The sequence below is a fragment of the Bacillota bacterium genome (assembly GCA_009711825.1).
Lineage (GTDB): Bacteria > Bacillota > Proteinivoracia > UBA4975 > VEMY01 > VEMY01.
This window is the reverse complement of record VEMY01000013.1, coordinates 1-43,237: the sequence shown is the minus strand read 5'-3', so window position 1 is coordinate 43,237 and position 43,237 is coordinate 1. Positions and strand designations below refer to the sequence as shown.

43 protein-coding genes, 1 tRNA gene and 1 pseudogene are annotated in these 43,237 nt (G+C 53.1%); 10 read left to right on the top strand and 35 right to left on the bottom strand.

The window, feature by feature from the left end; translation table 11 throughout:
• Positions 1–322: 322 nt before the first annotated feature.
• From FH749_06420 to FH749_06340, 17 genes are all read right to left on the bottom strand, one after another.
• Positions 323–408: transfer RNA gene (locus FH749_06420), tRNA-Leu, on the bottom strand.
• Between the two features lie 126 nt (positions 409–534).
• Complete coding sequence (locus tag FH749_06415; GenBank protein MTI95109.1) at positions 535–864, bottom strand: hypothetical protein; 330 nt, start codon at positions 862–864, stop codon at positions 535–537.
• Positions 865–932: 68 nt separating this feature from the next.
• Positions 933–1,709, bottom strand: coding sequence for a response regulator (locus tag FH749_06410; protein ID MTI95108.1), 777 nt, complete (start codon positions 1,707–1,709; stop codon positions 933–935).
• Between the two features lie 5 nt (positions 1,710–1,714).
• Entirely contained in the window at positions 1,715–3,220 is a 1,506-nt protein-coding gene (locus FH749_06405; GenBank protein ID MTI95107.1) for a hypothetical protein, read from the bottom strand.
• Positions 3,180–3,374: a hypothetical protein gene (locus tag FH749_06400; protein ID MTI95106.1), complete on the bottom strand. Its 195-nt coding sequence runs from the start codon at positions 3,372–3,374 to the stop codon at positions 3,180–3,182. The genes FH749_06405 and FH749_06400 overlap by 41 nt, the downstream gene beginning before the upstream one ends.
• A gap of 49 nt (positions 3,375–3,423) precedes the next feature.
• Complete coding sequence (locus FH749_06395; protein ID MTI95105.1) at positions 3,424–5,073, bottom strand: iron ABC transporter permease; 1,650 nt, start codon at positions 5,071–5,073, stop codon at positions 3,424–3,426.
• Positions 5,060–6,160, bottom strand: a complete 1,101-nt coding sequence (locus FH749_06390; GenBank protein ID MTI95104.1) for an ABC transporter ATP-binding protein — start codon at positions 6,158–6,160, stop codon at positions 5,060–5,062. Before FH749_06390 ends, FH749_06395 begins: the two co-directional genes overlap by 14 nt.
• Before the next feature lie 111 nt (positions 6,161–6,271).
• Positions 6,272–7,285 (bottom strand): extracellular solute-binding protein, encoded by a 1,014-nt coding sequence (locus FH749_06385; GenBank protein ID MTI95103.1) that lies wholly within the window; start codon positions 7,283–7,285, stop codon positions 6,272–6,274.
• A 130-nt stretch (positions 7,286–7,415) separates the two neighbouring features.
• Positions 7,416–7,973, bottom strand: coding sequence for a hypothetical protein (locus FH749_06380; protein ID MTI95102.1), 558 nt, complete (start codon positions 7,971–7,973; stop codon positions 7,416–7,418).
• Between the two features lie 39 nt (positions 7,974–8,012).
• Complete coding sequence (locus FH749_06375) at positions 8,013–8,585, bottom strand: hypothetical protein (protein MTI95101.1); 573 nt, start codon at positions 8,583–8,585, stop codon at positions 8,013–8,015.
• Positions 8,586–8,645: 60 nt separating this feature from the next.
• Positions 8,646–9,359, bottom strand: coding sequence for a radical SAM protein (locus tag FH749_06370; protein ID MTI95100.1), 714 nt, complete (start codon positions 9,357–9,359; stop codon positions 8,646–8,648).
• Positions 9,360–9,416: 57 nt separating this feature from the next.
• Positions 9,417–10,700 carry an insulinase family protein gene (locus FH749_06365; protein ID MTI95099.1) on the bottom strand — a complete coding sequence of 428 codons (1,284 nt, stop codon included), beginning with the start codon at positions 10,698–10,700 and terminating at the stop codon, positions 9,417–9,419.
• Positions 10,697–11,983, bottom strand: a complete 1,287-nt coding sequence (locus FH749_06360; GenBank protein MTI95098.1) for an insulinase family protein — start codon at positions 11,981–11,983, stop codon at positions 10,697–10,699. Before FH749_06360 ends, FH749_06365 begins: the two co-directional genes overlap by 4 nt.
• A 269-nt stretch (positions 11,984–12,252) precedes the next feature.
• On the bottom strand, positions 12,253–13,710 hold the full coding sequence (locus tag FH749_06355; GenBank protein ID MTI95097.1) for an amidohydrolase family protein: 1,458 nt from the start codon (positions 13,708–13,710) through the stop codon (positions 12,253–12,255).
• Positions 13,710–16,769 carry a GNAT family N-acetyltransferase gene (locus tag FH749_06350; protein MTI95096.1) on the bottom strand — a complete coding sequence of 1,020 codons (3,060 nt, stop codon included), beginning with the start codon at positions 16,767–16,769 and terminating at the stop codon, positions 13,710–13,712. The genes FH749_06355 and FH749_06350 overlap by 1 nt, the downstream gene beginning before the upstream one ends.
• Positions 16,770–16,841: 72 nt before the next feature.
• Positions 16,842–17,534: a DUF1028 domain-containing protein gene (locus tag FH749_06345; protein ID MTI95095.1), complete on the bottom strand. Its 693-nt coding sequence runs from the start codon at positions 17,532–17,534 to the stop codon at positions 16,842–16,844.
• Between the two features lies 1 nt (position 17,535).
• Positions 17,536–17,877, bottom strand: coding sequence for a YlbF family regulator (locus tag FH749_06340; GenBank protein ID MTI95094.1), 342 nt, complete (start codon positions 17,875–17,877; stop codon positions 17,536–17,538).
• A gap of 121 nt (positions 17,878–17,998) precedes the next feature.
• On the opposite strand from FH749_06340, the gene FH749_06335 reads away from it, so the two are divergent.
• Positions 17,999–19,081, top strand: a complete 1,083-nt coding sequence (locus tag FH749_06335; protein ID MTI95093.1) for a hypothetical protein — start codon at positions 17,999–18,001, stop codon at positions 19,079–19,081.
• Between the two features lie 35 nt (positions 19,082–19,116).
• On the opposite strand, the gene FH749_06330 is transcribed toward FH749_06335, so the two are convergent.
• A complete protein-coding gene (locus FH749_06330) occupies positions 19,117–20,460 on the bottom strand; it encodes a sodium-dependent transporter (GenBank protein MTI95092.1) in 1,344 nt (447 codons plus the stop codon).
• 168 nt (positions 20,461–20,628) lie between these two features.
• Between FH749_06330 and FH749_06325 the strand changes: the two genes are divergently transcribed.
• A complete protein-coding gene (locus FH749_06325; GenBank protein MTI95091.1) occupies positions 20,629–21,630 on the top strand; it encodes a PTS sugar transporter subunit IIC in 1,002 nt (333 codons plus the stop codon).
• A gap of 221 nt (positions 21,631–21,851) precedes the next feature.
• Here FH749_06325 and FH749_06320 read toward each other — a convergent pair whose 3' ends face one another.
• The 12 genes from FH749_06320 to FH749_06265 form a co-directional block, all read right to left on the bottom strand.
• A complete protein-coding gene (locus FH749_06320; GenBank protein ID MTI95090.1) occupies positions 21,852–22,799 on the bottom strand; it encodes an acetyl-CoA carboxylase carboxyltransferase subunit alpha in 948 nt (315 codons plus the stop codon).
• A complete protein-coding gene (locus tag FH749_06315; GenBank protein ID MTI95089.1) occupies positions 22,792–23,640 on the bottom strand; it encodes an acetyl-CoA carboxylase carboxyltransferase subunit beta in 849 nt (282 codons plus the stop codon). The genes FH749_06320 and FH749_06315 overlap by 8 nt, the downstream gene beginning before the upstream one ends.
• A gap of 5 nt (positions 23,641–23,645) precedes the next feature.
• Entirely contained in the window at positions 23,646–24,986 is a 1,341-nt protein-coding gene (accC, locus tag FH749_06310; GenBank protein ID MTI95088.1) for an acetyl-CoA carboxylase biotin carboxylase subunit, read from the bottom strand.
• Positions 24,983–25,447, bottom strand: coding sequence for an acetyl-CoA carboxylase biotin carboxyl carrier protein (accB, locus tag FH749_06305; protein MTI95087.1), 465 nt, complete (start codon positions 25,445–25,447; stop codon positions 24,983–24,985). Before accB ends, accC begins: the two co-directional genes overlap by 4 nt.
• Positions 25,434–25,883 (bottom strand): 3-hydroxyacyl-ACP dehydratase FabZ, encoded by a 450-nt coding sequence (fabZ, locus tag FH749_06300; protein ID MTI95086.1) that lies wholly within the window; start codon positions 25,881–25,883, stop codon positions 25,434–25,436. The genes accB and fabZ overlap by 14 nt, the downstream gene beginning before the upstream one ends.
• Positions 25,883–27,124, bottom strand: coding sequence for a beta-ketoacyl-ACP synthase II (gene fabF, locus FH749_06295; GenBank protein MTI95085.1), 1,242 nt, complete (start codon positions 27,122–27,124; stop codon positions 25,883–25,885). The genes fabZ and fabF overlap by 1 nt, the downstream gene beginning before the upstream one ends.
• 13 nt (positions 27,125–27,137) lie before the next feature.
• Positions 27,138–27,878 carry a 3-oxoacyl-[acyl-carrier-protein] reductase gene (gene fabG / locus FH749_06290; GenBank protein MTI95084.1) on the bottom strand — a complete coding sequence of 247 codons (741 nt, stop codon included), beginning with the start codon at positions 27,876–27,878 and terminating at the stop codon, positions 27,138–27,140.
• Positions 27,878–28,795 (bottom strand): ACP S-malonyltransferase, encoded by a 918-nt coding sequence (fabD, locus tag FH749_06285; protein MTI95083.1) that lies wholly within the window; start codon positions 28,793–28,795, stop codon positions 27,878–27,880. The genes fabG and fabD overlap by 1 nt, the downstream gene beginning before the upstream one ends.
• Entirely contained in the window at positions 28,792–29,736 is a 945-nt protein-coding gene (gene fabK, locus FH749_06280) for an enoyl-[acyl-carrier-protein] reductase FabK (GenBank protein ID MTI95082.1), read from the bottom strand. The genes fabD and fabK overlap by 4 nt, the downstream gene beginning before the upstream one ends.
• Before the next feature lie 11 nt (positions 29,737–29,747).
• Positions 29,748–30,728 (bottom strand): ketoacyl-ACP synthase III, encoded by a 981-nt coding sequence (locus FH749_06275; GenBank protein MTI95081.1) that lies wholly within the window; start codon positions 30,726–30,728, stop codon positions 29,748–29,750.
• A 178-nt stretch (positions 30,729–30,906) separates the two neighbouring features.
• Entirely contained in the window at positions 30,907–32,706 is a 1,800-nt protein-coding gene (locus tag FH749_06270) for a M28 family peptidase (protein MTI95080.1), read from the bottom strand.
• A gap of 625 nt (positions 32,707–33,331) precedes the next feature.
• Positions 33,332–34,084 (bottom strand): 3'-5' exonuclease, encoded by a 753-nt coding sequence (locus tag FH749_06265; protein ID MTI95079.1) that lies wholly within the window; start codon positions 34,082–34,084, stop codon positions 33,332–33,334.
• A gap of 132 nt (positions 34,085–34,216) precedes the next feature.
• Here FH749_06265 and FH749_06260 point away from each other — a divergent pair, with 132 nt between their 5' ends.
• The 3 genes from FH749_06260 to FH749_06250 are packed head-to-tail and all read left to right on the top strand — an operon-like array spanning position 34,217 to position 37,350.
• Entirely contained in the window at positions 34,217–35,530 is a 1,314-nt protein-coding gene (locus tag FH749_06260; GenBank protein MTI95078.1) for a TldD/PmbA family protein, read from the top strand.
• Positions 35,479–36,834, top strand: coding sequence for a TldD/PmbA family protein (locus tag FH749_06255; GenBank protein ID MTI95077.1), 1,356 nt, complete (start codon positions 35,479–35,481; stop codon positions 36,832–36,834). The genes FH749_06260 and FH749_06255 overlap by 52 nt, the downstream gene beginning before the upstream one ends.
• Before the next feature lie 57 nt (positions 36,835–36,891).
• A complete protein-coding gene (locus tag FH749_06250) occupies positions 36,892–37,350 on the top strand; it encodes a GNAT family N-acetyltransferase (protein ID MTI95076.1) in 459 nt (152 codons plus the stop codon).
• A gap of 274 nt (positions 37,351–37,624) precedes the next feature.
• On the opposite strand, the gene FH749_06245 is transcribed toward FH749_06250, so the two are convergent.
• From FH749_06245 to FH749_06235, 3 genes are read right to left on the bottom strand one after another with little or no spacing between them, the layout of a single operon-like run.
• Positions 37,625–38,269 (bottom strand): PHP domain-containing protein, encoded by a 645-nt coding sequence (locus FH749_06245; GenBank protein ID MTI95075.1) that lies wholly within the window; start codon positions 38,267–38,269, stop codon positions 37,625–37,627.
• On the bottom strand, positions 38,266–38,463 hold the full coding sequence (locus tag FH749_06240; protein MTI95074.1) for a hypothetical protein: 198 nt from the start codon (positions 38,461–38,463) through the stop codon (positions 38,266–38,268). The genes FH749_06245 and FH749_06240 overlap by 4 nt, the downstream gene beginning before the upstream one ends.
• A 56-nt stretch (positions 38,464–38,519) precedes the next feature.
• A complete protein-coding gene (locus FH749_06235; protein ID MTI95073.1) occupies positions 38,520–38,690 on the bottom strand; it encodes a 4Fe-4S dicluster domain-containing protein in 171 nt (56 codons plus the stop codon).
• 197 nt (positions 38,691–38,887) lie between these two features.
• Between FH749_06235 and FH749_06230 the strand changes: the two genes are divergently transcribed.
• The 5 genes and pseudogenes from FH749_06230 (at position 38,888) to FH749_06210 (ending at position 42,479) form a co-directional block, all read left to right on the top strand.
• Positions 38,888–39,544 carry a hypothetical protein gene (locus tag FH749_06230; GenBank protein ID MTI95072.1) on the top strand — a complete coding sequence of 219 codons (657 nt, stop codon included), beginning with the start codon at positions 38,888–38,890 and terminating at the stop codon, positions 39,542–39,544.
• A 1-nt stretch (position 39,545) separates the two neighbouring features.
• Entirely contained in the window at positions 39,546–39,881 is a 336-nt protein-coding gene (locus FH749_06225; GenBank protein MTI95071.1) for an ArsR family transcriptional regulator, read from the top strand.
• Positions 39,878–40,729, top strand: a pseudogene (locus FH749_06220) (ABC transporter ATP-binding protein). The gene FH749_06225 and the pseudogene FH749_06220 overlap by 4 nt, the downstream one beginning before the upstream one ends.
• Positions 40,726–40,932 (top strand): hypothetical protein, encoded by a 207-nt coding sequence (locus FH749_06215; protein MTI95070.1) that lies wholly within the window; start codon positions 40,726–40,728, stop codon positions 40,930–40,932. Before FH749_06220 ends, FH749_06215 begins: the two are co-directional and overlap by 4 nt.
• A gap of 143 nt (positions 40,933–41,075) precedes the next feature.
• The gene (locus FH749_06210; GenBank protein ID MTI95069.1) at positions 41,076–42,479 is read left to right on the top strand and encodes a Zn-dependent exopeptidase M28; all 1,404 of its coding nucleotides are present in this window, start codon (positions 41,076–41,078) and stop codon (positions 42,477–42,479) included.
• 81 nt (positions 42,480–42,560) lie between these two features.
• Here the strand turns inward: FH749_06210 and FH749_06205 are convergent, their stop codons facing one another.
• Together FH749_06205 and FH749_06200 are read right to left on the bottom strand one after the other, a co-directional pair.
• Positions 42,561–42,806: a hypothetical protein gene (locus tag FH749_06205; protein MTI95068.1), complete on the bottom strand. Its 246-nt coding sequence runs from the start codon at positions 42,804–42,806 to the stop codon at positions 42,561–42,563.
• A 276-nt stretch (positions 42,807–43,082) separates the two neighbouring features.
• On the bottom strand, positions 43,083–43,237 hold a 155-nt coding region (locus FH749_06200; protein MTI95067.1), incomplete at its 5' end, for an IS3 family transposase.

The window sequence follows — 43,237 nt, the reverse complement described above, 5'->3', positions numbered from 1 at the left end:
TGCGATGAGCTGCAAGACATAACATTCACTGCTGCTCTTCAATTATTGGTCAGCCTATTCGCTGTATATGTCATGAGCAGGGCTAGACTAAATCAGGAGCACATTAGGGAGCTTTATGGCCAATTTAATGCTGACTTACCTAGTTACTTCAGGAGGTCAGCAGGGTTTTGGGTGTGCGAAACTTGAGTAATTAATCCCAAAACGACCTTAAGTATTTTCAATTTCTATCTCGCCTCCAATCGGGTTTAGATACGGTTTGGATATTTAGCCTAAATAACAAAAATCTCGGGTTCATGTCAAAACCCGAGAAGTCTTATATATTTGGTGCCGAAGGGGAGACTCGAACTCCCACACCCAGAGGGCGCTTGATTTTGAGTCAAGTGCGTCTGCCAATTCCGCCACTTCGGCACAACAGAAATTGTAGCATATAAACCGACCTTTTTCAAGTGCAGCGTTGACTACTTTTTTTGTTATTTTTTGCTTCATTTGCTACATTTCTTGATGATTTTGTTTAGCCAACAGATCTAGATGAGCTTACTCCTCTTCTTGATTTGGAATCAGTTTTTGCAGATCTTGTTTTATATCCAAAAGGGTATTTGCGATAATCGCAATAACCATCAAAATGGCGTAAAAAAGCAGCCCCTGAGCGATAACAATAAGTCCAGAAACTATGTATCCGGAAGCAAATGAACCGATGCCACCTAGAATGCTTACGGCCAGCCAGACGTATGAAAAAAATTTTAGTAATGAAACAGGCCCTGCATTTGCGGTCTCTGGCGTATCAGGATTTTCGCTCATTTCTTTTTCCTTTGCAAGCTGTTCTTCGTCCTTGAAGTAGCCAGACATCAAATTATGTTCGGACATGTTATCTGCCCCCTTTAAGTATTACAACGATTTTAGCATACTTTAAAGATAGAAAGGTATTGTTTTCATCAATTGTTTGTATCTTCCTTGTTGTCCATAGCTTCCTTTTTATATTGAGTTGGAGAAATCCCCACGTATTTGGTGAACACTTCATAAAAATACTTGTATTCATTGAACCCGACCTGCTCGGCAACCTCATAGACCCGGTCGTTGTTCTGCTTCATCAGCACGCAGGCCTGGGCGATGCGATAGCGGATGAGGAACTTGTTTATTGTCATCGATGTCTCTTTCTTGAATACCCGGTTCAGGTAGTCTACCGATACTTCCAGATTGTCAGCAATATCGGAGATCTTAATCTTTTCCGGATAATGGTCGCGAATATATTCATAGCATCCCTTGGTATACGGGGACTTGAAGACAGGTATGTCGATGAACTGCCTAACAATCTCTTCGTCTTCTGTGTTATTAGATGTATCTTCAATCTTTGCCACGGTCTTCTTGATGACTTCTATTAACTCCCGGCGGTCAATTGGTTTTAGGAGATAATCTACGACTCCCAACGAGATTGCTTCTTTAGCGTAATTGAACTCTTCATAGCCCGTGAGAATTACTGCTTCATATCCTTCCTGCTCTTTAGAGAGCCGAAGCATTTCGAGACCATCCATTACCGGCATCCGCAAGTCTGTAAACACAATGTCTGGTTTACACTGGCGGATTTTCTCCAGCCCTTCCTGCCCGTTTTGTGCTTCTGCACAAATTGTGCAGTTCAGTTCCGCGAAGTCCAGCGAAGTCTTAAATCCTTTGCGCAGGATATGCTCATCTTCGACTATTAGAATTTTGTACATTAGATTCACACCCTTACTGCTTTCAGTGTCATGACAATCTTCGTGCCGACATTTTCCTCGCTGCTAATTTTGATGCCATAGGGCTCGCCGAACAAGAGACGAATGCGCTTGTGACTGTTCATTATCCCGACATGACGGTAGTCTTCTTTTAGCGTTTTCAGATTGCTCCGAATTTGTTTCAGTTGTCCTTTTGGTATGCCGGCGCCATTGTCTTCAATAATAATAATCAGTTGGTCATTGACGGCCTTAATTTCTATCCGTAGCTTAAACTCTTGGCCTTGTACATAACCATGATTGATGCTGTTTTCCACCATTGGCTGGATAACTAACTTGGGTACTTTGTAGAGCTCTTTGTCTGGCGCAATGATTTCGTAGGTAAACTGTTTGCCTAAGCGAACCCGTTGCAGCTTAAGATAGTCTTTAATGTACACAAGATCCTGGGCCAAAATTGCCATGCTGTTATCGCTGTAGTCCAGAGAATAACGGAGCAGCCTGGACAACTTAATAATCATACTGTAGGCCTTATCGGGATCTATCGAGATCATATATTTAATTGTGTCCAGGATGTTGAACATGAAATGCGGGTTGAATTGAGACTGCAATTGTTTAATCTCAGCGATATTTGACTGTTTCTCCAGCTCTATATTTTTGACCAGCAAGTCTTCAACTACCGTCAAAAGATTATTATATTGCTGAACAAAGGGCTTCATGTCTTCATTTTCAACTTCCAGATACAAAAGCTTGTTATTTTCCCGGTAATGTTTTAAGGAAATAAATAACTCATCAAAGGTTTTCAAGCTTGTTTTCGCCGCGGAGCTACTGATTCTACGCAAGAAATAAACCATAAAAGCAAGCATGACTATAAAAGCTACCAGCTCAATGACTATCAGTGATCCAATCACATCAAAAGAGGAAACCCCGTAAATCGTCAGGCCGGAAAAGCCTAGCGGCCGTTCATTCAGCATAAAATATCTGTTGCCGATTCTGCTTATCCTACTGTCCAAGAGGGGTTCGTTGTTGAGACGGGTCATTGTGCGGAAAAACGAATTATCGCTGAGGATAACCCGGTTATTTCGATTGACGAGAACATAGTTTGAACCCTTGGTCTGCAAAAAGTCATTAATGTCATTTACAGAAAAGTTAAAAGTAAGATAACCGAGGATTTCTCCATCTTCGCGAATGGTTTTTGATAACGAGTAGATGGCGCCATCATCCAGGGGGGACAGATGATCAATCACTCCCTCATGAACTCCCAACCGGTATTTGAGGAAGCTATCGCCAATTCCCTGAAAAGAAGGGTGACGATGTTTTGCTTCAAATTTTCCATCATTGCTAAACAGCCGGAAATATGCGTTGAAGTCCTGCTGATTTCGGAGTTGGTACAACCGGCTGTAGACAGTAGAAGCATTTTCGCCGGTCCGGAGAAAGTTAAGCACATCCTCGTCGGCGCTCAACTGGTTAATTCCCACTTCAGCAGCGTGCAAACTGGCCGCCAGCGATGGCGATGGCATTGCTGCTTTTTTGATTCTGTAAATCCATCACAAAAGCAAGTAAAAGAGGGGTGACAATCATCAAACTTATACCCCATAAAACGATTGGGATTAAAGCCGTCTTGAATAATGTTTTTTGGATAGCCTTATGGTAGGGAAAAACACTATTCTCCATACTGTCCCCCCTCAATTGATACTTATAGTATAACTAAATGGGGTTGTGCTTAGAGGTTAATCTCCCGCTTACCCGTTAGCTTGAAGAACAGCAGCAAGATAATAATTGTAAACGTAATCAGGATGGTTGACAGTGCACTGGCAACCCCGAAATTACCCCTGATGACTTCAGTGTAGATAGCAATCGTCATTGTTCTTGTGCCTCCAACATAAAGCAGGATTGATGCACTTAACTCACTAATGATTGTAATCCAGCTCATCAATGCTCCAGCCAGGACTCCCGGGAACATGATCGGTAACGTTACTCCGAAGAATGTCTTAAATTGATTGGCGCCCAGGCTCAAAGAAGCTTCTTCAACACTGAGGTTGATCTGCTTGAGGATAGCACTACTGCTGCGAATGGTATAGGGCAGTCTACGTATCACGTATGCAACAATAATGATAAGCGATGTGCCACTAAGCAGAAACGGTCGATTATTAAAGGCAAGGAGCAATGAAATCCCGAGAACAGAACCGGGGATAATATAGGGGAACATTGTAATAGTGTCCAACACGTTTGTCAACATGCTCTTCCGCCTCACAGCGGTATAAGCAATTACTACGCCGATGATGACAATCAGGACAATTGCAATCGACGAGAAAACAAAAGTGTTCTGGATAGCATTGCCCATAGCGCTAAACGCTCTTTGGTAGCTATTCAAGGAAAATCCTTCCACAAATATTGTTCCACGTGTGTTTCTAAATGAGTTGATAAAAACCACAAACAGCGGCAGGATAGCCAAGAAAACACATGTATAGGCATAAGCATGTGAAGCAATGTTCCGCCAGCCGGTAACTTTACGAGGCTCCATTGGACGCATAGCTGACATTTCTATGGTTTTACGATTGGCTATATACTGCTGAAGCAGGAAGACCACTGTTGTAAATATAACTATGGTTACACTGAGCGCGGCTGCAAACGCTTCATCCCGGCCAACTTCGCCGAGGAATGAGTTATAAATCAGAACCGGCAAGGTGCGATATCCTTCTCCAATTAACATCGGTGTGCCAAAGTCGGCCAATACCCGCATAAAAACAAGCAGGCCTGTGGCCAACATCGTTGGCAAAATCAGAGGAAGTACAATCTGCCTGATTTTCGTCAAGCCGACAGACCCAAGGCTTTCCGCTGCCTCATTCAATGAATTATCCATGTTTTTGAGCGCCCCGGAAACATAGAGGTACACAAGTGGGATCATCTTCAGTGAAAATACAAGCATGATTCCATAAAACCCGTAAATTCCGCCTAATTGGACATCGAAAAGGGAGTTTAACAACTTTGTGATAACGCCCGCCCTGCCTAATAGTACAATCCAGGCATAAGCGCCGATAAACGGTGGTGAGAGTACTGAAATGATAATCGCGATATCCATGAAGCTCTTATAACGGATCTTTACAGTCCGGGAGATATAGGCTAGGGTTGTACCGGCAAGAACAGACAGAATTGTTACCGATGCAGTTACCTTGGCGCTATTGATAATCGTATTGGTGTAATAGGGTGTAGATAGCAAGTATCTAAATTTTTCCAGGGTAAAAGATTGAGTCTCAAAGTCATAGATGCTGTTGACAAACACCCGGGAGGCCGGATACAGAAAGAAAAAAGCGAAGAAAGCAAAACAGACCAGAGTAACCAGAGTCCAGCCATCAACTTTAAGCCGTTTCACTTAGCCGCACATCCTTCATCAAGGAAACTTCTGTATCGACATCAAAGACGTTAGCGTCGTTGGCCTCAAAACCCAGGTGTACTTCTTCACCAGCCGGTAGAATTTTTTCGCCTGCTTCATTTACCACCTGGACCAATTGCTTGTTATCTAATTCAACAGTATATTTGCTAATGCTCCCCAAGAACGTACTTTCAACAATTTTGCCCCTAAGTCCCGAAGCTGCAAACTTAAATCCGTGCGGGCGTACGCTCACAGACACCTGTTGACCCTCAGAAGAATCACTGCTCAACTGTGCTGGACGCACCATTGTTCCATCATGCAGACGAATCAGTAAATCTCCTGTCTTACTTGTCAGCACACCGTCAAGCAGATTGGTTTGACCGATAAAGGTGGCGGTAAACAAATTAGCCGGGCGATTATAAATTTCAATTGGAGTACCCACCTGCTGAATCTCACCCGCCTGCATAACTGCAATACGATCAGACATCGCCAGGGCCTCTTCTTGATCATGGGTTACATAAATGGTAGTTATCTTGTATTGGTTTTGAATCTGCTTAATTGCAGAACGCATTTCTACACGTAATTTAGCATCCAGGTTGGACAGGGGTTCGTCCATTAAAAGCACATCAGGCTGAATAACAATTGCCCTGGCCAGAGCGATACGCTGTTGCTGTCCGCCGCTCATATTGGCGGGCATTCTGTCCTTGAGATTGGAAATCTGCACAACGTCGAGAATTTCGTCAACGCGCTGCGAGAGTTCAGGGTTTTTGACTTTTCTTTGTTTGAGGCCAAAACCGACATTCTTGGCAGTGCTCATATGAGGGAAAATAGCGTAGTTTTGAAAAACCATCCCGATATTGCGAACCCGCGGAGCAAGATTGTTGATTAATTTATCGTTAAAGTAAAACTCTCCGCCTTCAATTGTGTTGAATCCGGCAATCATCCGTAGAAGCGTGGTTTTTCCGCAACCACTGGGTCCCAGTAAGGTAAAGAATTCGCCCTCTTTAACTGTTAATGATAAGTCGGGAATAACTGTGTCATTGCCATAACGCTTAACGGCATTGTTAATTTTAATGGTTACACTCATCAAGTCTCCTCCTATTTAAAATGAGGAATTGAATTTCTACATTCGATTCCTCATTTTTTATAGCGTTTTAACGATTAGAAATAAGTTAGATTAATTTTTCAAACTCAGCTTCTACTCAAAGATAGAAAGGTAAAGATCGGTGTAGCGATCAATAATATCAGGCTGTTGCTCCGCAGACCATTCGCTGGTAATCTGGATTGTTTTGACCTCATTGATGTCCTGCTTATAGTCAGCGATGTCTACACCCGGCCGAAGCGGGTTGGCGCCAGTAACTTCTGTTCCAAGCAGAGATTGTCCGTATTCACTGGCCATAAAATCGGCAAACCGTTTTGCGTTTTCCATGTTTTTGGCGTCCTTGATTACAGCAATTCCCGCGGTTTTAGGAACAACCCCTTCATCCATATACACAACGCCGATATGCTCGATTCCTTCTGAGAGATAGGTTTGAGCGGGGGTATCCCAAGTCATACCAACGGCATATTCACCGGAGACAACACCAGAATGAATAGTCCCGGAGCTATCAACGATTCTTCCGTCCAGCTGTCGGTAGAAGTCCTCGACATACTGCCAGGCGGCCTCATCAAACGGATCGCCATTGCCCATAGCCAGCAGCATATTTTCCAAATGGTTATAGGCAGAGGAAGAAGCGGCAGCATTGCCCATGGCAATCTTTCCAAACAGGTCAGGATGTAGCAAATCTTCATAACTGGTAATCTCAAAATCAACTAAATTTTTGTTATAGAGAATTACCGGGACATTATACCCTGTCAGAGTCACATAACCGGACGTGTTTTTAAAATCACCCATGAACTCGTCTTCGGGGGAGACATACTCTTCGAAATAGGAAGTATCGCTGACCACGTAGTATTCTCCGATCCAGGTAACATCTGCATAGGGGTTGTTAGTCTCTGCCTGGATTCGTGAATAGATTTCACCTGTACCGGCAGTTACAACTTCAACCTCGATACCATATTCCTCTTCGAAGGCAGGAATCATAACAGCAAGGTTGTCATCAGCAGTAGAGGTGTAAAGAACCAGCTTATTGCTCTCCCCTCCATTATCGGAAGAACAAGCAGCAACGGTAACGATAAGTAGTGCAAATAAAACAGTCAGTAGTTTCTTCACAAAATCATCCTCCTCTCATTTTACTGTCATTGTACTGCAAGGTTTGGCGCATTTATATCCGAGAAAGCAGCGATTATATCCTAAAAAATCGACATGGACTTATTGCAAAAAAAAAAGCAGGCTGGACCTGCTAGTCAATAATTTTGACTATCCCGGCGCCGGCCTGGGGCGGATAGGATTCAGCGACCGGACCGACAATCGCAATTTCGACAAGCTGCCCGGTTTCCAGTGCTTGCTGGCACAGGGCCTCGGCAACTTCCTGACTATGACGCTCTCTAGGCACAAGGATTTTGGTATACTCGTTGACAGAGATGTAGGCCTTATCATATTCGCTATCCACATCTCCGTTTTCGATGAGCAGAGTGCGGCGGTCTTCGCTGTCGTTTATTTCCGTAATTTCCCCGCGGATAAAGAACCGGGCCTCCTCCTTGATGATTACAACATTTTCACCAGTCAGTTCATAAATCTTTGCTACTGCCCGTTGGCTGGGTTCAAGGACATTTAGATACAAGGTATCCCCTTCAGGCCAAGCTGTCATCACGTGGACTCCCTGCTCCCGTAGTTCGTTAAGTTGTTGCTGGGTAAGTTCAGGGGGGTTGATATTTTTATTGTTCCGGGCAGGCGCATTTTGTCCGCAAGCTGCAAGTATCAGTGTTGTGCCTAGAATCAGGGCCAACCATATTCGCATCGGACTCTCTCCCTTTAGCTTTCCAAGCGTTTTAATTACTCAACAATACCTTATTGTCCCGACGCTTCCCTTGGGTGGATAGGATAGTAAGAAGGCACCGACACCCTGCACTTCCACAGTCTGGCCTGTCGCCAGTTCATCGGCACTTAATATCCTCGCTACCTCCTGGCCGTGGCGAATGCTGGGCTTCTCAATTATCGTGTAATCATTTTTGAGAATATAAGCTTTGTCATCGGGACTTTCCTCGTCATTTTCGACAAAAATAATTACGCGGTCGTTGTCATCGCTTACTATCTTCGTAATTTCACCGCGGATAACAAACCACTCTTCTGCCTCGGTGATAACGACATCCTCGCCGACGATTGCCTGAACTTTCTGCACCACCTGTTGATTGGGCCGCAGCACATTTACATGCAACTTGCCGTCCACCGGTCCCGCGCTCATGACATAAACGTCCTGCTCCCGCAACTGGTCAAACTGTGCAGGTGTAAGCTCGCCGGGCACAGGCACTTCCCTGGAGTTATATTCCTGGTCATTATCGGCAAAGATTACGCTCGCAGCGCAGCCCGTCAACAGCAACGCTACCGCCAAAACCAGGGCCACCTTTTTCATTTTGGCACACTCCTTTTTGTTTCTACCCTTAAGACGTCGGGTCCAAGAATTTGGTTCTACTCAGGTATATATTTCTGTTGGCGCTGCAAACAAGTTAGCGTATTTGGCGAGGGCTTCCGCCAATACCGGCTGGCAACCGGCAACAGTGGTAGCCCGACTGATGGTGTTTAACTGTACTTTGTCAATTTTAAGGGTGTTGGCCACCCCGGCAATCTCCTTTACCTCATCGGGACTATCGTTGACACCCTTGACCAGCAGCACCTCCAGCCAGATTTGGCCGGAATAATTAGCGCTAAACTCCCGTAACCCGGCAATTACTGTTTTGGCGCTGAGCTGGGGGCAGGGCCGGTTGAGCTTTTGGAAGACCGCTTCGCTGACAGCATCCAGAGAGGGCACAACCAGGTCGGCGGCCTGCAACTCCTCCCGCACCGTGGCCAGATGCAAAAGGCCCGAGTTGGTGATTACCGCCTTGGGCACGGGGATGTCTTGCAGCGCCTGGAGGATTTCGCCCAGGCGCAAGTGTAGTGTCGGTTCCCCGGAGCCGGAAAAGGTGATGTAGTCCAGATCAGGCGTAGTCGCTTCTCTTATCTCGGCAATCACCTGATGGGCAGGCGCGTATTCTTTGCGTTCCAGGGTGTGAAGCACGGTTGGGCGCGCCTCCTCGCAATAGATGCAGTCCAAATTGCAAACGCGGCCGGGGGTGATATTCACGCCCAGGGACTTGCCCAGGCGCCGGGAATGAACTGGACCGTAGATATGACGCAAAATTTCCACCTCCCATTTTCAGTGTACCACTCCCGCCAGGAAACGCAACAAGCCCCGCAGGGCTTGCTAGCTGTTTAGGGGGTTAACCACCGAGAGGCAGGATTTATCTAAATCCAGGCTGTGCAGTAGCGCCTCCACATCCTCTTTCTTAATGTTGCGCAGGTGTTCAAAGCGTTCAAAATAACTGCTGTCCATCAACCAATCGCTGGAAGTGGCCATCACAATTGACTCCAGGCCGTTGAGGTCCATGATTGAGAGGCCGGTTAGTTTTTTTAAATTCTGTTCAAAGAGCTGGCTGTTGATCCCGCACTCCTGCAAACGCTTGAGCTCCGCCAGCAGTTCATCGGCCAGTTGCCGGGGATTGTCTGACTCACCGCCGAAGATAAAGTGACTGTACCAGGGAGTGCTGGTGTATTCGACACCAAAGGAGGCGTCAATCAGTCCCTCGTCATAAAGGCGGTTATAGAATGGGGAGTTCTTTCCGATAAAGACCTCCAGCAGCAGGCTTGCCACTTGTTCCCGCCTGATTGCCTCCTGGCTGGAATCCACTTCCCTGTCCCGGATTCCCAGACTGAACAGGGGACGGGCCACCTCCATAAATTTGTTGGGACCGGCACATTCGGTCATCTGGGCCCGGGGAATGTTATGCTCTAGATTGGGCAGAGGTGGAAACTTCTTCGTCTTCTGGTTCTGCTCAATCATCGCAAACAGTTCCTTAAAATCCAGATCCCCCGAGACCACCAGCACCATTCTCTCGGGATGATAGAACAGCTGATGACATTTTTTTAACAGGTCGTAATCGATATGCTCCAAATCCTCCACCTGGCCCGCGATATCCTCGGCCACCGGATGCTCGCCATACATGCTTTGCAGGGCCCCCAGGTACACCGCCCAATTGGGCTGATCGTTGTACATCTTGATTTCCTGGGCAATAATGCTCCGTTCATCAATCACGCCCTGCTCGGTGAAGGCCGGCTTCTGGACAAAATCCAAAAGGATGTTTAGGCACTCCTGGAAGTTCTCGGCAGTGGAAAACAGGTACGCTGTCTGGGTGTGGGTGGTGTATGCGTTGACACTGGCGCCCAGGGCCGCAAATCGATTTTCAATGCTGTGATTGGGATCCTCAAAGAGTTTATGCTCCAAAAAGTGGGCAATGCCCGCCGGCGTTTTGAAAGGCTGGCCGTCAATGAGAACTTCCCTGTTTATCGAACCATAGGGCGTAGCCAACACAGCAAACTTACGCTTGAACCCCGGTTTGGGTATGAACAGGCATTGTAAACCACTGGGCATGGTAGCGCTGATAATCTTTTCCGCCAGTTTCGGGTAATTCTTGCAGGTATATTCCATCATTCCACCTCCCCGTTGGACAGAAAATATGTGGTCTGCAAATGCATGCGCCGGGCCACTTCGGTGACATCTTTAATGCCCAAACCGGAAATTGCCTCAAGCAGCTTGCCGATTGTCCAGCGCCGACCGCTGATGCGGCCATCCACAGCCAAAGCAACCTGCTCGCCGAGATCGTCATACATCTGCAAAAGACCGGTCTTGAGGCTGGAGCGGGTCCATTCCAACTCGTCCTTGCTGATTTTGCCCTGGACCATCGCCTCCAACTGCTCCTGGATCAGCGATGTGGCGTCATTAAAGGTCTGGGCTTCAATACCAGCGGAGATGAACTGCAGTCCCATGCTGCTGTCCAGACTGGAACCAATGTAATAGGCCAGCCCCTTTCTCTCCCGGACATTTTGGAACAATTTGGAATGGGGATAGGCACCCAAAATGCCGTTATACATGATCAGGGCGGGGTAGAGGTCAGAGTCCTGGGTTACATCAGAGGTCTGGGCTAGGACCAGCTTGCCCTGGCTGATATCCATTCGCTCGTGCACTATCTGATGGTCACCGGCTTCAATCCGCTTGCTGCGCCAGGGCTCATCCTGGCGCTCCCGCTGCCAGTTAAAGCGCTCGGAGATCGTATCCACCACGCGATTATGGTCGTAGCGGCCGCAGATATAAATGTCCACCGGCGCCTGATTGATCAGTTTCTGATAGTGATCCCAGAGCGTATCGGGGGTTATGGCCTCCACCTGGTCCAAGGTGCCGTACTTGCTTTTGCTGTAGCCCCGGTCGGGACAGAGGTGCTGCAGGCAGCGGTGGAAGGCAAAGCGCCCCTTGTCGTTCAATAGCGACCGGATTCGGGACTGGATGTTCTTCTTTTCCCCGGAGACATAACGGGGAGCGAAATGATGATGCTCCTGATAGGGGTGCAGCACCACTTCCCGGAGGATATCGCTGCACTCCTCCAGCAGATTAGAAGTCTCCGGCAGGTAACGGTCGTTGACCAATTGCAGCTTAATTTGTACCACCAGGTTCTCGCCCCGCTTCAGAACATTGACGCCGAACTGGCTGCCGTAAAGTTCCGCCAGGCGGCTGCGCAGTTCCCGGGCGGTGGGGTAGGTGGCTGTGCCCCGCTGGAGCACATGGGGGATGAGGGCAGTCTCGGCCACGTCCTCGCCCAACGGCCAATAGAAAAACACCCCGGCAAAAGTGGTCTTATAATTGTCCATTGGCAACATGTGCAATGACACGCCGTTGGGTAGTTTTTGATGAATATAATCCATGTACACCCTCCTCTTCATCTCTCTATAGCTTGCCTTCCTTAGCTAATATTTACGCAGGTCCAAGCTGTTTTTTGCGATTATTGACCACAAATATGGATAAAATTATGGTGGAGGTGATCGCAGTGTCAAAAAGCAAATTAGACAAACTGAACCTTGCCCAGCTCAGCGAAGAACAATTGGCAATCCTGGAACAAGCCGAAAACACAATAAATCGTAATCGCAAAGACCCTGTCTTTCTCATGGCCTTGTGCGACTGAGGAAAACCGCCCAGAGGCGGTTTTTTTTTATTAATGACAGTAGCGGAGTTCTCCTCCGACGAAGGTGGCGAGCACGGGAATGTAGCGGATGGAATTAACGGGCTCAGTATGGGGGTCGGCGCTCAGCACGGTAATATTTGCCCGTTGGCCCGGCACAAGCCGGCCAGCCTTGGCGCCGCCCGCCAGAGCAGCATCCTCGGTAAACATCGCCAGGGCCCGGGCCACATCCACCCGCTGAACAGGGTTATGGTGGCTGACGGCCGCCTGAATCCCCAAGAGCGGATTCAGGGGAGTAACGCCGCTGTCGGAACCGCCGGCCACAGGCAGGCCCTCCGCAACGGCCCAACCCAGGGGATTGACATCCTGCCAACGCTCCGGCCCCAATGTCCGGGCATAGTCCCCGTCCGGACCGCCCCAGAACCAGTCAAAAGCCGGCTGCATGGATAAGATTACATTTAAATCCCGGCAGCGCCGCGCCTGGTCACGGCGGGGTATTTCGAAATGCTCAATCCGGTGCCTCAGGGGCGCCGGATACTCCCGTGCGGCAATTTCAATCACATCCAGGGCCAGATCGATGGCGGCATCGCCACAGGCATGCATTGCCATCTGCAATCCGGCCTTCTGGGCAGCCCGGGCAAAGCCCAACAGCTCCTCCCGGGAAAAATAGAGGTGGCCCTGCTCATCGCTTTGGTGGTAGGTGCTTGTGAGGGCGGCAGTGTAGACGCCGCTGGACCCGTCCAGGGGCAGACAACCGCCAATTTGCTTCAAGCCCAGAGACAAAGCGTAATCAACCTCGGTAACCTGGGGGTAGAGGACAATGTCGATTGGCAATTCCGGCAAAAGCTGCTGCACCGCAAGAATGTCCAGGTTGTGAAACAGCCGCCCGCCTTCCATTGCGTGAATACTGGTCACCCCCCGGGCCAAGGCCAGTTCCACCGCCGCCCAGATCCCTGCGCGGCGCTGCTCCTGAGTGATGCGGCCCATAAAGAATTGGCGGGCGATGCCGTTTTCCACCCCCACCAACAAGGCATGATTGCTGACCACACCCAGGGTGTTCAAGCTCTTGCTGTTCACCAAAGTGCCATGGCTTTCGATATGGTTTATCCATAATAAATGGTCGGGACAAGCCGCATCCAGTTCTGCCAGGGTGGGGTAACGACCCTCCCGATACTGGTCGTGGTCAAAACCCCATACCCGGACAACGCCGCTGACGTCGGGAACCTGACGCCCGATTGCGGCCAGCAAATCAGGGATATTGTCAAATTCACCAGCATTGAGGGCCGTGAGCTCAAGGCCAGTTGCTGTCAGATGGACATGGGCGTCCACAAACCCCGGCAGCGCCACTCCGCCCATGTGTGTGCAGCGAACCGGCGCCCCCGAAGCCGGGCCGGCCCAGACCACATCCCCGGCCTCAACCACCACGGCGCCCCCGGGAATCGGCTCCTGTCCCGCCCGGAGATACAGAAAGTCAAAGGACCAGCCCCGCATTATTCACTTCCGTCCAGAGATGTTGTCAGTTCGGTGACTTGGCCCGGGTCGCCAAAGACCAGATAATCCACCCGCCGTACGCCGTTGCCCTGGAGCGCGACAGGGGTCGGAGCCATGATTTGCAGAATCAGGCCGTTCTGATAATTGACGGCGGTAACGCGCTCCCTAGTCACCACCCGCAGCTGGGTGGAGCCATAAACATCCAGATACCCCTCGCTGTTGACGCTGGTGAATGTATTACCTAAACGCAAGCGCTCATTGCTGCCGTCAAAGCCGGGGTAACCTACGGCCTGGGGCGCGTTACCCGGAGTCATTGCCAGGCCCCAATTGCAGGTTAGGGCGACGCCCGCGGGGTTCAGGAGCTCCCGGACCACCGCCAGCACGTTTACCCCGGGCAAAAGCAGATACTGTACACGCAGTTCCAGCCCCGCCAACTGCTCGTAGCTAAACCGGGACCAGCGGAGTTCCATCCCCTGCCACCTGCCGATTTTCACCATTTGTACCTGGTCGGCCTTGTGCAACTTGCCCGGGAACCGGAATCCCAGGGGATAGAGCACTGGATGAATGCCGCCGTACCACGGGTTCAACGGGCCAATGGCAGCCGGCTCCGGCCAATTGCTATCCAGCTGTCCGCTTCCTGCGCCCAGCAGGTTTGTGATGAGGCCAAATTCGGGTGACACTGTCAGCGCAAGCGCGCCGTTATTTAGTGTCCAGGTCTCGCCCCTCTCTATCTGGACCGGAGCGTCGGCAGCAATTAGCAGCGGCAACGTGCGGCGATAGGTGAGCAAGGGGGTCTCCAGGACGGCCTCCACCGAGGCCAGGCCGGTGCGGCCCCGGACAGTACACTGATAGCGGCCGGGATGCTTGCGGCAGGCATCTTTCACGTTCAGCAGCGAAGGCTCAACGCTACAAGCCTGGGATCGGAGATGCAGGGAGCCGGAGAGCGACCGGTTGCGTCGGTTATACACCGAAACAGCCAGCTCCTGGCCATCACCAGTTTCCGCTTGCGCATCGATAGTAACTACCGGGCGCAGGGGCAATTGCTTTGCCTGACGGCGGGCTAACTGCTGCCAATGGCGCTGCACCGCCCGCCAGTCGCCGCTGGCCCAGATTGCATAGAGCTCCGGCGTCGAGACACTTTCGCCCGCAGGAATAGTCAAATTGTAATAGGGTTCGGCCTGGCCCCAATAGAGTTTATGCTTTGCGGCCCCGGTCCAGGCAAAACCACCCACCTGGCCGCTGCCGGGCATTGTAACAGCCAGCCAATGCTGGGCCATGGACTCAGTCTCATCCGGGAACTCATTGTCGAAAGCAGGAAACCCCCCAGCGACCATTCGCTGATGGACAACTTCATCCCCCTGGGGCAAATAGAGATGCTCTTCGCCACCCAGCCAGTCCAGATGGCCATTCTGGGCCAAGCTCACCTTTAGTTCCCGGGCGCCGCGGTTCAAAAGCCGGTTTTGAACCAGCAATCTGTCCTCCCGCAGCCAAACCCGACGCTCCACCTCCAGTTCTGGCTGGTGGACGGAGCGGAAACGCACGCCTAGAGTTTCAGTAGTTAGAATCGGCTCCCCTTCACTGCCGAGAAACTCCGAAGGCCAATAGTTTGGCCCCACTGCCGGCGCCGAAACAGCGAGGGCGAGTTTACCCGTGGCCCGGTCATAGAGCTCTGCTCTGCCGCCTTTCAAATCAAGTTCAACCCGTAAGCGGGAATTCTGGCTCACTAACTTTTTACCTTGGCGGTAACAAACAGGGGCATTACCCAGTACCGCTACAGGCACGACCTCGCTCAGCTCCTGCCCGGCATCGGTTTGGATGCTGATCACCAGGCGTCCGACCCCGGACTCTCTACCGCGAATAGTCAGCTGCACTCCAGTAGTTTCCTGGGCCGACAGGGAAAAATCAATCTCCTTGGGATTGGCCTCAACTCCGCTGCCAGCAAATTGGGCTCTGCCCTGGACAGCTTTACCCGCCATTTCTTTCAAGTTGACCACAACCACCGTCTCGCTACCACTGGCAACCGCCGGGTGCTCAGGACCAGTGTTAATTTGGACAGGGTGCATCGGCCGAATCCCGGTGACAAGGCGCAGGGGCTGGTTATTCACCACCAAAGAAGAGCTTACCGAAGCTGGAACCCGCCGCGGCTTATCGCTGGGGCCCGCTTCTTCGCCTATCTTGAAAGCCGCCGAAAACTCCAACTCATCGCGAACATTGCCGCCCTGCTGAAAGCTACCTTCAACTCCCTTTTGACCGCTGGCCACCAAGGCGTAGCTAAGTTCACGATCACTTCGGTTCTCCAGACGCCAATAGACCTGAAGCGGACTGTTGGTCATTGGTTTTGGTTCTGCCCAGGCAGCAGCGAAGAATTCCTTGGTGCCTAGGGCGGTGATTGCCTGGGAATCGCGGTCGATAACCACTTCCAGTACATCGCCGTCAGCCTGCCATTTGTAACGATAGCTCGCATTGCCATGGAACTGTTCTTTGTCTTCGACCACATCCAGGTCTCGGACCGTTGTGCTGTACCAGTCATGGCGGGCGAAGAAATCCCGGCCGGCATCGGTATTCATAATTGCCGGCACAAAATTCTGCATGTATACACTGGTATCTTCCAGCCAAAAGAACCCGCATTTCTTATACAAAGGTACCGCCTTTTTGTTGGAAGCCCAAGTATTGAGATCGATTCGCCGATAATTGCCGGCGGCGGCAGCTTCCACTGCCCGCTTCAGCAAATCCCGGCCCACACCCTTGCCGTGGCTGGCCGGACTGACATTGAGGAGCTGAACATAACAACAATCCCGTTCGTTGGGGTAAACAGTGACCAGGCAAAAACCCAACACCTGCTCTTGCTCCACCGCCACCTGCAATGATATGTAATCTGTATCATCCATCCAATCCCGGACAAATTCGGCTGTCATGGGGATACCGCCGGTAAAGCTCCAGGGCCAGGCGGCATCGCTCTCATTCCACATCTGGGCGACGCCGGCGGCATAACTGTGATCATAATCGACAATTTTTACTGTCATAACTGACACCTCGCATAAAAGACTAAGGGCCGGCATCACCCGACCCTGTGCTACCTTCTGGAAGCAGTTGCCTGCTCCAGTTAATTGTATAGTGCTGCTAAAACAGTGTCAACATTCTGCCGCCCGATAATCGCTGAACCGGGACTGAAGCGCGGAGTAATGGCGTAGCACCCGTTTATTCCATAGATTATAGAGGCGCCGCAACTCAGCCACCGGCTGCTCATGCCAATCCACCCGCAGGTCCACATAGGGAAATTCTGGCCCATCGGCCACAATCAGAGCCGCCGATTCCAGTCCCCGCCGGTCGCCACCAGCCTGAACCCCGGCTTCCAGCGCCCTGAGCAGTCTTTGAGACAGCTCCATATCGGCGCCGGCGGCAAAACAAGCATGGACCGCATCCAGGACCTGGATCCCTTTCAGCATATTGCCCAATACCACCCACTCCTCACCGAGATGCTGGCCGGCAAAGGGGTCGCATTTTCCGCCCGTCCAGGCTGCCGGTGCCCCGGAAACCGGCACCACTGCCAACTGGCGATACTGACAATCGCTGTCCTTCTTCAGGGCCAGTTCCAAGGCTGTTTCCGCATCCCGGCCGTCGGCAAGATAGCGGACCGCAGTCTCCGCCAATAAAGGATTGACCCAGGCCTGGGTCGCCGCTGCTCCGATTTCCGGCACAACCACTGGGCACAACGCCCCTACCGCCATGCTGGCGGTGGCCACAGCGACGCCGACCCGCCCGGTTTGCGGGCAACGGGCCGTAATTGAAAAGGTCGACAGTTTCAAATAACTCCCCTCCGTAATTCTATTTTTCTGGAAGCTTTATTGGCATCGCTTCATTAATTGTCTTCTGGATATCCATCATCATTTGGATAAACCGGTACTCCAACTCCAGGTAGCGACGCAGCGCCGGATTGAGCCGGACAACGTCGTAAAGTCTATGGAGTTTGGCTCTTTGTTCAGCGGGCACCTCCTGGCCCAACAGTTCTTGCTTTTGCAGCTCAAATTCCTTGGAACGGAGATCGGTAAGCATTGCCTTCAAGTCTGGATCAGCCAGCACCTTTTCCTGCCATTCGACAAACTCGGTATAGGTTGACTCCTTACGCAGTTCTATCACCAGCTCCCTGGCCTTGTCGTACACGCTCATCGGGTCAGCCTCCTTCACCTGTATTCTATTCGCGAAAAAAAAAGACTATTCCCTGAAATTTGTGTGACAATCTATTATCTATACCGGGGTATGGTAAAATGTTGCCAAGGAGGTGTTTCGTATGGAAGCACGGAAACTGGGTATTATTTTAGTTACTATCGGCGTCGTCCTTTTGGCGGCACAATTCGCCAACCTAGGCAGAGCGGTAATGCTGTTGGTGCTGGCAGCGCTAGGTCTTGCCTATTACTGGCAGGTCAATCGCTCCTCCGGCCTGTTGCTGGCCAGCCTGATTATTGGCATGGTAGGCTTACGCAGCCTGTTTGATCTTTCCTACTCGCTGCTCCCGCTCCTGCTGGGCGTTGCCTTTATCCTCACCTGGGCGCTCCATACCCGCCAGCAAAATGAATCATGGCCACTTATTCCCGGCATGATTCTGACCTTGGTCGGAGTAGTGAATCTGGTCCGCTTTGACTGGGTCACCAATTTGGACGGCCGCTGGTTGCCGCTGACTGTGGCAGTTGTGTTTGGTGTTCTCTACGGTTTCCGGCGCCAGCTGGGTTTCTTGATTCCCGCGCTGATTGCGCTGATGCTTGCTGCTATCACCTTTATCCCAGGTAACGTTCCCGGCGGAGTTTTTCTGGGCGGTTTTTCCCTGGCCTTTGTCGGGGTGCTCCTGATTCATACCCTGCATCGCGGTAAAGACTGGGGTGAGAAGTACTGGCCGATTTTTCCCGCCGGCGGACTGGGACTGTTGGCCCTGGTGACCACCCTGGCGGAAAGCGGTTTTGAAGATCTGTTCTTGCCCCTGTTCTTAGGGATTCCAGCAATTGTCCTGATTAGCGTGTATTTTGCCACCCGGGGCGGCAATCTCGGGCTGCTAATCCCCGGATTAATGCTTGGTTCGGTCGCCGCCTGGTTTGCCCTGGGCGCTGAGACTGTAAGCACGCTGCTATTTTTGCTCTGCGGATCCTTTTTCCTGATTCTCATCCTGGAGACACGAAAAGAGCAAGACCCCGGCGAACGTTGGTGGCCCCTGATTCCCGGTCTTGTAATTGGGATCAATGGTTTGTTGCTCTGGGCAGGAGAGCATGATTTGGGCAATTTCCAACAGTTGGGGAGCACGGCCACAATCTCACTGGTCCTGATCGGAGTCGGGGTGCTAATCATTCTCTCCGGCCGAAAAAAACCCAAGACTCCAGAATAAGTAAAAACGCAGAGCCATGGCTCTGCGTTTGCTGTTTACCCCGGGAACAATCCCGTATAGAGGATGTAAATCAAGATTAGCGGCATCACATACTTCACCAACACACTCCACACACCCCCGAATGCAAAGGAGTCGCCGCTCTCTTCCAATTCTCCCACGGCCTTTTTGGCGCCCCAGACCCAACCCACGAATATCGTTGTCAGCAGGCCGCCCAGGGGCAGCAATAAGTTTGCTGTCAAGGAGTCGGCAAAGGAGAGAATGTTGAGCCCGATTATCTGGAAATCGGCCCACACCCCTTCCGATAGGGATGAGGGGATCCCCAGCAGAAAAATTGCCAACCCTGACAAGATTGTGGACCGGCGCCGCTGCCAGCCCAATTCATCAATCGACCAGGCAACCACTACTTCCAAGAGCGATATTGCCGAGGTCAAAGCGGCGATACTGATCAGTAGAAAGAACATCAGCCCAAAGAAATTACCCAAGGGGATGCTTTGAAACACCGCTGGCAGCGTGATGAAAATCAGTGGCGGCCCTGTATCCGGGTCCAGGCCAAAGGCGAACACTGCCGGTATAATAATCAGGCCGGCCAATAGGGCAATCCCCACATCTGTCAGGGCAATATAGGCAGCGCTGCCGGGAATGTTCTCCTTTTTGCTCAGATAGCTGCCATAGGTGAGCATTGCACCCATCCCCAGGCTAAGACTGAAGAACACCTGCCCGAGGGCGCCAAGGATGGTCAAAAAGTCCAGGCGCGTGAAATCAGGCCTCAGCAGCCAATATAAACCTTCGCTGGCCCCTTCCAAGGTAACTGATCGCACAGCCAAGACCACCAGCAACACCAAGAGTATCGGCATGAGGATTTTGCTCCAGCGCTCAATCCCTTTGGCCACCCCCAGAATTACTACACCAATGGTCATCGCCATGAACAGAGCATGCCAAAGCACCGGGATTACCGGATTACTGACCAGAGCCAGGAATTGATCTTCAATCCCCCCCGGCGAGAGCCCGGAAAACTGACCGGTGGCGTAACTGACCACATAGGCCAGGCACCAGCCGGCAATCACCGAATAGAAGGAAAGAATCACAAACCCGGAGATAACCCCCAGCGCTCCAACCAACCACCAGGGGCTCCCCTGCTTCAAAACCTTGAAAGCGCCGATTACACTGCGCTTGGTGCGCCGGCCCAAGGTTAATTCCACCATCATCAAGGGTATACCGATGACAAAAATTAGAATCAGATACACCAATACAAAGGCGCCGCCACCGTTGAGACCGGCCGCAGTGGGAAAACGCCAGATATTGCCCAGCCCCACCGCCGAACCGGCTGCGGCAAACACGAATCCAACCCGGCTGCGCCACTGTTCCCGCTCTTTCGCCATCAAATCACCTCACGAGAAGTGCTGCTAAAAGCATTCCCGAAAACAGGGATTCTTAAACCAGCGCACAGATACGCCCCGGTGTGTATCGTAAAGCGCTTTCCCGGGGCTTTGCAGGGAGGTAGGTATGGGGTAAAATACAGCTATACTGTAGAAATAGGTGGTGTATATATGCTTGCATTTTTGCGTCGTAAAGGAGTCTCATTATCACCGCGCACTTATTTTGTTACTGCCCTCAGCTTTATGGCTTTGGGATTGTTTTCATCTTTGATCATTGGATTGATTGTCCGCACTGCGGGAGAACAACTGGGGCTTACCGCTTTGGAAGAAATGGGCTCCCTGGCCATGAGCTTGATGGGGCCGGCGATTGGCGTCGCCGTTGCCTACGGTTTAAAGGCGCCGCACCTGGTCATCTTCGCCAGCGTCATCACCGGCGCAGCCGGAGAACAACTGGGAGGACCGGCCGGCAGTTTTGCCGCCGCGCTGATAGCAACCGAGATTGGCAAAATCGTCGCTGGCGAGACCAAGGTGGATATCATCATTACGCCCCTGACGACAATAGCTGCCGGTTATCTGGTTGCCACCTTTATCGGTCCCGGCATCGACAGCGGCATGACCGGACTGGGGGCGCTGATTATGTGGGCCACCGAGCAGCAGCCCTTCGTAATGGGTATCCTCGTTGCAACCATCATGGGCCTCTGTCTAACGGCGCCGATTTCCAGCGCCGCCCTGGCGATTATGCTCGGCCTGGAGGGAATTGCCGCCGGCGCCGCCACCGTGGGCTGTGCCGCCCAGATGATGGGCTTTGCAGTGGCCGGTTACCGGGATAACGGTATTTCCGGACTCTTATCCATGGGCCTGGGGACCTCAATGCTCCAGATTGGTAATATCGTCAAAAATCCACGGATTTTAATTCCGCCCACCCTGGCGGGAATCATCCTGGCACCCCTGGCGACAATAGTGTTCAGAATGGTCAACCTGCCCGCCGGCGCCGGTATGGGGACAAGCGGTTTCGTCGGCCAAATTGCCACTTTCTCCGCCATGGGCTTCTCCCTGGACGTTTTATTGCAAGTGTTATTGCTCCACTTTATCGGCCCGGCAATCATCAGCCTGCTGGTGGTAAACGTGCTGCGCCGCTGGGGCTGGATCAAGCCCGGCGACATGCACATTTAACCGGACAAGGGGACAGGTCCCTTGTCCGGATTGCTGCGGGTTAAACAATGCCAATTCTACACTAGCCGATAGCAAAACCCCCTTTGGTTGTTACAAACCAGAGGGGGTTGTCTTATCGTGGCAAAAAAGGGGCTGCATTTTCTAAGTATTCTTTAAAATGCCCGGCAAACCTCCGTCCCCAGATGGGCAGGTGGCGCAGGGAACCTCCGTCCCCTTGTCCGTTAGTGTTCTTGCCAGCGGCCGATTTGGGCAAGTTTGCGCCAGCGGCGCTCCAAAAGTTTTTCGCTGGGGATATCGCCCAGGATATCCAGATGCCGACCGAGGGCTTCTTTGACGGCTGCTGCTGTTGCCTGCCAGTCTTTGTGGCTACCGCCCATCGGCTCGGGGATAACCTCGTCGGCCACGCCCAATTCTTGTAGGTCCAGGGCGGTGAGCTTCAAGACGCCGGCTGCTTCTTTGGCCCGGCTGGCATCCTTCCAGAGGATGGCGGCACAGCCTTCGGGGGAAATAACCGAGTAAATGCTGTTGTCCAGCATCAATAAGCTGTCACCCACGCCCAGGGCGAGGGCACCGCCGCTGCCGCCTTCGCCAGTGACCAGATTGATTATTGGGGTGCGCAAGGTCGCCATCTCCCGCAAATTGCGGGCAATTGCCTCGCCCTGGCCCCGTTCTTCGGCGCCAAGCCCGGGATAGGCCCCGGGGGTGTCAATAAAACAAATCACGGGGCGGCGGAATTTCTCTGCCTGTTCCATAAGACGCAGCGCCTTGCGATACCCCTCGGGATGGGGCATGCCGAAATTGCGCTTGATATTCTCCTTGGTGTCCCGACCCTTCTGATGGCCTATAACCGTCACCGGTGTATCGCCGAGGCGGGCAATACCGCCCACCAACGCCGGGTCATCCCGGAACAGGCGGTCGCCATGGAGTTCATAAAAATCGGTAAAAATCATGCTTATATAGTCCAATGTAGACGGTCGCTTGATATGCCGCGCCAATTGTACTTTTTGCCAGGGTTCCAGATTGGCATAGAGTTTGGCCCGGATATCGGCGGCCTTTTCTTCCAGGGCTTTGATCTCATGGCTGAGGTCCAGTTCATTTTCCCGGGCAAACTTCTGCAAATCGCGGATTTTATCCTGTAATTGATTCAGTTGCACATCAAAATCAGCCATTGGCCACACCCCCATGCAACTTCAGCAATCCGGCGAGAGTTTCTTTCATTTGGTGCCGATGCACCACCATATCCAGCATCCCGTGTTCCAGCAAGAACTCCGAGCGCTGGAAACCGGCGGGTAGCTGCTGCTTGATGGTCTGTTCAATTACCCGGGGACCGGCAAACCCAATCAGGGCGCCGGGCTCAGCCAGATTTATATCGCCGAGCATCGCGAAACTGGCGGTGACGCCGCCGGTTGTAGGATCGGTGAGCACGGAAATATAGAGCGCGCCCTTCTCGGCCAGTCGTGCCAGGGCGGCGCTGGTCTTGGCCATCTGAAACAGGGAGAAAATGCTCTCCTGCATCCGGGCGCCGCCAGAGGCCGTGAAAATTATCGCCGGCGTCTGATGGTCGGCTGCCAGGTCCAGCATCCGCGCCAATTTCTCGCCCACCACCGAACCCATGCTGCCCAGCATGTATTCCGGGGCCATCACCCCTACATAAGCGGGCATGCCGCCAATTGTGCCATGGCCGGTTACCACTGCCTCATTGAGGCCGCTGTTCTTTTGGGCCTTGGCTAATTTCTGGTCGTATTCGGGAAACTCCAGCGGGTTTTCGGAAACAAGGTGGCTATTCAGTTCCTTGAAACTACCCTGGTCGGTAACCTGCTCAATCCGTTCCCAGGCCTTGAGGCCAAAATGATGGCCACACTTGTTGCACACCCGCATATTTTTTTCCAGCTCCCGGGCAATCAGCACGGCCTTGCAGCCGGGACATTTGTTGGCAATATCGCCCGGCATCTCCACGGTGGAAGTCCGGGGTGTTATCTTGGTATATTTCTCCTTCCTGAACAAAGCCATGCTTTTCACCTCCTGTTCAGCATGCGTTCAAGCAGTCCTGTGTCATAGGTTCCGCTTTTAAACTCCCGATTGTCCATAATCTCCAGATGCAGCGGAATTGTGGTAGGTATCCCCTCCACTTCCGTCTCATTCAGAGCCCGGTTCATCCGGGCAATCGCCTCGTCCCGGTTGCGTCCCCAGACAATTAGTTTTGCAATCATCGAGTCGTAATGGGGCAATACCCGGTACCCTTCATAGGCAATTCCATCCACCCGCACCCAGGGCCCGCCCGGGGCAAGCCAGCTGGTTATTTTCCCAGGCGCTGGACGGAAATTATGTTCCGGGTCCTCAGCATTAATCCGGCATTCGATGGCCCAGCCGTTGAATTTGATGTCCTCCTGACTCCAAGTCAGCTTGCGGCCGGCCGCCACCTGTAATTGCGCCCGCACCAAATCGATACCGGTGATCATTTCTGTAACCGGATGCTCTACTTGAATACGGGTATTCATTTCCATAAAGTAAAAGTTCCCCTCGGCATCCAGCAAAAATTCAACGGTGCCGGCGCCGCTGTAGTTGACAGCCAGGGCCGCTTTAACAGCCGCCTCGCCCATGGCATCCCGCATCAGCGGGGTCAGGGCCGGGCAGGGCGCCTCCTCCACCAGCTTCTGGTGGCGGCGCTGCACCGAACATTCCCGCTCGCCCAAATGTATCACATTGCCATGGTTGTCGGCAAGGACCTGAATCTCTACATGTCTGGGTTTTGTAACGAATTTCTCCATATATACAGTGGGATCGGAGAAGGCCTGCTCCGCCTCGGACCGGGCCATTTCCAGGGCCCGGGGCAATTGTTCGGCCGCATCCACCAGGCGCATGCCCTTGCCGCCGCCACCGGAGGCGGCTTTCAGCAGCACAGGATAGCCAATCTTCTCTGCCTCCTGTAACGCCGATTCCGCGTCTTTAAGCCCCGAGGTTCCGGGAACCACCGGCACTCCGGCGGCAGCCATTGTCTTACGGGCCTGATCCTTGTTCCCCATGGCCTCGATGGCGCCGGCAGGCGGCCCGATAAAAGTGATGCCACAGGAGGCGCAGAGCTCAGCAAAGGTAACATTCTCCGCTAAAAATCCGTAGCCGGGGTGAATAGCGTCACAATCAGTTCCGGCAGCCACCGAGAGGATGTTTTGCATATTCAGGTAACTCTGGGTTGCAGGGGCAGGGCCGATGCAATAGGCGGCGTCGGCCATCCGCACGTGCAGCGACTCTTCGTCCCCCTGCGCATAGACTGCCACTGTTTCCAGACCCAGTTCCTGGCAGGCCCGGATTACCCTGAGGGCAATCTCCCCCCGATTGGCGATTAGTACGCGCTTCATTTCGTCGGCCGCAGGGTAAACAGCAACTGACCAAATTCCACCAGTTCGCCGTTTTCCACCGCGACTTCCACCACTTCGCCCCCGGTTTCGGCCTGAATCTCGTTCATCAATTTCATCGCTTCCAAAATGCACAGGGTGTCACCGGGCTTGACAACGGTGCCCGGCTCCACAAAGGGGTCAGCATCCGGGGCGGGCGCCCGGTAAAAAGTGCCCACCATCGGCGCCGTCACTTCAATTAACCCCTCCTCCCGGGGCTGCTCAACGGGAGCAGGTGTAGCCGGGGCCGGATTGGAACTCGGCGTCTCCGGCGCTGGCGCCGGCGCGGAGACGGGAGCGCTCGCAACTTCCACTTTGCCTCCCCGGCGCAGTGTGAGTTTAACATCGCCGGTCTCCAACGTAAATTCATCATAATTGCTGGTGCGCACCGCTTCTATCAGTTTTACCAGCTCATCGATTTTCATCATTATTACCTCCAGCAACCAGGGCGAATTTCAGGGACGACTCGAGAACGGTCTTGCCGTCGACGCTGGCGCTGCCCTGACCGACGCCAAAACTGGCGCGGGCCCTGACTATCTCCACTGTAAGATTCAATGTAGCCCCCGGCAATACCTGCTGCCGGAAACGCACAGATTCCAAACCGGCAAAGAGCGCAAGCTTGCCTGCCATCTCCGGTTGAGAGAGGATTGCCACCGCCCCCAGCTGGGCCAGGGATTCTACCTGCAAAACGCCGGGGAACACTGGATAACCGGGGAAGTGACCCCGGAACCAGTCGGCCTCGGGATCCACATAATAATTACCCGTGGCGCTGTGGCCGGATTTTAGTTCAGTAACTGTGTCCAAAAGCAGAAATGGTTCCCGATGGGGGATAATCTCTTTAATCTTCGCCCGGTCCAGCATTATTTATCCTCCCAGGCGGCAACGGCCAAAGTGGCGTTGTGGCCGCCGAACCCAAGGGAGTTAGTGATTGCACGGCGAACCGGCGCTTTCCGGGCGCCTTCTGCGACATAATCCAGATCGCAGTCGGGATCCGGCGTGGTCAGATTGATGGTCGGATGGACTAAACCATCCCGGATTGACAGGATACAGACGATAAACTCCACGGCGCCGGCGGCCCCCAGGAGGTGGCCCAACATTGACTTGGTGGAGTTCACCACCAGCTTATCGGCATGGTCGCCAAAGACCTTCCTGATTGCCGTGGTCTCCAGCCGGTCGTTGAACTCGGTGCTGGTGCCGTGGGCATTGATGTAATCTACATCGGTGGGCTGCCAGCCAGACTCTTTGACTGCCAGTTCCATGGCCCGGGCGCCGCCCGCTGCCTCGGGATGGGGCTGAACCACGTGAAACGCATCGCCAGCAGAACCATAGCCGGTGATTTCGGCGAGGATGGTAGCGCCCCGCGCTTGAGCGCTCTCTAAGCTCTCCATGACAACGATACCAGCGCCTTCGCCCATGACAAACCCGTCACGCTGGGCGTCGAAGGGGCGACTGGCCGCTTCCGGCTCATCATTGCGGGTGGAAAGGGCCCGGGCCGCGCAAAAGCCGCCCATGCCCATGGGAGTAATTGATGCTTCGCTGCCGCCGGCAATCATAACATCCACATCGCCGCGGGCAATGGAACGGAAGGCGTCGCCAATCGCATTGGTGCCGGTGGCGCAGGCGGTGACCACAGAACTCACCGGACCCTGGGCCCCCAAATCGATGGAGATATTACCCGCTGCCATATTGCTAATCATCATCGGCACGAAAAACGGGCTGATGCGCCGGGCGCCGCCGGATTTATACATATCGTATTGCTGCTCGAAGGTGGTGATGCCGCCGATGCCGGAACCGACCATGACGCCGATGCGGCCGGGATCCAGTTCCGCAGCTTCCAGACCCGACTGCTTCCAGGCCTGGCGGGCAGCGACCAAGGCATACCAGACAAAGGGATCGCTGCGCTTCGCTTCTTTGCGGTGCATATGCTCGGTTGGATCAAAATCCTTGATTTCGGCAGCGATTTTGGTGGTGAATTCGCTGGTGTCAAAATGGGTCACTTCAGCGACACCGCTTTTGCCTGCCACCAGGCCCTTCCACATTGTTTCAACATCATGGCCTAGGGGTGTAACGGCCCCCATGCCGGTAATTACTACGCGTTTCATTTTCTTCTCCCCCCTACATGGCCATGCCGCCATCGACGGCAATAACCTGGCCGGTAATATATTCCGCCCCTGGTCCGGCCAAAAATCTGACCAGGGCCGCTACATCCGCAGGCGCGCCCAGGCGTCCCAACGGAATATCTGCTTTCAGTTTATCCTTAATATCGTCAGGCAAAACTTTGGTCATGTCGGTCTCAATGAAGCCCGGCGCCACCGCATTGACGGTGATGCCGCGACTCCCCAACTCCCGGGCCAGGGATTTTGTCAGTCCCATGACCCCGGCCTTGGCCGCAGAGTAATTGGCCTGGCCGGCATTGCCCCGGATGCCGACGACGGAGCCGACATTGATAATCCGCCCGGCGCGGGCACGGAGCATCGTGCGCACCGCCGCCCGACAACAGTTGAAATAGCCTTTGAGGTTTACGGCCAGCACCTGATCCCAGTCCTCCTCAGACATACGCATCAAGAGGCCGTCCCGGGTAATTCCGGCGTTGTTGACGAGAACATCCAGACGCCCAAACTGGCTGATGGTTTGCTCCACCAGTTTGCCCGCCTGCTCAAAGTTGGCGACATCGGCCTGAAAAGCAGCCGCTTCGCCGCCTTGCTCTTTAATTTCTGCCACCAAAGCATTGGCGGCATCGGCGCTGGCCACATAATTAACAGCGACTTTGAACCCGTCAGCTGCCAGGGCCAGGGCAATTTCCCGGCCAATGCCGCGGCTGGCGCCGGTGACCAGCGCTGTTTTTTCACTGAGCATTAAAATTCCTCCCGCAATTGCTCCAGATCTTCTGGAACTTCCAGTTTTTTGGTCTTGAGACTGCGGTCAATCTTCCGGGCCAGAGTGGACAGCACCCGCCCCGGGCCTGCCTCCACCAGAGTTGTGATCCCCATTGCCGCCAATTTCTCCACACATTGTTGCCAGAGCACCGGACTGGCAACTTGTTTTGCCAGAAGCTCCCGGACGTTCTCGACAGTCACCGGCCGGGCATCCACATTGGAGAGCACCGGGAATTCAGGCTCAGAAAACTCAAGTTCAGCCAAGTCGGCAGCCAGTTTCTCGGCGGCGGGTTGTAACATGGAGCTATGGAAAGGCGCGCTGACTTCCAGGGCCATGGCCCGGCGGGCGCCCTTTTCTTTGGCCAGCTCGACGGCTTCTGCAACCGCCACCTGTTCACCGGAGATAACAATCTGCCCCGGGCAGTTGTAGTTGGCCGGTTCCACCACGCCACCGGAGCGCTGACAGATTTCCAAAACAGCTTCATCATCCAAGCCGAAAACAGCTGCCATGCCGCCGGTGCCCGCCGGAACTGCTTGCTGCATATAGCGTCCCCGCTTAGCCACCAGCTTAACAGCCGTTTCGAAATCCAGCATACCGGCAGTGACCAGCGCGCTGTATTCCCCCAGACTGAGGCCGGCAGCTGCCGCCGGATGCACATGTTGCTCCCGGGCCAGGGCGGCCGCGGCACAACTCATGGTCAGAATTGCCGGCTGGGCATTTTCTGTCAGGGTCAGATCTTCAGAAGGTCCCTCCCAGCATAGCTTGCTGAGGGAAAACCCCAGGGCCGCATCGGCCCGCTCAAAGTACTCCATCACCAATTTACTGCTCAGTGCCAGTTCCCGGCCCATGCCCAAGTACTGGGCGCCCTGGCCAGGGAAAACAAAGGCGATACTCATCGGACTAATTCCCCCAATCCGTGGATGCGACTCCGGGCGTGGGCAAAGAGTTGCTGCACGATTTCGCTGGCAGGCTGCACCTGATTCACCATTGCTGCCACCTGCCCGGCCATCACGCTGCCGGACTCCACATCGCCCTCGATGGCAGCCGCGTAATATTTGCCGCCGCCCAGCTTTTCCAATTCAGCTGTGTCGGCGCCCTGTTTTTCCAACTGAGTAAACTCCCGCCAAAACCGGTTTTTCAGGCAGCGCACCGGATGGCCGGTACTCCGTCCCGATACCACAGCATCCCGGTCCCGGGAGCGAATGATCATCTGCTTGTAATTTTCATGGGCAATACACTCTTCGGCACAGACAAAACGGGTCCCAACCTGGACACCCTGGGCGCCCAGGGCAAGGGCAGCAACCACACCGCGTCCATCGGCAATGCCGCCGGCGGCCAACACCGGCACTTCCACTGCATCAACCACCTGGGGCACCAAAGACATAGTCGATAATTCGCCCACATGGCCGCCGGCCTCGCCGCCTTCAGCGATCAGGCCGTCCACATTCATTCGGGCCAGGCGCACCGCCAGGGCCACCGAAGCAACCACCGGAAACACCCTGGAGCCCACTGCCTGCAAGCGCTCCAGCCAGGGGCCGGGATTACCGGCGCCGGTGGTGACAACGGGCACCCGCTTCTCAATCACCACATCCATCACTTCCGCCGCATGGGGCGAAAGCAGCATTACATTGACGCCAAAGGGTTTCTCTGTTCTGGCCCGTAACGAATCAATCTGCTCCGCCACCCACTGGGGGGGCGCATTGCCAGCGCCGATAATCCCCAGGCCGCCGGCCTCGGACACAGCCGCAGCCAACTCCCAGGTGCCCAACCAAGCCATACCGCCTTGGAACAGGGGATAACGAATTCCCAACATTTCTGTTATGTCAGTCTTAATCATCAAATACCTCCCTACTTAACCCAGTTTAGAAGCGCCGAGCCCCAGGTGAGGCCGCCGCCAAACCCAACCAATAAAATACGATCACCTTTTTTTAGTTTTCCTTGTGCCTCCGCTTCCGCCAGAGCAACCGGGATTGAGGCCGCAGACATATTGCCATAGCGGTCCAGATTAACAAACACTTTTTCTCTGTCAATGCCCAGGCGCTTGCAGGCCGAATCGATAATCCGCAGATTGGCCTGGTGGGGTATCAGCAAATCAATCTCTCCTGAATCAACATTTGCAGCACTCAGCACCCGTTCGCTTGTTTCACCTAAAACCCGCACGGCAAACTTAAACACTTCCCGGCCATGCATCTGGATGAAATGCTCCCGGGCGGCAAGCGTTTCCGGGCTCGCTGGCTTTCGTGACCCGCCGGCCTGCTGCACCAATAACTCGCCACCCCTACCGTCGGCACCGATATCCAGGGCCAGCAAACCTTGCTCTTCATAGGCGCTGAGCACCGCAGCGCCAGCGCCATCGCCGAAGAGCACGCAGGTGTTGCGGTCTGTGTAATCAGTAATCTTAGAAAGCGTCTCGGCGCCAATCACCAGCACATGCTTATATGTGCCGGTGCGGATAAACTGCTCTGCCACCGACAAACCATAGATGAAGCCGGTGCAGGCCGCCTCGAGATCAAAGGCAGCGGCCTTCCACGCACCTAAGTTGCGCTGAACCAGGCAGGCAGTGGATGGAAACGCATGGTCGGGAGTAACTGTCGCGACAATGATTAGATCCAAATCTTCTGCCCTCACTCCAGCGGCGGTCATTGCGCTTTCCGCTGCTTTCGAGGCCAGATCCGAGGTGGCAATGTCGGGGCCGGCAATCCGCCGTTCACGGATTCCAGTCCGCTGCACTATCCAGGCGTCATCAGTCTCCACCATCTGCTCCAACTGGGCATTGGTGAGAACCTGGTCCGGCAGGGCATAGCCAACTCCGGTTATTGCTGCATTCATATGTTCTACCCCCAATTATGAGTTAAGTATTATATCAAGCTTATAGTAGCTGGTTACAATTATACTTTAGCATCCCTTTTTTGACAACCCGCTCCTAGTTTACCCGGAAAATGCAACAGACACCCGCAAAGGGTGCCTGGTATACAAACTCAAATACTTTTTTGAGAATCAAATCGCATTAACCGGCCTTGGCCACCGGCTCCTCTCCGACCGCTTCCAGCCGGGGACGACAGAAACTGTAGACACCGGCAACATAAATCACCAGTAATGTCCAAAACACTAAGGCCAAATTCCCGGCGCTAAAGATATCGCCATAACCTGTGTACGCCTTGGCGCCAATAATCACCAGCGCAATCAGGGCTGAAAGCGTCCAGATAATTTTTTGGCCGAAGCGACGCCAGCGGGACGCGCCGGGGCGGCTGAGCAATGCAACCGGCAGCCCCATAACCAGAGCGGTAACCAGCGGGCCGGCGATAACCAAACCACTCACAAGCAGCACGGCAAACGCGCTGTTAACGGCCGTGCGCTGGGCCGCCTTCCCAGTCTGATAGCTACGGACTCCCGCCGCGCTGAACATCGCAGTCAGCGCCCCAACCACCAGAAAAATCAGGCCCATTCCCAACAAAGGCAAGAAGACTTCGGCGGCCAGCGGTGTGCGCTCAATCGCAAATCCGTAGCTGCAGATAATAAGCGCGGCAATCACTCCCGGCAACAACCAGCGCCACTCCCTCTTCAGACAGCTAATATCCCGGCCCTGAACCAGGTTTGCCGCCAGCACTGCCGCGAGACAGATTAGGAACAAAGATAAGTGCCAGGTATAAAAACTGTCGGGCAGATAGCCATCAGCCAGTGGGATATAATTGCTACCGGTCTCAGCTGGCGCTACTTCCAGAGCACGTACATACTGTTCAGTGAAGCGGCCGGCCATGGCCAGTGATTCTTCGGAGACTATTTCCAAGGAGTCAGTAAGCTCGGAAACTGCCCAGTGGGCGGCCGACTGACTGGCCCGTAAACCGACGGCCGGGATGCCATGAACCAAAAACGGATGACTGTCGGTGCCGGCAACGCCAGCTATTTTCTGCCAGAGGTATCCGGTCCGACTGCCGGCATAATGCTGATCGCGATTGCCATCGGGCAAGGTCCGGGCCAGGGCCAGAGTCCAGAGGGGCGCCTGACCGTCTTTAGTCACTACATTATAAAGTCCTATCGAGCGGGCAAGGTTAAGGCCCACCTGATCAAGGGTGATGGCCAGGGCAACGTCCTGCTCTGCTAAAACTTCCGCTAACCAAAAGGCGCCGGCATGCTCTGCCTCACCGCCGTCCAAAGAAACAAACATATATGTATAGTGATGGTTCTCAGTGCTCAAAACCCGGGCCAGTTCCATCAGCACGGCCGTGCCGGAGCCATTGGCATTGGCGCCGCGCCAGGTATCATAGATATCTCGATGGGCTGCAATTACAACCAGATCTTCAACAGCGCCGGGACTAAGGGCAAGCACATTCTGCCCCGTCCGCTGGGCAAACAAGTCCTGCCAATACAGGCCCCGGGGAGACTTTTGCCCGGCTCGGGTCAAGAAGTAGTCGGCCTCAAACTCCTCCACACTGACGTTCAGGTCCAAGTCAGCGAAATACGCTTCCAGCCAGAGGGCTGCCTCTGCATTGGCCTCGCTTCCCAGAGTCCGGCCCGGGTATTCGCTTACCAACTCGTCCAGAAGTGCGTATGCCTGCTCACCGTCAAAGCTGCTCTCGGGAACTGCAAATTCATAATCCGGATATTCCTCAATACCGGGATTATAAAGGAAACTCAAAGTCACTACCGCCAATAACACCAGCGCCACCAGAAAGAGCCAAGCCCCCTTTACAACAATTACAACCTGTTGCCCCCACCCGGCACATTTGGTTAGAAAACGCTGGAACAATAACCTGGCTGTGCCCGGAAATTTCCTGCCCATGGTCTTCAGCCTGTCAAGTATACCCATCTATCAAGTCCTCCTCGTTCACAGAATCGCAATTACTACCAGTATAATACAAATTTACTGCTAGTTACAGGGAAAGAGCGCAAAAACGCCACTCCTTATGTCGAGAGTGGCGTTTTATTATCAATTCGGTTTCGGGGGAAGCGGGGGGTGGTTTAAAGCGTCCATGCTCCACTTCTTCCCTTCCCAACAGAACACCTGATACACTCGACCTCTGTCCCGTTTTGGTCCCGGGCTGTAATCCATACCCGGTAATGATCGGCGAAGTCCTGAATAAGTGCAATGTCAATAATGGTAAGCCCCCTCCCGCCATACAAAGCCACGTGCTCCTGAATGTCAGTGCGACCTGTGTGGTCGCCCACCAGCTCAGCTACCATGTCCTGATCATTGGCGTTTAAGGCGGCGAGGTGTACTTATGGGCGTACTCTTTGGCTGCCTGGGGTCCGGGATCGGGAGTCTCACAACTAGAGAATAAAGCAACTCCTATCAGGGCAAACAGGGCCAAGCAAATAATCGCGCCTGCCATCAACTTAAAACCTGGATGCGGACTTTTTGAAACCAGCACGATAACCCCCTCTAACATTTAATTACCCATTCTATGGCAAAAGCCCTTCTCCCGGGCTTTTTGTTATGAGATGGAGGCCAAGAAATCGTCCAACGAGCCGCCGATAAGCTCGACCATGGACCGGAAGATGCCGGCAGTCATCAGGCAATCGGCCATTGCCCGGTGGTGGCCCTGGGTGGAAATCCCGAAATACCGGGCCACAGTCACCAGCTTGCGGTTGGGCAGATGGGGCAGCAGACGCCGGGCCATGGTTACTGTGTCCAGGGCCTGGTTCCCCAGGGGTCTGCGACCCGCCCGGCGCAGTTCAGCGTTAAGAAACCCGATATCAAAGGATGCATTATGGGCAATCAAAGTACTCTCGGCAAAAAAGCTGATCAGTTTGGGCGCAATTACCTCAAAAGGCGGCGCGTCGGCAACCATGGCGTCGTCGATACCGGTGAGCCGGGTTATGTATGGCGGTATCGGGCGGCCGGGATTAACTAACGTTGACCATTGGCCGGTGACTTCAGTGCCCTCCAGGCGCACTAGGGCAACTTCGGTTATCCGTTCATTCCGGGGCGAAAGGCCGGTGGTTTCCACGTCCACCACCGTGTAGGAATACTGCACCTGCTCCCACTTTGCCAGCGCCCAGCAATCCTCCCGGAGGACAAAGCGCTGATCGCCGCTCAGGAGTTCGTACAGGGGCTTACCCTGGAAATTGCGGCCGAACCCGTCCACTAGCGTACGCAGTTCACCACCGGTGGCAGGGCGACCGGTTACATCGAGGTAATGGAATATAACTTCTAAAAGTGCTTGCTGCCCGGGGTCGAGGGCCATAATAATCACCCTTTGCAGGATTATCTTGGAAAGTAGTATAATGGTGGCAGTACTTGTAAAGGAGGTCTTGTTTTGAAAGAGAGACTGCGCACGCTGGTCGCCAACAAACCAGCCGAGTATGTAGAAATCCGCATGGAAGAATACACCGAAACCAATCTGCGCTTCCAGGGGCCGACCCTGGAAACGGTGAACATGAACACCCGGGTCGGCGGGTGCGTCCGTGCCCTGGTAAGCGGCGGCTGGGGCTTTACCACCTTTAACAACCTGGACGACCTGGAGCAAAAAGTGGACATGGCCATCCGCCAGGCAAAACTGGTGGGCGAGGTCGGCGGCAATTCAATCCTGGCGCCGGTGCCAGTTGTCGAGGATGAAGTGCGGCCGAAACTTCTGGAAGACCCCAGCAAGGTGGATCTGGCTTCTAAGGTCGACCTGTTCCAGGGCTACAACGAAATCGTCCTCGGTCACGGCGGTACAATCGTCAGTTCCAGTATAAATTATTTTGACCGCCACGGCAAAGTGCCTTTTGCCAACTCCGAGGGCACGTACATCCTCCAGCACAAAACCGACCTGGCCGGCAGTGTTTTCGCCATGGCCGGCGACGGCGAGACTACCCAGACCAGCCGCGTGACCTTTGGTAGCTCCAACGATTTTGGGGTCTGTCGCAATCTGGACGATGATGTCCGCAAGGCCTGCACCAAGGCAACGGAATTGTTGGCAGCGCCTCCCGTCAAGGGCGGCGAATACACAGTGGTAATCGATCCGACCCTAGCAGGGATATTTGCCCACGAGGCCTTCGGACACTTGAGCGAGAGCGACTTCCTCTACGAAAACCCCAATCTCCAAAAGGTAATGCAGTTGGGCACCAAATTCGGCGAGGACTTCCTCACCATCTATGACACCGGTCTGGACGAAGGGGCCCGGGGCTACCTGATGTATGACGACGAGGGAGTGGCCACCGAACGCACCGACCTGATTCGGGAAGGGGTACTGGTGGGCCGGCTCCACACCCGGGAGACGGCGGCCAAACTGGGCGAAAAACCCACCGGCAATGCCCGGGCAATCAATTACAATTACGCGCCCATCTGCCGCATGCGCAATACCTGCATTGCCCCCGGTGAGGCCAGTTTTGAGGATATGCTTTCTGGACTCAAGGAAGGCATCTATGTCAAAGGCTCTTTTGGCGGTGAGACCAACGGCGAGATGTTCACCTTCAGCGCCGCCGAGGCGTACATGATCCGCAACGGCCAACTGGCCGAGCTGGTCCGGGACGTCAACCTTACCGGCAACGTGTTTACGACTTTGGCGAATATCGAGATGGTGGGTAAGGATTTTCAGGCCCACGAATCCGCCGGCGGTTGCGGCAAGGGCAATCAGGCGCCCCTGCCCACCAGCGAATGGGCGCCCCATGTGCGCATCCGCAATGTTGTGATTGGGGGGTGCAAATAATGCAGGAATTCATCACCCGCGCCAAACAAAAGGTGGAACAAGCAGAACTGTACCGCATCAGCGCCCGGGAGACGCCGGTGCGCTTTGAGAACAACCGGCTTTTGAGCATCGACTCCGCCGAGCAAATCGTTTATGCCCTGCGGATAATCAAGGACGGCAAACTGGGCTTTGCCACCAGCTCCAGCGCCGACCTAGACCAACTACTGACCATGGCCATGGCCACCGCCCGCTTCGGGCGGGAGTGGGATGTGGAACTGCCCGGCGCCGCCCCAACCCGGGAGCTGGAAATTTACCACCAGGCGACGGTGGATGTCCCCCTGGATCAGATGGTCAACTCTGGACAGGAGCTGATCGATGTCCTACGCGATGTGCATCCGGAAATCCTTGCCGGCATCGATTTAAGCAAGACCGTCCTCAATGTCGAACTGGCAAACTCCAACGGTTTCAACCACAAATATACCAAGAACCTCTATGCCATGTCCGGGTATGCCGAACTGATGGAGGGCAAAAACCTCCTGGCCGTCTACAGCGGCTTTGCCACCGGCAAGCTGGCGAACCAGGCAGAGAAATTAAAGCAGTACCTGGAGGCAAATATCCGGGCCGGTCGTAAGAATGTCGCGGTGGCTAGCGACCACTATCCGGTGATCTTCACCCCCTGGGCGCTGCCGGACATCCTCCGCCCCCTCCTCGCCTCGGCTGATGGCAAGGCGGTGGAAAAGGGCTTCTCCCCCTGGAAGGGAAAGTTAGGCCAGCAGTTGTTTGCGCCGGAAATCTCCCTCTACGACGACGCAACCTTGGCCTGGGGCCCGGAGAGCCGCCCCTTTGACGACGAAGGCGTGCCCACAGCCCGCAACTCAATCATCGAGCGGGGCAAAGTAAATAGTTTCCTCCTGGATTTAGCCACCGCCAAGGCCTTAGGCATGCAACCCACCGGCAACGGCTTCCGCGGTCGGGCAAGCGATTTGCCCAGCCCCGGCACCAGTAATATTATACTGGAGAGCAGTGACACAACCGGGCTTGAAGCGATGATTAAGGCCACAAGGCGGGGGGTAATTATCCACGAGCTGATGGGCGCCTGGGCCGGCAATCCCTATAGCGGTCAGGTGAGCGGTAACATCGCCCTTGGCTATCTGATTGAAAACGGCGAAATTGTCGGCCGGCTCAAAGACTCGATGGTCTCCATCAACTGCTTCCAGGCCTTCAAAAACCAAATCGACGCCGTCAGCACCGAAAAAGAATGGACAGAGAACTACCTGCTGCCCCATGTTAAATTCACTGACGTGTCCATCAGCGCCAAGAAGTAAAGAAACGGGAGCCCAGCTCCCGTTTTTCTTAAACAACCTAGAAGGGACCGAAGAATGATGAACATCACAATCCAGAAAGCAAAGATAGAGCACTTATCGGCCTGTGTAGATGCACTGTTGAATTCAGAGCTGGGCCGACAATATTTCACCCAACAAGGTGCGACCCGGGAGCTTACCTCAGGAATCAGCAAAGAAGAAGTTTATGCAGCCCTGAGCGAGGACGGCAATTGCCTGGGTTTCGTCTGGGGTAGGCTCGATGCCGCTTTTCATATCTATCCGTACATGCATTTAGTTGCGGTGCGGGCGGAGTACCGCGGCAAGGGAGTTGGCAAGCAACTGATAGAGTTTTGTGAAAACGTAGTTTTTGCTTCTGATTCCAAGGTTTTCCTGGTGGTGGCTGATTTTAGCCTGCAAACCAAGAAACTCTACGAAAAATTAGGTTATACTCAGGTCGGTGAACTTCCCGACCTTTATAGTCCGGGGGTCACCGAGTATCTGATGATGAAGAACAAATAACACCTCATATTTACATTTGTTTCCTGTTATCTCTGCTCGTACGCCGGAATAAATTGTACTGAGGTTTTTAGAGAGGAGTACCGGGGAATGAGCAGGCCGCGAGCCCTTGCCAAATTGTTTGCCATCACTATTACCATTAATCTGATTATGCTGGGTGTGCTGAAATTGGTACATGCCCAGCATTTTTCATGGCTTTTCGATCCCCTGAGCTGGCTGGGCAAGCTCGTTACCGACGAGGGACATGTCAATACAGCTGGCTTCGTGCTCTTTGTCCTTACAATGCTGGCCAACGCCGGTATCTGGCTGCGTGTAGAGTCCCTGCTGCGGAAAACCCGCTCCTGGGAAAAATGGTGTTTGCGGGCTTCATCTTCATGGCCTTTCCCTGTGTTCGATTTGTGCCTTTGCACAGCCTGGGCGGAGGATTGCTTGTTGGCGGGCTCTGGGCCTTTAGCGGAATCAGCGGTTGGCTAACTTTCCCATCGGCCAGCATTGCCTGGAACACATCGGTGTTGGCCAGCCACTGTTTGTCGTTGCTGTGCTTCAATACCCGCTCCCAGTTGTAATCCACCATCCCTAACTCGCGCAGGTTTTCGAAAATCAACCGGGTGTTTTCAGTGCGCAGCTCCCCGATATAGGTCAGTAAGTCCAGCAGTTCCGGGGATGTAGTGTCAATATAATAGCCCAAGATGTGGATGCGCTTGCCGTCCACATCGGTGGAAATCTCCACCCCTGGGACAATCTCCAGGTCTATATGCTGAGCCCTGGCGATAAGCTCTGGGATTCCGGTAACCATGTCATGGTCGGTGAGGGCGAGCGCCCTCAAGCCATTCCGGTTAGCGCGGGCCGCCAGCTCCGCCGGCGTCTCCGAACCATCGGAATACCGGGAATGGACATGTAAATCAGCATAGACGGGTTTCACGAGTTGGCCCTCACAAACCGGGCAATCGAGCGATCGTAGGTCTTCTCATCCTCGGCCGAAAAGTAGCAGGCGGGCAACTGCCCCTGGCGGCGATGATAATGTAGACATTGGCAACACATGCCATGGCGAGGGCAACCGTTGTACGTGCAGGTGCAATGCTCGCTATTTTGCTGTTTGTGAATGCAGCTGCTCATAAGCTTCACCTCCTAAAAAATTAGACCGGATAGCTCCGGTCTAATTTTGTACTGTTTTACGCCTCTTCGATTGCTTCTGTGGGGCAGCTGTCGACGCAAGCGCCACAATCGATGCAGGTGTCAGCATCAATTATGTACTTGTCATCGCCTTCGCTGATCGCTTCTGTGGGACAGGTGTCTACACAGGCGCCACACTGGATACAGGCATCAGTAATTTTGTAGGCCATTTATTTGTGCACCCCCTTTGTGCTTTAAAAACCATGATAATTATAGCACATGGCTATTTAACTGTCAGTACTTTTTGCACGCCATAATTACAAATCTGTTACTTGGAAAAGAGTGTTGACAACAATCGATAAACAGGAATATATTATAAATAAGTTTATGACATAAACCACTTTGCAAAATTAAGGAGGTAGTTTCCATGGATAAACAACAAGAGCTATCGGCGTTGGTGGAAGACCTGCAGTTTGTCAAGAAAGCAATTGCCAAGAGCGGAAACATCATGCGCTACATTGATGTTTCCGGCGGCCTGGCGCTGGTCGGGCTCTGGGGCGGTATCTTCACAATCATCATTGCCGCCGCGGCCTACTTGCTCAGCAGCCGGTACGGGACCTACGGCGACGCTCCAACCGCATACAGGGTTGGCATCTATCTGCTGATTGCTGCGACCCTGGCCATTGCCGGCCTCTCAAAACTTCGCCTGTTCCTGGGCAAGGCCCGCAAGCTGGACCGCAACATCACCGTCGACAAGCTGTTTGACGAAATTTACACCACCCAATTGCTAAACATCTTGATTCCATTTATCACGGCAATCGCTGTCCTGCTGATTTTCCTCATCACCAGGGAACTGACAATCTACATCGTCCCCACCCTGTCAATCCTGGTCGGGCTGTTATGTGTCTCGTATCTCAACATCTTTCAGCTCCGGGAGCTGGTTGTAGTTGGTGACTGGTTGGTTGCCACCGGCCTGATTGCCCTCTTCACCGCCGAAGCCGTGCATCCGCTGCTGGCCGTCATCTACACTTTTGGCGTCGGCTTCACCACAACCTATTTCGCTTACAAGCTGATGAGGAAGTAGCATGGTCGACCAGAATACCCCGGATGTCAGCGTCAACAAACTTATTCACGAGCAGGTCCGCCTGGCAATCCTCACCTACCTGGCCAGCAGTGAAACCCAGGCGGTGCAGTTTACCGAACTCAAGCAAAATCTCGAGCTGACCGCCGGCAACTTGTCGGTGCAATTGCGCAAGCTGGAAGACGCGGGCTACGTCCAAATCGACAAAACCATCGAGGGGCGCAAGCCCGTGACATCGGTGGCCCTGACTTTAAGCGGCCTGGATGCCCTCAACGTTTACATCGCGAAAATGGAAGCGATTATCCAGACCCTGAAAAATGCGGAGGTAAAGAAAAAATGATTACCGTTAATAATTTGTTCCACGATTATGCCGGCAAGGGACAGCTCGCCGTTAACGATGTCTCGTTCAATTGAAAAAGGGGAGATCTTTGGCTTTCTCGGGCCCAGCGGCGCCGGTAAGAGCACCGTCCAGGGCCTGATGACCGGGCTTCTAGGCCTGCAGCGCGGCGAAATCCGCTACGGCGAGACACCGGTTCAGCATCTAAAATCGGATTTTTTCAACCGCATTGGCGTGTCCTTTGAGTTACCCAACTCTACACCAAGCTCAGTGGCTACGAAAATCTCAAGTATTTTGCCGGCCTGTTCAACGTCCCCACCCGTGACCCGCTGGAACTACTGGAGCTAGTGGGTCTGAAGGACGCGGCCCACAAAAAAGCCGGCGCCTATTCCAAGGGTATGAAACAGCGCCTGGTCTTCGCCCGGGCGCTCCTGATCAATCCGGAAATTCTCTTCCTCGATGAACCGACCTCCGGCCTTGACCCGGCGACAGCCGGCAAAATCAAGGCAATCATTTCCGAGCTGAGAGAGCAGGGTTGCACCATCTTCCTCACCACCCACAATATGTTTGATGCCGACCGGCTTTGTGACCGGGTGGCCTTTCTCAATGAAGGGGAAATCGTCGCCATGGATGCGCCCCGGGACTTGAAGCTCCAATACGGAGAAAAATCGGTGCAGGTCGAACACCAGATCAACGGAGAAGTGGCAACCGAGGTCTTTTTTCTGGAGAATGAAGCCGACCGCCGGCAGCTTAACGAATTGATTAACTCTGGCAAGGCGCAAACTATCCACTCCCAGGAAGCGACCCTGGAACAGATCTTCATCAAGCTCACCGGACGGGAACTGACATGAACGCCCACAACCTCTGGCTTCTGTTTCGCCAGGACCTGACGATTGCCCTGCGCAACGCTAAGGAGGTTAGAGAAATGTTGTTTGGATTGGAATGGTACTGGTGGATCCTGATTGCCATCGTCGTTGTCGCCGGGGGCTATGTCAAACTCAAGCTGCTCAAGAAAATGATGGCCACCAAGAACGAAACAATCGAAGAAGACTAAAGTAAACACAGGAGGCTGTCAGCACAGCCTCCTGTGTCTTTGGGGAATGTGAAAAGATTGTTACAAAATTACCTTTTTAAAATAGAAATGATAATCTTTTTTAACCCAAGGAACCAGATTCTTTTTAGGGAGGGAGCAATACAATGAGAAAAAAAGTAAAATGTTTCACCAGTCTGATTATTATTTTCCTCGTATTTTCGGTAGCGGCATGCGTTAACAGCAATGACCAACCCTTGGAGTCCTACATCGACGTTGACCGCGCCCTGGAAACCATCCAAGAGCTGACCCTGCCCAAGTACGGTGGGCGACTGACGGGAACAGAGGGAAACGCTCTGACCGTGGATTACATAGCCGAGTATTTTCAATCAATCGGGCTTGAAAGTCATCACAGTTTAACTGATTATCGGCAAGGGTACGAGCAAAAAGTAATCCTTACTGAAGCTACTCCGGAGTTAAGTATAGTTAATCCAACGGGAGATGCAGTAAAGGAATTCAAATTCGCCCACGATTTTCAGTTCATGACCTTTTGGCCCGGCTTGAAAATTGAGGGTGATGTTCAGGGAGAAATCGCAGTTATTAAGGATGAACCGACCCTCAACGATATTCAGAGCTACGCAGATAAGTTTGTGATAATTGATCAACCACTTATCCCGGGAGGGCATCCTGATGGCCCCCATGCAATACTGCAAAAAATCCTTGCGTCCGATTACAAGGTGAAGGGCATCATTTTCAATCTCGATAGCAGATTAAATGATTCCTATAACATTACTCCCAACATATATCAGGTGGTAACAGATTACCGGCAAACCGGTTTTAATAATGATGATGGGCCCTTTGTGCTGTATTGTACTCAGGATGTTTTTGATGAGTTGGCAGGGGCCGCCGATGACAACCTTGAGCTCTCTGTATCAGCCTATTACATCTATAAGGATGCAGAGGTGGCCAATGTTATCGGGATCATCCCCGGAGTTGACGAAGAGCTGCAGGATAACGCCATCATTATTGGCGCCCACCTGGATCATGTTGGCGAGAATAAAGACGGCACCTACCAGCCGGGCGCCCTGGATAACGCTTCCGGAGTAGCTGCCATGATGGAAATTGCCGGCACACTACAAGCTGCCGGGTTTTCTCCAGACAAATCCATTGTCTTTGTTGCTTTTAACGGTGAAGAAATGGGCCTTTTCGGTTCCACCAACTATGTTAACAACCCACTATTCCCCTTGACCAAAACCACTGTCATAAACATGGATATGGTTGGCTCCAAGGAAGAAGTGCCCTTAACCATAATGAGTGACAGGGAACGTTTTCGAAAGCAAGTATATGAATTTGCTCTAGACAGGGGAATCGACTGTACTAGCGAAATCGGTGTGCCAAGTGATCATATCCCCTTTGTCTTAAGGGGTGTTGATGCTCTAACCCTGATTCACATGGACAGAACCCATATTCATACTTATAACGACACCATGGAAAATATCGATAGGAATAGATTGGAAGAAGTTATCCGCCTTGTAATTGCCTACATTGAAGAAGCAGCATTTGAGAAATAATCGCTCAAACTCTAGTACCCCACCATCAGTACATAGCAATGGACTGCCGCCGGCAGTCCATTGCTATGTACGTTTATTAATTTACTTCTCCTGGCCAGGCTGGACGCCGATAAACTCGTCGGAAACCGACCAGATTTCGTCATCAATGACAATTTTGCGAAGCTCCGGAATTCTGTCAGCGCCTGTGAGCTGTTTGTCACCCGCTTCTCCGTCTATAGAAGCCTTCAGCATGGGATGTTTGGGCATAGGGTGAATTGGCGGTTCTGTCAACTGCACACAACCCGTTAAGACCAGCAATCCTGCAAGCAAGGCAATTGTTCGCCTCATAGTTCTCCCCCCTTATCCCACAGCATTTGTTATACCTTACCATATCGAATTCCGAAAATGTTAAACTTCCGGTGAAAGTGTCATTTCAGCCGGTGAAAAGACAACTTAAAAATAAAGGAAGTGAGCGCAAGATGTCAAAATAAAATGAAAAGGAGTGTTTGTGGATATGAAAATAGTTCAGTATACCTTAACAAGCGCAGGAATTCTCCTCCTATTGTTTTTGCTGAGCCATGTAGCCCATAAAAAGGGGCATGTGGACATTTTTTTTGGACTTCTTTATACCGCTAAACCGATGCTTCGTCTATATGCTACTGGGCTCATCGCCCCAAGAGACATCTTAATTCGTTCTTCATTATACCACCTGAGATAACCGTCAAGTTCATCTATAAACTGATTTATAGAAACATCTTTCCATGACCGGAAATAAAACA

Excerpts from the sequence above, each read along its gene's own strand:
- FH749_06415 (MTI95109.1), bottom strand. The coding sequence starts at position 864 with ATGTCCGAACATAATTTGATGTCTGGCTACTTCAAGGACGAAGAACAG.
- FH749_06410 (MTI95108.1), bottom strand. The coding sequence starts at position 1,709 with ATGTACAAAATTCTAATAGTCGAAGATGAGCATATCCTGCGCAAAGGA.
- FH749_06405 (MTI95107.1), bottom strand. The coding sequence starts at position 3,220 with ATGCCATCGCCATCGCTGGCGGCCAGTTTGCACGCTGCTGAAGTGGGA.
- FH749_06400 (MTI95106.1), bottom strand. The coding sequence starts at position 3,374 with ATGGAGAATAGTGTTTTTCCCTACCATAAGGCTATCCAAAAAACATTA.
- FH749_06390 (MTI95104.1), bottom strand. The coding sequence starts at position 6,160 with ATGAGTGTAACCATTAAAATTAACAATGCCGTTAAGCGTTATGGCAAT.
- FH749_06380 (MTI95102.1), bottom strand. The coding sequence starts at position 7,973 with ATGCGAATATGGTTGGCCCTGATTCTAGGCACAACACTGATACTTGCA.
- FH749_06375 (MTI95101.1), bottom strand. The coding sequence starts at position 8,585 with ATGAAAAAGGTGGCCCTGGTTTTGGCGGTAGCGTTGCTGTTGACGGGC.
- FH749_06365 (MTI95099.1), bottom strand. The coding sequence starts at position 10,700 with ATGATGGAATATACCTGCAAGAATTACCCGAAACTGGCGGAAAAGATT.
- FH749_06360 (MTI95098.1), bottom strand. The coding sequence starts at position 11,983 with ATGAAGAGGAGGGTGTACATGGATTATATTCATCAAAAACTACCCAAC.
- FH749_06355 (MTI95097.1), bottom strand. The coding sequence starts at position 13,710 with ATGCGGGGCTGGTCCTTTGACTTTCTGTATCTCCGGGCGGGACAGGAG.
- FH749_06350 (MTI95096.1), bottom strand. The coding sequence starts at position 16,769 with ATGCCGGCCCTTAGTCTTTTATGCGAGGTGTCAGTTATGACAGTAAAA.
- FH749_06340 (MTI95094.1), bottom strand. The coding sequence starts at position 17,877 with ATGAGCGTGTACGACAAGGCCAGGGAGCTGGTGATAGAACTGCGTAAG.
- FH749_06335 (MTI95093.1), top strand. The coding sequence starts at position 17,999 with ATGGAAGCACGGAAACTGGGTATTATTTTAGTTACTATCGGCGTCGTC.
- FH749_06330 (MTI95092.1), bottom strand. The coding sequence starts at position 20,460 with ATGGCGAAAGAGCGGGAACAGTGGCGCAGCCGGGTTGGATTCGTGTTT.
- FH749_06325 (MTI95091.1), top strand. The coding sequence starts at position 20,629 with ATGCTTGCATTTTTGCGTCGTAAAGGAGTCTCATTATCACCGCGCACT.
- FH749_06320 (MTI95090.1), bottom strand. The coding sequence starts at position 22,799 with ATGGCTGATTTTGATGTGCAACTGAATCAATTACAGGATAAAATCCGC.
- FH749_06315 (MTI95089.1), bottom strand. The coding sequence starts at position 23,640 with ATGGCTTTGTTCAGGAAGGAGAAATATACCAAGATAACACCCCGGACT.
- accC (MTI95088.1), bottom strand. The coding sequence starts at position 24,986 with ATGAAGCGCGTACTAATCGCCAATCGGGGGGAGATTGCCCTCAGGGTA.
- accB (MTI95087.1), bottom strand. The coding sequence starts at position 25,447 with ATGAAAATCGATGAGCTGGTAAAACTGATAGAAGCGGTGCGCACCAGC.
- fabZ (MTI95086.1), bottom strand. The coding sequence starts at position 25,883 with ATGCTGGACCGGGCGAAGATTAAAGAGATTATCCCCCATCGGGAACCA.
- fabF (MTI95085.1), bottom strand. The coding sequence starts at position 27,124 with ATGAAACGCGTAGTAATTACCGGCATGGGGGCCGTTACACCCCTAGGC.
- fabG (MTI95084.1), bottom strand. The coding sequence starts at position 27,878 with ATGCTCAGTGAAAAAACAGCGCTGGTCACCGGCGCCAGCCGCGGCATT.
- fabD (MTI95083.1), bottom strand. The coding sequence starts at position 28,795 with ATGAGTATCGCCTTTGTTTTCCCTGGCCAGGGCGCCCAGTACTTGGGC.
- fabK (MTI95082.1), bottom strand. The coding sequence starts at position 29,736 with ATGATTAAGACTGACATAACAGAAATGTTGGGAATTCGTTATCCCCTG.
- FH749_06275 (MTI95081.1), bottom strand. The coding sequence starts at position 30,728 with ATGAATGCAGCAATAACCGGAGTTGGCTATGCCCTGCCGGACCAGGTT.
- FH749_06270 (MTI95080.1), bottom strand. The coding sequence starts at position 32,706 with ATGGGTATACTTGACAGGCTGAAGACCATGGGCAGGAAATTTCCGGGC.
- FH749_06265 (MTI95079.1), bottom strand. The coding sequence starts at position 34,084 with ATGGCCCTCGACCCCGGGCAGCAAGCACTTTTAGAAGTTATATTCCAT.
- FH749_06260 (MTI95078.1), top strand. The coding sequence starts at position 34,217 with ATGGAAGAATACACCGAAACCAATCTGCGCTTCCAGGGGCCGACCCTG.
- FH749_06255 (MTI95077.1), top strand. The coding sequence starts at position 35,479 with ATGGGCGCCCCATGTGCGCATCCGCAATGTTGTGATTGGGGGGTGCAA.
- FH749_06250 (MTI95076.1), top strand. The coding sequence starts at position 36,892 with ATGAACATCACAATCCAGAAAGCAAAGATAGAGCACTTATCGGCCTGT.
- FH749_06240 (MTI95074.1), bottom strand. The coding sequence starts at position 38,463 with ATGAGCAGCTGCATTCACAAACAGCAAAATAGCGAGCATTGCACCTGC.
- FH749_06235 (MTI95073.1), bottom strand. The coding sequence starts at position 38,690 with ATGGCCTACAAAATTACTGATGCCTGTATCCAGTGTGGCGCCTGTGTA.
- FH749_06230 (MTI95072.1), top strand. The coding sequence starts at position 38,888 with ATGGATAAACAACAAGAGCTATCGGCGTTGGTGGAAGACCTGCAGTTT.
- FH749_06225 (MTI95071.1), top strand. The coding sequence starts at position 39,546 with ATGGTCGACCAGAATACCCCGGATGTCAGCGTCAACAAACTTATTCAC.
- FH749_06215 (MTI95070.1), top strand. The coding sequence starts at position 40,726 with ATGAACGCCCACAACCTCTGGCTTCTGTTTCGCCAGGACCTGACGATT.
- FH749_06210 (MTI95069.1), top strand. The coding sequence starts at position 41,076 with ATGAGAAAAAAAGTAAAATGTTTCACCAGTCTGATTATTATTTTCCTC.
- FH749_06205 (MTI95068.1), bottom strand. The coding sequence starts at position 42,806 with ATGAGGCGAACAATTGCCTTGCTTGCAGGATTGCTGGTCTTAACGGGT.